Annotated in this window: 53 protein-coding genes and 1 other annotated feature (2 of these 54 running past the window's edge); of the genes, 3 read left to right on the top strand and 50 right to left on the bottom strand. The window is 41.4% G+C overall.

The features are described from left to right. From ACFPA1_RS04820 to ACFPA1_RS04750, 15 genes are all read right to left on the bottom strand, one after another. Positions 1-409 carry the 5' end (the start) of a class I adenylate-forming enzyme family protein gene (locus ACFPA1_RS04820; RefSeq protein ID WP_378581578.1) on the bottom strand. It extends 1,109 nt beyond the left edge of the window, so 409 of the gene's 1,518 nt are visible here — the first part of the coding sequence; its start codon is at positions 407-409; its stop codon lies beyond the left edge, outside the window. Between the two features lie 1,041 nt (positions 410-1,450). After that, positions 1,451-2,263 carry an enoyl-CoA hydratase/isomerase family protein gene (locus ACFPA1_RS04815; RefSeq protein WP_378581576.1) on the bottom strand — a complete coding sequence of 271 codons (813 nt, stop codon included), beginning with the start codon at positions 2,261-2,263 and terminating at the stop codon, positions 1,451-1,453. Then, on the bottom strand, positions 2,260-3,354 hold the full coding sequence (locus ACFPA1_RS04810) for an acyl-CoA dehydrogenase family protein (protein WP_378581574.1): 1,095 nt from the start codon (positions 3,352-3,354) through the stop codon (positions 2,260-2,262). Before ACFPA1_RS04810 ends, ACFPA1_RS04815 begins: the two co-directional genes overlap by 4 nt. Then, entirely contained in the window at positions 3,351-4,505 is a 1,155-nt protein-coding gene (locus tag ACFPA1_RS04805; RefSeq protein ID WP_378581572.1) for an acyl-CoA dehydrogenase family protein, read from the bottom strand. Before ACFPA1_RS04805 ends, ACFPA1_RS04810 begins: the two co-directional genes overlap by 4 nt. Before the next feature lie 201 nt (positions 4,506-4,706). Beyond that, positions 4,707-6,137, bottom strand: coding sequence for an aldehyde dehydrogenase family protein (locus tag ACFPA1_RS04800; RefSeq protein ID WP_378581570.1), 1,431 nt, complete (start codon positions 6,135-6,137; stop codon positions 4,707-4,709). A gap of 96 nt (positions 6,138-6,233) precedes the next feature. Continuing rightward, on the bottom strand, positions 6,234-6,998 hold the full coding sequence (locus ACFPA1_RS04795) for an SDR family NAD(P)-dependent oxidoreductase (protein WP_378581568.1): 765 nt from the start codon (positions 6,996-6,998) through the stop codon (positions 6,234-6,236). Continuing rightward, positions 6,995-8,608 carry a long-chain-fatty-acid--CoA ligase gene (locus ACFPA1_RS04790; RefSeq protein WP_378581566.1) on the bottom strand — a complete coding sequence of 538 codons (1,614 nt, stop codon included), beginning with the start codon at positions 8,606-8,608 and terminating at the stop codon, positions 6,995-6,997. The genes ACFPA1_RS04795 and ACFPA1_RS04790 overlap by 4 nt, the downstream gene beginning before the upstream one ends. Before the next feature lie 11 nt (positions 8,609-8,619). After that, a complete protein-coding gene (locus ACFPA1_RS04785) occupies positions 8,620-9,408 on the bottom strand; it encodes a tyrosine-protein phosphatase (protein ID WP_213140355.1) in 789 nt (262 codons plus the stop codon). Between the two features lie 45 nt (positions 9,409-9,453). Next, entirely contained in the window at positions 9,454-10,716 is a 1,263-nt protein-coding gene (locus ACFPA1_RS04780; protein WP_213140356.1) for an ABC transporter substrate-binding protein, read from the bottom strand. 117 nt (positions 10,717-10,833) lie between these two features. Then, complete coding sequence (locus ACFPA1_RS04775) at positions 10,834-11,238, bottom strand: acyl-CoA thioesterase (RefSeq protein WP_213140357.1); 405 nt, start codon at positions 11,236-11,238, stop codon at positions 10,834-10,836. A 51-nt stretch (positions 11,239-11,289) separates the two neighbouring features. Continuing rightward, positions 11,290-11,991, bottom strand: a complete 702-nt coding sequence (locus ACFPA1_RS04770; RefSeq protein WP_213140358.1) for an ABC transporter ATP-binding protein — start codon at positions 11,989-11,991, stop codon at positions 11,290-11,292. Further along, positions 11,975-12,751 (bottom strand): ABC transporter ATP-binding protein, encoded by a 777-nt coding sequence (locus ACFPA1_RS04765; protein ID WP_213140359.1) that lies wholly within the window; start codon positions 12,749-12,751, stop codon positions 11,975-11,977. Before ACFPA1_RS04765 ends, ACFPA1_RS04770 begins: the two co-directional genes overlap by 17 nt. Beyond that, on the bottom strand, positions 12,738-13,748 hold the full coding sequence (locus ACFPA1_RS04760; protein WP_378581562.1) for a branched-chain amino acid ABC transporter permease: 1,011 nt from the start codon (positions 13,746-13,748) through the stop codon (positions 12,738-12,740). The genes ACFPA1_RS04765 and ACFPA1_RS04760 overlap by 14 nt, the downstream gene beginning before the upstream one ends. A gap of 6 nt (positions 13,749-13,754) precedes the next feature. Next, positions 13,755-14,621, bottom strand: a complete 867-nt coding sequence (locus tag ACFPA1_RS04755; protein ID WP_213140361.1) for a branched-chain amino acid ABC transporter permease — start codon at positions 14,619-14,621, stop codon at positions 13,755-13,757. Between the two features lie 18 nt (positions 14,622-14,639). Beyond that, on the bottom strand, positions 14,640-16,268 hold the full coding sequence (locus ACFPA1_RS04750; protein WP_378581560.1) for an acyl-CoA synthetase: 1,629 nt from the start codon (positions 16,266-16,268) through the stop codon (positions 14,640-14,642). A 427-nt stretch (positions 16,269-16,695) separates the two neighbouring features. Between ACFPA1_RS04750 and ACFPA1_RS04745 the strand changes: the two genes are divergently transcribed. Then, a complete protein-coding gene (locus ACFPA1_RS04745) occupies positions 16,696-17,958 on the top strand; it encodes an ABC transporter substrate-binding protein (protein ID WP_378581558.1) in 1,263 nt (420 codons plus the stop codon). Positions 17,959-18,075: 117 nt separating this feature from the next. Here ACFPA1_RS04745 and ACFPA1_RS04740 read toward each other — a convergent pair whose 3' ends face one another. From ACFPA1_RS04740 to ACFPA1_RS04630, 23 genes are all read right to left on the bottom strand, one after another. After that, positions 18,076-18,846, bottom strand: coding sequence for a 3-hydroxyacyl-CoA dehydrogenase (locus tag ACFPA1_RS04740; RefSeq protein WP_378581556.1), 771 nt, complete (start codon positions 18,844-18,846; stop codon positions 18,076-18,078). A 117-nt stretch (positions 18,847-18,963) separates the two neighbouring features. Further along, positions 18,964-20,115, bottom strand: a complete 1,152-nt coding sequence (locus tag ACFPA1_RS04735; RefSeq protein WP_378581554.1) for a thiolase family protein — start codon at positions 20,113-20,115, stop codon at positions 18,964-18,966. A 30-nt stretch (positions 20,116-20,145) separates the two neighbouring features. Beyond that, positions 20,146-21,126: an NAD(P)H-dependent flavin oxidoreductase gene (locus ACFPA1_RS04730; protein WP_378581552.1), complete on the bottom strand. Its 981-nt coding sequence runs from the start codon at positions 21,124-21,126 to the stop codon at positions 20,146-20,148. Between the two features lie 26 nt (positions 21,127-21,152). After that, complete coding sequence (locus tag ACFPA1_RS04725) at positions 21,153-22,304, bottom strand: CaiB/BaiF CoA transferase family protein (protein WP_378581859.1); 1,152 nt, start codon at positions 22,302-22,304, stop codon at positions 21,153-21,155. Positions 22,305-22,417: 113 nt separating this feature from the next. Then, positions 22,418-23,950 (bottom strand): class I adenylate-forming enzyme family protein, encoded by a 1,533-nt coding sequence (locus tag ACFPA1_RS04720; protein WP_213140367.1) that lies wholly within the window; start codon positions 23,948-23,950, stop codon positions 22,418-22,420. Between the two features lie 95 nt (positions 23,951-24,045). Then, positions 24,046-25,191 (bottom strand): acyl-CoA dehydrogenase family protein, encoded by a 1,146-nt coding sequence (locus ACFPA1_RS04715; protein ID WP_378581550.1) that lies wholly within the window; start codon positions 25,189-25,191, stop codon positions 24,046-24,048. 30 nt (positions 25,192-25,221) lie between these two features. Further along, on the bottom strand, positions 25,222-26,010 hold the full coding sequence (locus ACFPA1_RS04710; protein WP_378581548.1) for a crotonase/enoyl-CoA hydratase family protein: 789 nt from the start codon (positions 26,008-26,010) through the stop codon (positions 25,222-25,224). Next, positions 26,010-26,870: a crotonase/enoyl-CoA hydratase family protein gene (locus ACFPA1_RS04705; protein ID WP_378581546.1), complete on the bottom strand. Its 861-nt coding sequence runs from the start codon at positions 26,868-26,870 to the stop codon at positions 26,010-26,012. The genes ACFPA1_RS04710 and ACFPA1_RS04705 overlap by 1 nt, the downstream gene beginning before the upstream one ends. Before the next feature lie 55 nt (positions 26,871-26,925). Further along, positions 26,926-28,137: an acyl-CoA dehydrogenase family protein gene (locus ACFPA1_RS04700; protein ID WP_378581544.1), complete on the bottom strand. Its 1,212-nt coding sequence runs from the start codon at positions 28,135-28,137 to the stop codon at positions 26,926-26,928. A gap of 38 nt (positions 28,138-28,175) precedes the next feature. Further along, positions 28,176-28,631, bottom strand: coding sequence for a hypothetical protein (locus ACFPA1_RS04695; RefSeq protein ID WP_378581542.1), 456 nt, complete (start codon positions 28,629-28,631; stop codon positions 28,176-28,178). Positions 28,632-28,638: 7 nt separating this feature from the next. Further along, positions 28,639-29,673: a phosphotransferase family protein gene (locus tag ACFPA1_RS04690; RefSeq protein ID WP_378581540.1), complete on the bottom strand. Its 1,035-nt coding sequence runs from the start codon at positions 29,671-29,673 to the stop codon at positions 28,639-28,641. A gap of 41 nt (positions 29,674-29,714) precedes the next feature. Next, positions 29,715-30,779, bottom strand: coding sequence for a phosphotransferase family protein (locus tag ACFPA1_RS04685; protein WP_378581538.1), 1,065 nt, complete (start codon positions 30,777-30,779; stop codon positions 29,715-29,717). Between the two features lie 13 nt (positions 30,780-30,792). Further along, positions 30,793-32,352 (bottom strand): acyl-CoA synthetase, encoded by a 1,560-nt coding sequence (locus ACFPA1_RS04680; RefSeq protein ID WP_378581536.1) that lies wholly within the window; start codon positions 32,350-32,352, stop codon positions 30,793-30,795. Positions 32,353-32,745: 393 nt separating this feature from the next. Then, positions 32,746-33,519: a 2,4-dienoyl-CoA reductase gene (fadH, locus tag ACFPA1_RS04675; protein WP_213140375.1), complete on the bottom strand. Its 774-nt coding sequence runs from the start codon at positions 33,517-33,519 to the stop codon at positions 32,746-32,748. Positions 33,520-33,608: 89 nt separating this feature from the next. Further along, a complete protein-coding gene (locus tag ACFPA1_RS04670; RefSeq protein ID WP_378581534.1) occupies positions 33,609-33,989 on the bottom strand; it encodes a MaoC/PaaZ C-terminal domain-containing protein in 381 nt (126 codons plus the stop codon). 12 nt (positions 33,990-34,001) lie between these two features. Beyond that, positions 34,002-34,409, bottom strand: coding sequence for an FAS1-like dehydratase domain-containing protein (locus ACFPA1_RS04665; protein ID WP_378581532.1), 408 nt, complete (start codon positions 34,407-34,409; stop codon positions 34,002-34,004). A gap of 10 nt (positions 34,410-34,419) precedes the next feature. Then, positions 34,420-35,604 (bottom strand): acetyl-CoA acetyltransferase, encoded by a 1,185-nt coding sequence (locus ACFPA1_RS04660; RefSeq protein WP_213140378.1) that lies wholly within the window; start codon positions 35,602-35,604, stop codon positions 34,420-34,422. Position 35,605: 1 nt separating this feature from the next. After that, the gene (locus tag ACFPA1_RS04655; protein ID WP_378581530.1) at positions 35,606-37,018 is read right to left on the bottom strand and encodes an OB-fold domain-containing protein; all 1,413 of its coding nucleotides are present in this window, start codon (positions 37,016-37,018) and stop codon (positions 35,606-35,608) included. A 101-nt stretch (positions 37,019-37,119) separates the two neighbouring features. Further along, positions 37,120-38,670: a long-chain-fatty-acid--CoA ligase gene (locus tag ACFPA1_RS04650; protein WP_241113627.1), complete on the bottom strand. Its 1,551-nt coding sequence runs from the start codon at positions 38,668-38,670 to the stop codon at positions 37,120-37,122. A 22-nt stretch (positions 38,671-38,692) separates the two neighbouring features. Next, a complete protein-coding gene (locus ACFPA1_RS04645) occupies positions 38,693-39,466 on the bottom strand; it encodes an enoyl-CoA hydratase/isomerase family protein (protein WP_213140379.1) in 774 nt (257 codons plus the stop codon). 308 nt (positions 39,467-39,774) lie between these two features. Continuing rightward, positions 39,775-40,947 carry an acyl-CoA dehydrogenase family protein gene (locus ACFPA1_RS04640; protein ID WP_213140380.1) on the bottom strand — a complete coding sequence of 391 codons (1,173 nt, stop codon included), beginning with the start codon at positions 40,945-40,947 and terminating at the stop codon, positions 39,775-39,777. 44 nt (positions 40,948-40,991) lie between these two features. Then, positions 40,992-42,185 (bottom strand): acyl-CoA dehydrogenase family protein, encoded by a 1,194-nt coding sequence (locus tag ACFPA1_RS04635; protein WP_213140381.1) that lies wholly within the window; start codon positions 42,183-42,185, stop codon positions 40,992-40,994. A 66-nt stretch (positions 42,186-42,251) separates the two neighbouring features. Then, the gene (locus tag ACFPA1_RS04630; protein WP_213140382.1) at positions 42,252-43,037 is read right to left on the bottom strand and encodes an enoyl-CoA hydratase; all 786 of its coding nucleotides are present in this window, start codon (positions 43,035-43,037) and stop codon (positions 42,252-42,254) included. Between the two features lie 297 nt (positions 43,038-43,334). On the opposite strand from ACFPA1_RS04630, the gene ACFPA1_RS04625 reads away from it, so the two are divergent. Further along, positions 43,335-43,931, top strand: a complete 597-nt coding sequence (locus ACFPA1_RS04625) for a TetR/AcrR family transcriptional regulator (RefSeq protein ID WP_213140383.1) — start codon at positions 43,335-43,337, stop codon at positions 43,929-43,931. Positions 43,932-43,975: 44 nt separating this feature from the next. Here ACFPA1_RS04625 and ACFPA1_RS04620 read toward each other — a convergent pair whose 3' ends face one another. The 6 genes from ACFPA1_RS04620 to ACFPA1_RS04595 form a co-directional block, all read right to left on the bottom strand. Beyond that, on the bottom strand, positions 43,976-45,547 hold the full coding sequence (locus tag ACFPA1_RS04620) for an acyl-CoA synthetase (protein ID WP_378581527.1): 1,572 nt from the start codon (positions 45,545-45,547) through the stop codon (positions 43,976-43,978). Between the two features lie 100 nt (positions 45,548-45,647). Further along, entirely contained in the window at positions 45,648-46,826 is a 1,179-nt protein-coding gene (locus ACFPA1_RS04615) for an acyl-CoA dehydrogenase family protein (protein ID WP_213140385.1), read from the bottom strand. Between the two features lie 23 nt (positions 46,827-46,849). Beyond that, on the bottom strand, positions 46,850-47,254 hold the full coding sequence (locus tag ACFPA1_RS04610) for a PaaI family thioesterase (protein WP_378581525.1): 405 nt from the start codon (positions 47,252-47,254) through the stop codon (positions 46,850-46,852). Positions 47,255-47,297: 43 nt separating this feature from the next. Next, positions 47,298-48,209 carry an SDR family NAD(P)-dependent oxidoreductase gene (locus ACFPA1_RS04605; RefSeq protein WP_213140387.1) on the bottom strand — a complete coding sequence of 304 codons (912 nt, stop codon included), beginning with the start codon at positions 48,207-48,209 and terminating at the stop codon, positions 47,298-47,300. 29 nt (positions 48,210-48,238) lie between these two features. Continuing rightward, entirely contained in the window at positions 48,239-49,540 is a 1,302-nt protein-coding gene (locus ACFPA1_RS04600; RefSeq protein WP_213140388.1) for an acetyl-CoA hydrolase/transferase family protein, read from the bottom strand. A gap of 55 nt (positions 49,541-49,595) precedes the next feature. Continuing rightward, complete coding sequence (locus tag ACFPA1_RS04595) at positions 49,596-50,381, bottom strand: IclR family transcriptional regulator (RefSeq protein WP_213140389.1); 786 nt, start codon at positions 50,379-50,381, stop codon at positions 49,596-49,598. A 154-nt stretch (positions 50,382-50,535) separates the two neighbouring features. After that, positions 50,536-50,770 (top strand) — a binding site (T-box leader). Between the two features lie 42 nt (positions 50,771-50,812). Here ACFPA1_RS04595 and ACFPA1_RS04590 point away from each other — a divergent pair. Next, complete coding sequence (locus ACFPA1_RS04590) at positions 50,813-52,342, top strand: 2-isopropylmalate synthase (RefSeq protein WP_378581522.1); 1,530 nt, start codon at positions 50,813-50,815, stop codon at positions 52,340-52,342. Between the two features lie 70 nt (positions 52,343-52,412). On the opposite strand, the gene ACFPA1_RS04585 is transcribed toward ACFPA1_RS04590, so the two are convergent. The 6 genes from ACFPA1_RS04585 to ACFPA1_RS04560 form a co-directional block, all read right to left on the bottom strand. Continuing rightward, complete coding sequence (locus ACFPA1_RS04585) at positions 52,413-53,627, bottom strand: ABC transporter substrate-binding protein (RefSeq protein WP_213140391.1); 1,215 nt, start codon at positions 53,625-53,627, stop codon at positions 52,413-52,415. A gap of 147 nt (positions 53,628-53,774) precedes the next feature. Then, positions 53,775-54,482 (bottom strand): ABC transporter ATP-binding protein, encoded by a 708-nt coding sequence (locus ACFPA1_RS04580; protein ID WP_213140392.1) that lies wholly within the window; start codon positions 54,480-54,482, stop codon positions 53,775-53,777. After that, complete coding sequence (locus ACFPA1_RS04575; RefSeq protein WP_213140393.1) at positions 54,475-55,242, bottom strand: ABC transporter ATP-binding protein; 768 nt, start codon at positions 55,240-55,242, stop codon at positions 54,475-54,477. The genes ACFPA1_RS04580 and ACFPA1_RS04575 overlap by 8 nt, the downstream gene beginning before the upstream one ends. A gap of 2 nt (positions 55,243-55,244) precedes the next feature. Then, positions 55,245-56,273, bottom strand: coding sequence for a branched-chain amino acid ABC transporter permease (locus tag ACFPA1_RS04570; protein WP_213140394.1), 1,029 nt, complete (start codon positions 56,271-56,273; stop codon positions 55,245-55,247). Beyond that, complete coding sequence (locus ACFPA1_RS04565) at positions 56,273-57,136, bottom strand: branched-chain amino acid ABC transporter permease (RefSeq protein ID WP_213140395.1); 864 nt, start codon at positions 57,134-57,136, stop codon at positions 56,273-56,275. The genes ACFPA1_RS04570 and ACFPA1_RS04565 overlap by 1 nt, the downstream gene beginning before the upstream one ends. Before the next feature lie 80 nt (positions 57,137-57,216). Further along, positions 57,217-57,671, bottom strand: the 3' end of a protein-coding gene (locus tag ACFPA1_RS04560; protein WP_378581518.1) for a long-chain fatty acid--CoA ligase. 1,222 nt of this gene lie beyond the right edge of the window; 455 of the gene's 1,677 nt are visible here — the last part of the coding sequence; its start codon lies off the right edge, out of view — the gene reads right to left on this strand; its stop codon occupies positions 57,217-57,219.

Genomic DNA, 57,671 nt, shown 5'->3' with positions numbered 1-57,671 from the left:
TTGCTTTTTCATTTGTTGGCTGATCTGCAACGATCAATTCGGGTTTTACAGGCAGCCCTTCTAAGGATTTTTCTACATTTGGAAGAACATAGGAGGAAGTAATGACTGCTTTTGCCCCGGAATTAAGGGCAATATAATGAAGCTCTTTAGGATGAAGCGTAAACATGACTGGAACGATGATGGCCCCCGTACGGGTAATTCCTTGGTAGGCAATGAGGACTTCCGGACAATTTGGCATACAGACCATAACGCGGTCGCCTTTTTCGACACCTAGCTTTTTCAATCCGTTTGCCAATTGGTCCGCATATTCCTTCGTTTCCACATTCGTAAAGGTCTTTTCTTTGAAGTATAAAAACGGATATTCACCAAATTGGTCAATATTCGTTTCAAGAAGATCTTTTAACTTCACAAAATCCTCTCCTTTAACTCTTGCATCTATTAAACTATTTAGAATTACTAACATTTTGAAACCGCTATCATTTTAGAAATCTCTTTTTTAATATAAGGAAAAGGCTCCCCCTTTCATACTAATTAGTTGGTATTTCACTAACAATTACTATAAACAAAATATTCTAAAAATACAATAATTACCGTTTGACAATTTTCTCGTTTTTCTACGCTCTAGAAAAAAACAGTGACAATGTATTGCCACTGTCAGATTGTTGAGAAAGGGTATTTTTCTCGGCAATTTTTTATTTTGACCAAACCTAAATTACCAAACTATTATTGTTTATCCCTGCTAACTGGCCTGTTGATTTCCGCTCCGGGCACTCGCTTTCCGCGGGGAGGTCCTGGAGCCTCCTCGGCGCTTTTGGCGCCTGCGGGGTCTCCAGTGACCTCTATATCCCGCAGGAGTCGAGTGCCCTCCGCTCCAATCAACAGGGAGGCAAATCAACCTAAGTATTGCAACACACATTTTTCAGCCTTGATAAGTGTTACAATCTTTTTCATATTTTGGCAGGCTGCAGTAAGAAGCGTGTTCTCTTACATTATTCAATCCCCTCAACCGGAAGAAACGAAAAATATCAATATATTTGTCAATCAAGCAAAGAAGGTGGTCATCTGGAACCAATTCTTCAATAGAAACAAATTCATATTCACTTTGGCTATTCTCTTTGGCTTAAACATTAAATTCACCACTTATTTTATTTGAGTTAAAGGACTTAATTGAGTACACCTGTTGATTGGCGCGGAAGGCACGAGACTCCTGCGGGAGTACGGGGCAGGGGAGACCCCGCAGGAGCGAAGCGATGAGGAGGCTCACCGGCACGCCCGCGGAAAGCGAAGTGCCTGGAGCGCCAATCAACAGACTTGTTGAAAAGCCTAATATTAATAATGTTATAAAAAATTAACGCGGTGAATGTTAAAGAAAACGAGTAAAATAAAAGGCTGTCGGTAGTTTTTCTCGACAGCCTGACAGTGACAATGTATTGCCACTATTTTTATTGCGTTATTTAAAATTTGGCTTTCTCTTTTCCAGGACAGCTTGAACCCCTTCTTGGTAATCCTCGAGCTCGGTAACGATCCCCATTGCTGAAGAAATCATATCCAGAGATGTACGTAAATCGATATTTAATCCCTGGTACACAGCTCTTTTTGTAAAACGCATTACTGTTTGCGGGCCACTCGCTAATTTTTGAACATAGTCTTCCACAAACTCCTCTAGTTTGTCATCTTCCACGACATACGTTACAAGCCCCATATCTTTTGCCTCTTTGGCAGTTAGGACTTTTCTCGTCCAGAGCAAATCCAAAGCTTGATCTGTCCCAACAAACCTTGGTAAGAACCACGCCGCACCGTCTCCCGGAACAATTCCAACATTTAAGTAGCTTTCCGAAATTTTGGTGTTTTCGGCAGCAATGCGAATATCACAGGCCAAGGTCATATCAAAGCCTGCTCCAAAGGCAACACCATGCAGAACCGCAATCACAGGTTTATCAATTTCTTTCACCAGAAGAGGAATTCTTTGTACTCTTTTCCATAAAGAATTTTTTCTGGCTAAAGCGGTCGAGGAAAAATCTTCAGTCCCATCGCTTTGAAGGAATCCTTCTCCTCTCCCCATCGATTTGATATCCCCGCCCGAGCAAAAGCCGCGTCCATTTCCGGATATTACAAGTACCCGAATGTCATCGGAATCACGGACGGTCTCTAATGCTTTAATCCAAAGGTCAATCATTTCCGCACTAAAGGCATTTAAACTATCCGGCCGGTTTAAAATAATTTTGGCGACCCCATTTTCCACATTAAAAATTAGATCCGTCATTGGATTCCCACCTTTTTTGCATGATTCACAACGCCAGTTATCACAGACCACAATTCGTTTTTCTCTAATTTTAATAGTTCTTCCGTAATGACCTGTTCCCAATCGGATTCTGTCCCAAATTCCTCACGCCAAGACCAAAGTCTTCTTGTGCTGTGATGCAGGGTATGTTCATATGTAAACCCAATAGCCGCCAATACTTGATGTGCGATCGTATTGACTTTTCCCGCTGCTTCATTTATTCGGATTTTTGCATAGGCTAACTCTTTTGAAAAAGGATTCGTGCCGAAAGCATCAACAGCATATTTGGCGGCAATTCCAGCACCGGCAGTTTCGCCCGCAAGCGCTGCCAAATGATGCTGTATTGCTTGGAAACGGTGAATAGGCCGTCCAAATTGGGAGCGCTCATTTGTATGGTTAATGGTTACATCAAGAACTCTTTCGATAGCCCCCGCCATAAGCACGCTTCTTGTTAATGCCCCTGCATAATACAGCTTCTTTGTCAGTGCGCTGTAGTCGACAGATACGGTTTTACATTCCTCGATGTAGACCTGATCAAAGATCACTTCATCCCGTGCTTCCCCACCCATGTTTTTGCCAGGTTTAATTTCCGCTTTTTCAAGCGGTAAAACAAGAAGGACGGTTCCGTCGATTGATTCTCCTGGTACAAGCAGCTTTTCCGCATTCCTCGCCCATGGAACATATTTGGCTTTTCCGTTTATAATCCAGCCTTGACCGCTTTTTTGCAGCTGGAAAGGTTCCGAACTATTTTGTCCTGGGATCGTGACAATCCCCTCAATAATAGATTCTCCCAAATCGCTTAATAACCAATTGGCTATAAACGTTTCGGCAAGTGGAATGGGTGCAGAATATTTGCCCGCCATTTGCAAAATACTCAAGGCATCATCCAGGTCACCGCCGCTTCCCCCTAATTCCTCCGGCACTCCTACTCCAAGCATGCCGTAGGCCTCCAGGTTCTCCCATAATTCAGCTGCCCATTGACATTTCTCAGCGTCATTAACCACTTCTTTGGTTGAATATTTTTCAAAAATCTTTGCTGCTGACTCCAAGATCATCTCTTTCATTTCACTCATTGGTTAATAACCCCCTTTGCCACAATTCCCCTTAGAATTTCCGTTGTCCCGCCGCGAAGTGTAAATCCTGGTGATTGCAGAATCGATTGCGCCAGGAACCTTTCTAATCTGTTTTCGGAATCGGTTGACGGAATGGCAGAAACTAGTAATCTCGTAATCTCAGGAATCTCCTGCTCAAATTGGGTTCCCATGTCTTTTACTAGAGAAGCAATGATATTAGAAGGCACACCTTCTTCCAACAATCGGGCAATGCCAAGCGACATATTTCGAAGTGTCCACAGTCTAGAGATGAGTCTGCTAACTTCATTTAATCCCTTTGTGTCACCTTTTTCTATTAACACATTCGTTAGTTCATTTAGAAGAGGAAAGGTGCTCAAAATGCGCTCCGGACCACTTCTCTCATAGGCTAATTCCGCCATGCCCTGGGCCCAGCCATTTCCAAGTGTCCCAACAACCATACCATCAGGAACGAACACATCTTCAAAAAAGACTTCATTAAAATGATGTTCCCCTGTCATCAGATGAATTGGGCGAATGGTTACTCCCGGCGCATTTAAATCGACAATCAATTGGCTCATCCCGGCATGGCGGTTGTTAGGGTCCATTGGAGTTGTCCGGCATAAGACGATAGAGTAATGGGCGTGATGAGCTCCGCTTGTCCAAATCTTGCTGCCATTTAAGATCCAGCCTTTATCAACCTTAACGGCCCGTGCCTGAAGTGCAGCCAAATCGGAGCCTGCATTAGGCTCGCTAAGGCCAATCGCAAAATAACATTCTCCCTTTGCTATTCTTGGCAGGAAAAATTGTTTCTGTTCTTCTGTCCCATACTTCAGTAAAAGCGGACCAGTCTGACGGTCGGCAATCCAATGTCCTGAAACTGGGGCGCCTGCTGCCAGCATTTCTTCAGTAACTACATATCTCTCGACTGACGAACGTTCCCCGCCGCCATATTTTTTCGGCCAAGTCATGCCAATCCAGCCGCGTGCTCCCATTTTCCGTGAAAAATCCTCCGAGAATCCGCTAAGCCAGCAATCGCATTTTGTTTCGATTAAACCGTTTTCAATTTCTTCTTTTAAAAACTGCCTAATTTCTCTTCTTAGCTCTTCCGTTTCTTTCGGAAGCTTTACCACAGGAATTTCCAGCGTTTTCATTTGTTTCACCCTCTTTTCTGCAATTAACGCTTATGTAACTCTATTACTACCAAATAAATTATATAATAATTTTGACTTTATGGTCAATTTTAAATTATCTGAAAAGTTATCCTTTATTCATTATTCTAAGAAAATAAAAAAGACAAAAGCCCTATTATCGTAGCCTTTGTCCTTTAAACATTTAAATAAAATTATCCAAAATTATTTTTTCTTAATCATAATGGTTTTTGTGTTGGTATATTCTTTTAATCCTTCGATTGAATTTTCAACACCGATTCCTGATTGTTTATGGCCTCCAAAAGGAACGTTCGGTAAAAGGATATGTGCCTCGTTAATCCAGACCGTCCCCGTTTCCAACCTTTCGGCAATGGAACGTGCCAGGTTAAGGTCTTTTCCCCATACAGAACCGGCTAATCCATAATTAGTATTATTTGCCTTCGTGATGACCTCATCATAATTGCTATATTTAATGACAGGCAGCACCGGGCCAAAGGCTTCTTCTGTTACCACCCTCGCATCTTCGGGAGGATTATCGACAATCGTAATAGGAATAAAGTAGCCTGGTTTGTCCTCAACGATTCCTCCGCAGACAATATTCGTACCTGTGCTTTTTGCATCTTCTATCAAAGCTTTAACCTTTTCATATTGCATCTTATTTTGGACTGGGCCAATTAAGGTGGCAGGGTTCATCCCATCGCCGATTGGAATGGTTTTGGCATACTGGATTAATTCGGCTAAAAACTCATCATAGATTTTTTGATGAACATACAGCCTTTTTGAGGCAACACAAATTTGTGCTGTATTGGAAAAAGCCGCCCAAAATAATTTTGGAACAACTTCTTTTACATCTGCATCTTCTAGGACAATGGCAGCATCATTGCCTCCTAACTCGAGCGTAACGCGTTTTAAATTAACACTTGCACTTTGCAGTACCTTTTTCCCAGTAGCAGTTGACCCGGTAAAACTTATTTTATTTATGTCAGGGTGCTCTGTCATCCATTGCCCAAGTTCATTTTCACCTGTTATCACGTTAAATACGCCTGCCGGAAAAATATCTCTTGCGATTTCACCTATCCGTAAAGTAGTTAATGGAGTATAGGGCGAAGGCTTCACAACAATGGTGTTACCCGCTAGCAATGCCGGGGCAATTTTCCACATCGCCAAGAGGACAGGGAAATTCCATGGAACAATTAATCCTGCCACCCCAAGCGGCGTGTAATATTTCTCGATTGTATGACTATCATTTTCCTCAATAATTTCACGGGGCAGACGATTTTTTGCGATTACTTTGCACCAATGACAGGCAGAATCAATTTCCATATAGGATCCAAATCCACCATTAATCGGTCTTCCCATTTCCGCAGTAAAAAGGTTTGCCAGTTCATCCCGATGCTGCTGGATCGCATCAGAAAACGTCTCCAATTTGGCTGTCCGCTCCGCAATTGATAACGCAGACCATGTACTAAAGGCTGCTCTTGCAGCCTTTACAGCTTCGTTTAAGTCGTTCCTGCTGGCTTTTGGAGCCTGAGCAATTACGGTTTCATTTGCTGGATTAATTACAGGTACCGTTTGTTCTGTTAATACCGGTTTGCCATTAATGGTCATACAAAATTCCCTTGTTATAGTATTCATTTCTCATCCCTCCGCATTTATAGATAGGCCCTTTCTAATCTATTCACTGTCCTCTATTTCTACTACTTTTTTTGGATGAGTCCCCTTCAACTTTCGTTATTTTCTGTATCCCCCGTCCACGGTTAAGAGTGATCCAGTCGTGAAACTAGCAGCGTCTGAGGCAAAATATAAAGCTGTTCCGATAATCTCTTCTGGTTTTCCAGGCCGCCCGAGAGCTGAGTTTTCCTCAAACCGTTTCATCGCCTCCTCCATATTCCACGCTTTAGCTATATCGGTTAAAAAGGGGCCTGCGATGATGCAATTGACGCGAACCTTAGGAGCAAAAGTATCCGCTAAAGCAAGAGTAAGTGCATTTAACCCAGCTTTGGCAGCAGCATAGGGCACTTCATTCTTTGTCGGCCGGATTGCTGCGATGCTGCTTATATTAATGATGGCTCCGCCGCTGCCTTTTGCCATACGGTCTCCTACCAATGCTGAGAGACGAAAAGGCCCTTTTAAATTTAATGCTAAAACGCTGTCCCACATAGATTCGCTAACATCAACTATGGAATCGTAAAGCGGGGACATACCGGCGTTGTTCACTAAAATATCTACCTTGCCAAAATGATTATAAGCGGCTTCTACCAAGTCATTTACCTGATTCCACCTCCCAATATGACAAGCATATGGGAGTGCACGGCGGCCAAGGGCTTCCACCTCTGCAGCAACCTTTTCACAAGCATCAAGTTTGCGGCTTGCAATAACAATATCCGCTCCTGCTTGGGCAAAAGCGATTGCCATTTCTCGTCCAAGACCTCGGCTACCTCCTGTTATTAGAGCAACCTTACCAGTAAGAGAGAAAAGCTCTTCCACTGTTTTCATTCCTTTCTGCCTCCGAAGGCAGCACTTTCTTTTTCCTGTTCAATCAATTTAGTTCTTAGAATCTTTCCTACTGCTGTTTTCGGAAGTTCATCGCGAAACTCTATCAGTCTGGGAACTTTGTATCTTGCTAGATTTTGGTTGCACCAATCTTCCACCTCTTTTCCGGTCAAAGCAGCATTTTCCTTTAGGACGATTGCTGCTTTGACCGTTTCACCACGATACGGGTCAGGAACGCCATACACGCAAACTTCCCTAACAGCCGGAAGCTGATATAGTACCTCCTCAATTTCAAGCGGATAGATATTGTAGCCGCCGGCAATAATCATATCCTTCTTTCGTCCCACTATATAAAAATATCCATCCTCATCCATAACGGCCAAATCACCCGTAAATAGCCAGCCATCCCTCAAAGCATGCGCGGTTTCTTCTTCATTTTTCCAATATCCCTTCATGACTTGTGGACCTTTTACGATAAGTTCACCAGTTTCACCCACAGGCAATTCAATTGTTCCGGTAGCGATATCAACAATCCGGCAATCTGTGCTGGGGATTGGTATGCCGATACTGCCGGGCTTTCGTACCCCATCGCTCGGATTTTTCGTCACCATCGTTGTTGCCTCTGATAATCCATAGGCTTCAATAATGGGAGCACCCGTTTTTTCCTCAAAACGATTCATGATTTCCACAGATAATGGTGCCGATCCGCTGCTGCATATTTTAATAGATTTAAGATCTTCGGAAGTCAAATGTGGGTGGTTTAACAAGGCAATATACATAGTAGGCGAACCGCTAAAGGTGGTCGGCTTAAAATTTCTGATTGTCTCTACAAGCAAATTTAATTCAAATCTGCTGATCGTATTAAATGTTCCCCCCCTAAAGATAGTGGTAACCATTGTCGTCAAACCCATAGCGTGAAACATTGGGGCGATTCCGATTATTCGTTCCCATGAACCTTCACTTGCTTCTCCGACACTCGATTCCTTGTTCTGATAAAGATTACTAATGAGATTGTAGTGTGAGATCATTACACCCTTCGCCCTGCCGGTTGTTCCCCCTGTATACTGCAAGATAGCTATATCATTTTCGACATCGATATTAACTTCTGGAGACGGGTTTGTTCCTTTTTCAATCCAGGCATTAAGGCTGTCTTTAACGTCCTTTTCACCCTCTGCGATAAGGACTGTTAATTTGTCTTTATAGCCGATTTGCTCGAGTTTTGGATCTTGGATGCGATTCGTGATAAACCAAACTGCCTCGGAATCTTCTAAGATATACTCCAGTTCTCTGGGTGTATACATAGGATTGACTTGAACAACGGTGCCGCCCAAGCGTTGCACCGCAAAAAAGGAGATTATGTACTCTAGAGAATTGGGAAGCATAATTGCTAACTTATCTCCTTTTTTAAAACCACTATCATATAAGGCAGAAGCTAAACGGTCTACATCTGAGTTAAGTTGATAGTAGGTCTTCGCCTTTTGATTATCAATTACGGCAGTTTTTTCTGGATGGAGGCTGGTTGAATTTTTGAGCAAATCGTCGATGGAAACAGCGGGAGGGGTAATTTCGTATGGAACTTGTTCTGGATAAGAGAAAAACCAAGGTTTGTTCAAAACATTCACTCCTATTCTAAACAATAATTTTTAATGTTTTCCCTAACCTCTTCGGATATCCCGAATTCCTCTGCAATATACGTGTCAAAATCACCATAATTCCTTAATATCGCGTTATAGGCAGCATGAAGATAGTCTTCTCTTAGTGGAAAAGCATTTATTAATTGTTTATATTCTTCTGGAGTAAAATATTGTGATGCTTTTTTAAAAATGGTTTGATGACGTTCGGCTAAGGTTAGATTTGAAAGTAAGTAATCTTCTAATACAGTTTCATAGGGTACACCCATTGTCATCAATATTAACATGGCACCTACACCCGTTCGGTCACGTCCGCCGGTACAGTGGTGGACGAGCGGCAAGTTTTCTTCCGGGCTTTTTAATAGCATCATCAATCTTTTGTAAGAAGGATTCTGTATTGGCATCTCAGTGTAAATCTTTATAAATCTTTCAACTGTGAATTGACGGTAATAGTCCGCATTAAATCCGTCGTCTTTCACAAACATATTTGTGGCAATATTTTCTTCGCTAATCGCAGAAACCCGCTCAAGTATTGCAGACCCTAGAGGCGGATCAGGCTTCCGTTCCGCCTCTTTTTGTCTGCGATAATCAAACACTCGTTTTAATTGAAGGGTTTCTAATAAACTTACATCTTCGTCAGTTAATCCGGTTAATTCTGCTGCTCGAAAGAAGAGCCCTTTTTTTACTTTTCTGCCATCCTTTGTTGCCAGTCCGCCCATATCGCGGAAATTAACTGCTCCACTCAGTGGCAGTAGGCACTCCGGCATTATATTTTTCTTCATTCGTACCACCTATCAAATTTTATTTAAGAATTTTAATTTCATAAGTTATTTTTTGGGTAAGGAAATTTTTCCTGTTTCAGGATCAAACTCGATGGAATCGGAAATTTGTTGAATTTTTCCATTCTCTGCTTTGGTCATGTACATTTTCGTAATTCCATAATGGTTCTTATCGGAGAACGATACCCCAGCATACATAGAGCCATCCCAATTATCGAATGAATTGAAGGATTTTAGGAAATTATCCCAGGTAAGGTTATCGCCAGTTCTTTTTAATGCTTCAACGAATACTTGCCCAGCCGACCAGCCGCTTTCTACAAAATTAGTTGCCTGCTCATTTGGATACGATTTCTTAAATCTTTCTTTGAAAAGTTTAATTTTTTCATTATTTTCATCATCCAAACTAATCAGAATCCCACCGCTGTAGGTTCCTTCCCAAACGTCGCCACCGGCTAATTGGAATGCATGGGTATCCCCTCCAGCAATGGAGGAAACAATGTAATTAGCCTTATCTAGACCGATTTTATACATTGCCTTTTTCAAATTGACGACAGGACTCATCACCCCAAAATTAAAAATGGTATCTGGTTTGGCTTGTTGAAGTTTTTGAGCCTGGGCACTGAATTCCGTGTCGGCGGGAAGATAGGTCACTTCGGCGACAAGTTCGACACCAGGATATGTTTTAATCATTTCTTTTATCTTGTTATAAGGTGCTTTTCCAAAGTCATCATTTTGATAGGCGATGGCAATTTTCTTTGCACCCAGCTCGTTGACTGCATAATTTAACATAATTTGAGCTTCCACTTCATAGTTCATCATGGTTGCCCCCATCCAATTCTTTACTGGGGGATCGACAAATCCCTTTAATCCAGTCCCTGGTAAAATGACTGGAACTCCTTTATTTATATAGTAGTCTTTTGCTGCAAGATTAGCGGCAGATCCCTGATTTCCAATGACGGCAAATACTTTATCTTCCTCGACAAGTTTCTTGGCATTCTGTGAAGCTTTTGTTGGCTGATATTGATCATCATAAGCAATTAACTTTATTTTCCGGCCATTTACCCCGCCTTTTTCATTGATATACTGAAAATAGGTATCCATACCCTTTCGGAACGTATCATAGACAGCTACAGGTCCCGTTTGCGGAGCTGAATGTCCAACCAGGATTTCGTTCTTTGTAACCCCTTGAGCTAGTTCATTGCTATCTTTTCCAACAGTTGCATTGTTTGAACTTGTTTTCTCCCCGCTGCAAGCTGCTAATAGAAACACCATCATAAAAGCGGTGAATACAGTAAAGCCTTTTTTGACCATTAAAATTCCTCCTTAATTGGGAAATCGCACATAACAAAACTAATAATATGCATGTCAAGAAGCCTTACGTTTTTAACCTTCACTTGCATAGCAATGAGCTGTTCAAACTAATTTTTATTATGATCTGGCACACTTGAAGTGACGGGCAATCTCATGGATCACTGGTACACCTTTTCTTGTAGCCGTATTAAACATCACAAATGTTTTCGTTGATTCGGTAATTAGAATATCGTCTTGATTATAAATCTCTTGTTTTACGGTAAAACTTTTGTTACCCACATTCATTAAAGTTGTCGTAACACTCAGAGTATCTCCCAATCTAGCTTCCTTATGGTAGGAGACATCGAATTTGAGGACAACCGTACCAAGATCTTGTTTCCTTAACTCCTTAAAATTTACTCCAGCCTGTTTGTACCATTCTCCGACCCCTTTTTCTAAAAAAAGAATATATTTCAGGTAATTGACATGGCCAAGCTGGTCGATGTCCTCTGGTGAGACGACAATTTTTGTAGTAGTCTGCATTCGTTTCCCTCTCTTCATCACATTCCGCATCTATGGATGCTCCCAATTATTTTACCCGCCAAGATAAAGTCGGCGGACTTCATCATTATTTCTTAAATCCTTGGAATGTCCTTCCAAAGCAATATGTCCGTTTTCCAATACATACGCATAATCAGAAATCCCAAGTGCCATGTTGGCATTTTGTTCCACCAGCAAAATGGAAGTGCCATCTTTGTTGATTTTTTTGATGATTTCAAAAATTTCCTTCACAAGAATAGGGGCAATTCCCAGGGATGGTTCATCTAATAAAAGAATCTTCGGCTTCCCCATTAACGACCTTCCTATGGCAAGCATTTGCTGTTCTCCGCCGCTCAGTGTTCCCGCTTTTTGTTTGACCCTTTCTTTTAACCTTGGAAAATATAAAAATACCTTTTCTAAATCCTCTTTAACATTTTTATCTTTGCGGCTATAGGCGCCAATTTTTAAATTTTCCTCCACTGTTAATAATGGAAAAACCCTTCTGTTTTCCGGGCAATGAATAATTCCTTTCTTGACAACCTTGCTCGGGCTGTCTTTCAACATGGATTGACCATCCATTTCATAGGAGCCTTTTTTTGGCTGAATGAGTCTTGAAATCATCTTTAGTGTTGTTGATTTACCAGCGCCATTTCCGCCTAGCAAAGATACAATCTTTCCATCCTCAACCGTCATGTTCAGTCCTCTTAATGCATGGACATGGCCATAATAGACATGCACATCAGACAATTTGAGCATTCTCTTCGACCTCCCCTAAATAAGCTTCAATAACCACTGGATTTTTTTGAATTTCTTGGGGGGTGCCTTCTGCAATCTTTTGACCAAAATTCATCACCGTTACAAAATCTGACACTTCCATAACAAGCGACATATCATGTTCAATCACAAGGACTGTATAATTCATTTCTTTCTTTAAGCGGAGGATGAGCTCGCTGATTTTTTTCGTCTCCACCGGATTCATCCCAGCCACCGGCTCATCGAGTAAGATTAGCTTTGGTGAAGAAATGATGGCTCTTCCGATATCCACCATTTTTTGATAACCAAATGGAAGATTTCTTACCTTCTCATTCGCTAAATCTGATATTGAAAGTAATTCCATCACTTCATAAGCTTTTTTAATTGATTCTTTTTCTGTCTTTTTAACAGAAGGCAAATTTAACGAAATCGAAAAAATATTCTTTTTCAAGGTTGGGTGCAGCCCTACCAGCAAATTGTCAAGGACAGTCATTTTTGCAAACAATTCTACATTTTGAAAACTTCTCGCAATCCCCTCATGGATGACTTGATGGGGTTTAAGTTTTAAAATATTTTTTCCATTAAAATTGATTGTGCCGGCAGCTGGAGTATAGAAACGGCTAATGCAATTGAAAACCGTCGTTTTACCCGCTCCGTTAGGGCCGATGATTGAATAGATATTTCCTTGAGGCACTTCAAACGAAAGGTCTTTAACGGCGGTTACGCCGGCAAATTTTACGGTCACATCGTTAAACGTTAGCATCCCTGGCAGCACCTCCTTGTTCAAGGTCAGAAAGATAAACTTCCGGTTCATCCAATACTTTTTTGCTTGGTTTTTTTATCTTGAATAATTCCAGCAATGATATTAAACCATTTGGACGGAAAAGAATGATTCCGACAATGGCAATTCCAATTATAATATTGGTCAACCCGATTAATGATTTCGTTAATTCAGGCAGTACTGTAAAGATAATGGCACCGATAATGGCACCTGGAATAGAAGCCAGGCCGCCAATGACAATCATCCCAAGTAACAAAAATGAGGTAAACACGGAAAAATCGTTCGGGCTGACGAACCCGATCCAATAACCATAAAGTCCGCCGGCAATTCCTGTAAAAAAAGCGCTAATCACAAACATCAGTGTTTTGTATAAAGGAACGTTAATTCCGGTAGCCTGGGCAGCAACCTCACTTTCTCGAATGGCGACAAAAGCCCTGCCCAATCTGCTTTTCACAATATTATGGAGAATCCATGTGATTAAAACAGTCATTAAAATAATGACGTAAATAAATTGACTATCACTGGACAACCATTCCGGCCGGGCAAGAGGAAGACCAGAATACCCGCCAGTAAGGGAATCCCAGTTAAGTGCAATCTGTGGAATGGACAGACCAAACCCTAACGATACGACGGCAAGAAAGTTACCGCTAAGCCGCACCGCAGGCAGTCCAATAAGTAAACCGATGATGCCAGTAATCACTCCTGATAACGGGAGAACAAGCAAGAAAGGAAGACCTAATTTGGTCGTCAGGATGGCAACTGTATAACCTCCCACCGACAAAAAGCCTGCGTGGCCGATGGAAACCTGGCCGCCAAAGCCAATTAATAAATCCAATGCCATTGCGGTAATGGCATATACACAAACCATAACGAAAATAGAAATAAGATAAACCGATTGTCCAACGATAAAAGGATAAGCAAGGAATAAAAGAACGAGTAAAAATAACCAAGGTTTACGATTTGTAAATAGCTGTTTCAATTCACATCACACCTTTTTTACAATTTTTGCTCCCCCAAATATTCCTTGAGGACGGATGTACAACACCACAACAATCAATAGAAATGTAAAGACAATTTTCAGCTCTGGGGCAACATAATAACTGACTAAATTTTCAAAAACTCCAACGATTAATCCACCAATAACCGCACCCGGCAAGCTATTAAACCCACCTAGAACAGCACCGGCGAAAGCGATAATCAAAACCTCTCCCATCATATTTGGACTTAAAAAAGTTACTGGGGCTGTCATCATCCCAGCTATACCGCCGAGTGCAGTACCAATCGCCCAAGCTCCCATAAAAACGCCGGAAACCTTAATTCCCATTAGCTCTGAAGCCATAATATCCTGTGAGGCAGCACGCATCCCTAAGCCAGCTTTTGTAAATCGGAATAATAGGAAGAACAGCAGCATCAGAACCAACGTTAACCCAACCGTAAAGATTTCGTTAGTCGATATAAAAACACTGCCAAGTTTAAAAGGATCACCATGGAATGCCTCCGGGAACGAAGTGGGCTGATACCCCCATTTAAGTCCGGCCAGCCCATTAAATATCATAAACAGTCCTAATGTAAGCACCACTTGATTTAAATGCGGCGCGGATTGAACCCTTTTCATAATCAACACATAAACCACTATTCCGAAAACTAAGGCAAATAAAAGCGCTAAACCAAGTGATGCTAAATAAGGGAATCCATATTTCGATAAAAAGACATAACTGATAAAGGTTGTGATCATGGCCATTTCGCCATGCGCAAAATTGGCAACTTCAGTTGTTTTAAAAATTAATACAAGCCCTAATGCTGCTAATGCATAGATACAACCAAAAATTAAGCCGCTGGCAATGATTTGCATACGTTTATCACCTTCCGCTTATTTATTTGCTGCTTCGAGACTTTGTTTTAAAATATAACGCTGGATTTTTCCGCTCAGTGTCTTAGGGAGGGTTTCAACAAATTCAACTTCTCGTGGGTATTGATGTTTTGATAGCTTTGCTTTTACGAAAACACTTAATTCGTCAGCTAACTCTGAGGAAGATTTATGAGATGATTTAAGAACTACATATGCTTTTACAATTTCTCCTTTAACAGGATCCGGTTTCCCGATAACAGCAGCTTCAGCTACGGCAGGATGTTCTAATAGGGTGCTCTCCACTTCAAAAGGACCAATTCGGTAGCCTGCGCTAGAAATGATGTCATCTGCTCTGCCTTGGAACCAATAATAGCCGTCATCATCTTTACTCGCTAGATCCCCGGTCCAAAACCAATTTCCTGTTATTTTTTCTGCCGTTTTCTTTGGATCATTCCAATAACCTAGAAAGAAGTACGGAAATGCGTGTATATCTACGGCGATTTGACCCGCTTCACCGACTTCTACCGGATATCCCTGCTCATCTAATAAAGCAATATTATAACCGGGAGTTGGCAGACCCATTGATCCGGGCTTTACCATCATATCTGTGACGTTATAGTTATTTACAATCATCCCAGTTTCGGTTGATCCATAGTGATCATAGATTTCCCGGCCAAAATTATCTTTAAAGAAGCGGACAACTTCTGCATTTAATGGTTCACCAGCACTTGAGAACTGTTTTACAATTAATGAATATTTCTTTACTAAATCAGGACCGGCAGCCATCATCATTCTGTACGCCGTTGGGGCATATGCAAAGTTTGTAACATTATATTGTTCTAGTAATTGATAATATTTTTCCACCTGGAAAGGGCCTTTATATACGACGATAGATATACCGAGACTTAATGGGCATAATGTACAGTTCATCAAGCCATATGCCCAGCCCATATCCGCCCCTCCGAGGAACCTATCATCGTTTTCTATACCCATTGCATATCGCATGTACGGGTAGGTGCTGATTAGTATTTTGTGAGCCCAAACGGCCCCTTTTGGCATGCCGGTTGAACCAGAGGTGTATTGGATGACACTTGGATCCATTATCGATGTTGGCTCTGTTTCATGTTCAGAAGAGAATTGTTGGATAAACTCCCAGAAGGTTAATCCATTACCTGATACACCATCAGTTAATAGAAGCTCACAAGATACCTGTTGACCTTCAATTTTTTTAGCCTGTTCCTGGTTCGTTACTAAAATTTTGCAATCAGCATCTTTTAATCGATACGTAATGGCCTCTGGGCCGAAAGCCGTAAACATTGGAACATAAATAGCACCTATTTTCCATGTTGCAAGGACTGTCAAAATTAATTCCATGTCCTTCCCCAGGAGACCTGCCACACGATCGCCCCTTTTTACTCCTAGCGACCGAAGTGCATTCGCCATCCGATTGGATTGTTCTTTTAAGCGGAAATAGGTCCAGACATCCTTATTTCCTTTTTCATCCTCCCAATAGATAGCGACACGATTCGGGTCATCCGCCCACCTATCACAACATTCATGTGCTATATTAAGCTTTTCATGAACATTCCAATCATAGGTTTTAACTACTTTTTCCCACGAGAAATCATCCCTTAATTCTGCATAATTCAATTTTTGTCACCTCGTTTAAATTTTTTATTTAATCAGAAACCGCTTACAATAATATAACTTTCAGCTGTACAGTATGTAATTCATGAATGCTATTTTTTCCAATTTAGTATTGATTATATAGTACAGAGCAATATTTGTACACATTTTTCTAAATATTATTAATTTTACAAAAACTATTATAAAATAATGATTTTACAATGATTTTGTTAACTTCTTCTATATTTAATAATAAGAGATAAGATATTTTCACGATTTTATTACTTTTTTTGAATACTAGTTTGAATTATTTTAATTTTTAAATAATTAACTTGCAATTTAAATCAAATCTCTTTACACTTATTCTTGAGAGTTTTTAAGAATGTAAGCGCTTTTTAGTAGTGTTTTGTTCTTTGCTCTTAAAGTGAATCTTTGATTGGGGGTAAATTTTGTGAAAAAAAAGTTGACATCAGCACTTGCTTTGATTCTAACTGTTATTTTGTTAGTTTCATGCAGCGCACAAACCAGTAAAAACCAATCAACTAAGGGTGACCCAAAAGACGGCAAGAAACAGGCTCAAGGAGTAACGGATAAAGAAATAATTGTTGGACTCACCGGTCCACAAACGGGGCCAGTCGCAGAATATGATAAAGTCAGAAGAGGCGTTCAAGCATACTTTAATTATGTCAATGATAATGGCGGTGTAAATGGAAGAAAGCTTAAGTTAATCGCCTATGATGATCAATATCAGCCCGCAAAAACACTCCAAAGTATTCAAAGATTAATAGAACAGGATAAAGTATTCTCTATTATATATCCAATCGGAACGGCTAATATTGCCGCATCCCAACAGCTTCTAGAAAAAACTGGCATACCTGTAACGGGCCTGGGGACTGGGGCAGACAAATTTGTGAATCCTCCAATTAAGAATGTTTTTGGCGGAACATTTAATTATGTAGTCGAAGCAAAGGTCTTTTTAGATTACTCTGTCAATAAGCTGAATGCCAAAAAAATAGCCATAGCCTATCAGAATGATGATTTTGGAAAACAGGGACTTGAAGCGATCAAGAAAAATATTGGAAAATATCCTGGAGTTTCCATTGTAAAAGAAGTCCCTTTCTTGGCAACAGATAAAGAATTTAGCTCACAGGCCCAGCAGCTGAAAGAGGCAAAAGCAGATGTAATAATTATGAATACAACTCCTGCGCCAGCAGCAGCACTGCGTAAAGAAATGCATAAAATTGGGGCATCGGACACTCCATTTATTGTTTCACAAACTGGCGGTGCAGATAAAAACCAATTTAATTTAGCGGGGAAAGATGCTTGGGAAGGTATAATATCTTCTCTACAATATCCTAACTATGAGGAACAAATGGATAACCCTGGTGTCAAAAAGTATGTTGAGTATGTAACCAAAGACTTTGGGAAAGAATCGCTTGGAGCTCTCTCTGAAGGCGCATGGTCCACTGCTCAAGTATACGTCGAAGGGTTAAAGCGAGCAGGAGATGATTTGAGTTGGGAGAACTTTATTAAAAAAATGGAAACCTTTGATAAATGGGATGGCTCTTTCTACCCTTCTGTCACCTATACAGCGGAACACCGCTACGGAAATACATCCTTATTCCTAGTTCAAGCAAAAGCCGGTGACCTGGTGCCAGTCACAGGGAATATCCACTATGATCCTGAAAAAGATAAAATTGAGTATGAAAAGTAATTTCTAAAACTACTAGAATATAAGCGGACTCCAGGTTTTGGAGACCGCTTTCTATTTTTTATCACTTAATTCATGAAAAAAACCTCTAGTTTCGACAGCTAGAGGTTCTTTTGCTTATTACTTCGGCTGCATCCGAATCGCGCCGTCGAGACGGATCGTTTCCCCATTTAAATATGGATTTTCAATGATGCATTTTGCTAAATGAGCATATTCGGATGAGTAGCCTAATCGCTGCGGGTATGGAACCATTGCCCCCAATGCCTGGCGGACTTTTTCCGGAGCACCGGCAAACAATGGCGTATCCATAAGCCCTGGAGCAATCGTCAAGACCCTGATGCCATGTCTTGATAGATCTCTTGCAATTGGCAGGGTCATGCCAACAATACCGCCTTTTGAGGCGCTATAAGCTGCTTGGCCCATTTGACCATCAAATGCAGCTACTGATGCGGTATTAATGATTACGCCTCTTTCTCCCTCTTCGTTTGGAGCATTTTGGGTCATTTTTTCCGCAGCTAAACGAAGCACGTTAAATGTGCCAATTAAATTGACTTGTATGACCCTAGTAAAAACGCCAAGATCATGCGGCTTTTCTTTGCCGACAGTTTTCTCGGCCGCACCAATCCCTGCACAGTTTACAGCAACATGGATGGCTCCAAACTTTTCAATAGTTTGGTTAATGGCATTGACCACATCGTCCTCACTGGTAACATTTGTTTTAACGTAAAGAACACGGTCTGAACCTAATCTTTCTACTAAAGCGGCTCCTCTTTCTTCCTGCAAATCAAAGATGGCTGCATATCCCCCGTTTTCAACAATCGTTTCGACGGTGGCTTCGCCTAGTCCGGAAGCGCCTCCTGTTACAACAGCTACTTTGCCGTTAATTTTCATATATCATGCTCCTCCTCTATTAAATCGAAATTTTTAAAAATATGTTGAATACCCTGAGGATAGCCCATTCCAATCTGTGTGGCATGAGCCTCCTTCAGGGAGTTTTATTAAAAGCGATTAGCTAATTCTTTCAACAATTGTGGCATTCGCCATTCCGCCGCCCTCGCAAATTGCCTGCAAGCCATAACGGCCGCCGCTTCTTTCCAATTCATGCAGCATGGTAATCATCAGGCGGGCACCAGATCCGCCTAGTGGATGGCCCAAAGCAATTGCTCCACCATTTGGATTTAACTTTGCAGGGTCTGCTTTTAGTTCATCCATCCACAGCATTGGTACAGGAGCAAATGCTTCATTTACTTCATAGGTATCCATATCTTCAATTGAAAGGCCAGCTTTTTCAAGCACTTTTTTCGAAGCAATGGATGGACCTGTCAACATTAAAGTAGGGTCGGAGCCCACAACGGAACGGGCAACAATGCGGAATCTTGGTTTTAGACCTAATTCCTCTGCTTTTTCCCTCGACATTAATAGAACGGCTGCAGCACCATCACTCATTTGACTGGAATTACCGGCATGAATTCTTCCGTCCTGCGTAAAGGCAGGCTTTAAAGAAGCCAATTTTTCTAATGAAGTATCCTTTCTTGGGCCTTCATCCTGTGTGACAACAATTGTTGAACCATCTTCCCGTTTTACTTCAATTGGCATAATCTCACGATCGAAACGACCTTCTTCTTGAGCTATAATGGCTCTTCTATGACTTTCAAGCGAGAATTCATCGAGCTGACTGCGGCTGTATCCCCATTTTTCAGCAATCCGCTCAGCTGATAAACCTTGATGAATCATTTCATATTTTGAAGTTAACTCTTCACTCCAAGTTGACTCCTTGCGAGAGGCTCCCATTGGGATCCTTGTCATGCTTTCTACTCCGCCGGCAATGACGACATCCATGTCCCCGCTCAAAATGGCCTGAGCAGCAAAGTGAATGGCTTGCTGGCTGGAACCGCATTGACGGTCGATGGTAGTTCCCGGCACATGAATTGGGAAATCAGCCATTAATGCGGCGCTGCGGGCGATATTTAGTCCTTGCTCTTCTACTTGGGCAACACAACCTAAAATGACATCTTCCACAAGTCCTGGAGATATCCCGGCACGGTTCATCAATTCTTTCAAAACCTTTGCAGCCAATTCATCCGGACGGACTGAACTGAATACTCCCTTTCTTTTTCCTACTGGGGTACGTACTGCTTCAACAATAACAACTTCTCTCATTCTCTATTCCTCCTAAATTTTAATAGCATACTAAACGTTAGAATGAACGGACATTCTTTTATTAATAAAATCGATAGACTTCTTTGCCTCTTCTGTTATTTGGGCAAACAAATCCTTGATCGATAATATTTCTTTAATAAGTCCCACAGATTGGCCGCAGGACCAAATACCTCCATCCAAATCACCTTCAAAATACACATATTTGGCTCTTTGGCCGGTAATAAGCGGCATTAATTGTTCAATTGTTGCCCCTTCTCTTTCAAGGCGGTCTACTTCCTTGCTGACAGCATTCAAGGCAACGCGGGATGCACTGCCAATATTTCGTTGAATGATAATGGTATTCGTTTCATCAGATTCTACCATCCATCGTTTTACATTCTCGTGAATTGGCGCTTCCTCAGTAGCCATAAAACGGGTACCCATTACTACCCCTTCTGCCCCAAAAGCCAATGCACTCACTAATCCTCTTCCATCCGCATAACCCCCGCCGGCAATAACGGGAATCTTAACTGAATCTACTATTCTTGGAAGCATGACTAAAGTGCCGACATCACTCATACCAGGATGGCCGCCTGTTTCATTGCCGACAATAATAACAGCATCAACTCCAAGTTTTTCTGCTGAGATGGCATATTTTACACCAGCCACTTTATGGAGGACAATGAATCCGTTTTCTTTCAACTTTGGCATTAAATCTTTGGGACTTCTGCCGCTAGTTTCGACAATTTTAACCCCTTCTTCAATTAAAATATCAATAAAATCTTCATTTGGAGTTGCAGTCTGGCTCGGGAATAAGTTGAGGTTTACAGCAAATGGCTTATTCGTAAGCGCTTTTATTTTGCGAATCTCTTGACGAAGTGCTTCTGGTGTACCTTGTGTTTTTGAGGTAATTACTCCTAATCCACCAGCTTCTGAAACTGCGGCTGCAAGTTCTGCTCTGCCAACTTGAAACATGCCGCCGCAAATGATAGGGTATTCAATTCCTAACAGTTCGGTAATTCTTGTTTTCACTGGTTTTCCCCTCACAAAGTTAATTATTATTCTTTAAATGGTTTAAATAGTACTCCTAATTCTTGTAAAATCTCTTCGTTATGTTCTCCGTGACCCGGCGCTTGGCGAACTGTTTTAGCCTGCGTTCTTGATAGTTTAATAGGATTTGCTACTTGTTTCATTGTGCCATGTTGAGGGTGGATTACCTCTTCTATCATTCCCCTGTGCCTGATTTGCGGATCATGGACCATTTCCTCCATCGTTAAGATTGGGGCGACACAAGCATCGACACCATCGAAGAGATTGACCCATTCATTTAATGTTTTCGTTCCGATTACGGCTTGAATCTCTTTTTTCATCGAGGTTTGCTGATCGGCTGGGGCATTTAACTGGCTTATTAAATCTTCCTTACCAATTACCTGACAGAAGTTTTTCCAAAACTTAAATTCTAGTGCTCCAACAGATATAAAGCGGTTATCTTTTGTTTCATATGTCTCGTAACAGGCGAGGCGGCCGTTTAAGACGAGCTCTCCGCGTTTTGGAAGTTCTCCAGTGGCTAAAAATGCTGGCAAAAACGTTTGCATCCAGGAAACCGCTCCATCCAACATGGAAATATCAATAAATTGACCTTTTCCTGACTTTTTCGCGTCAATGATAGAAACGAGAATACCGATAACTGCCATTAAGGAACCGCCGCCAATATCCCCTATTTGAACGGAGGAGCTTACCGGTTTACTACCTTGTTCTCCTTGCAGCTCCAATAATCCGGAATAGCTTAAAAAGTTAATATCATGACCTGGAATATCCTTGTATGGCCCGGTTTGGCCGTAGCTTGTTATCGCACAATAAATCAACTTGGGATTATGTTTTTTCAGTTCTTCATACCCCAATCCGAGACGATCCATTACACTTGGTCGAAAGGATTCCACCAGAACATCGGCTGTTTTCACCAATTCAATAAAGATCTGTTTATTTTCTTCTTGTTTTAAATCAAGGCTCACGCTCCGCTTATTCCGATTCAAGGAATGAAACATCGCGCTTGCTTCACCAATTTTGGGATCTCCCCATCGCGTATAATCACCTAACTTCGGGTCTTCAATTTTAATCACATCTGCCCCAAAGTCGGCCAGCATTAACGAACAATACGGCCCCGGCAAAAGCCGCGTCAAATCTAGGACACGTATACCCTCCAAAGGCATAGTCAATCGCACCCACTCCCTCCCAAAAAGATACAGCATAAAGTAGATTACCTATTTCTAATAATACCAATTTTCTAATAATTTTACAATTAATTTATTTTTTAAACATTAATTCAATGTTGTGGTGCAACCGTTTTGTAATTCTCTCTTAATTGATATTTCAAGACTTTCCCTGAGGTGTTTCGTGGAAGTTGGTTGATTTGATAGATGATTCTTGGAATTTTATAACCTGCGAGTTCTTCCCGGCAGAATTGCTGTAATTCTTCTTGATTAATTTGTTTTCCTTCTTTCGGAACAATAACTGCTGCTACCGTTTCACCCCAAACTTCATGCGGAACGCCAATAACCGCTGCTTCTAAAATATCAGGATGTTTGTAAAGGACGTGTTCAACCTCAGTAGAGTAGACATTTTCTCCGCCGGAAATAATCATATCTTTTTTCCTGTCTACTAGGGTAATGTAGCCATCCTCGTCTATTTTTGCGAGGTCACCCGTATATAGCCAGCCATTCCTAAGGACCTTTGCTGTTTCTTCAGGTTTTTTATAATAACCCTTCATGACGTTTTCACACTTAATTATAAACTCACCAACTTCACCAGGCTTTGCATCTTCACCGTTTTCATCCACCACTTTTGCATCAGTACCATAAGAAGCCCTTCCAGAAGTGCCAAACTTTGTTTTGTGTTCTTCTGGCAATAGATATACTCCTCCTGGACCACCCTCCGTTTGACCGCACATATTATAAAATTGATCTGTCTGAAACATCTCCATTGCCTGTTTCAATAGGGCTGTTGGCATTGGGGCTGCCCCATATCCGCACCGTTTCACACTGGATAAATCAAATTGGTCCCTATTCGGTACCTGCAGCAAAAAGTTATACATAGTCGGCACTCCAAAGAATAGGCTGATTTTGTATTGATCAATATCCTTTAAGGTCTGTACAGGATTAAATTCCTGGCGGACAATTTGTGTACAGCCAAGGATTGAACCTGGGACAAGGAATAAATTCAATTGTGCACAATGGAATAACGGGGCAAGATGAAGTAGTTGATCCTCCGGCCCCATTTTAAATGTAATGATAATTCCTAGTGCTACATGGATAACGCGGTGATGATCCAGGACCACTCCTTTTGGCAGCCCGGTTGTTCCAGAGGTATACAGAATCTCTGCATCATCTGATTCCAAAACTTCCCGTTCAGGATTATCTACAACCGAGCTTTGGAACGCGGATAAAAGGATTTGGTTCTCTCTTTTATTCGAACCCGCGATAACCTGAAGCTGGATCTTGTCGTTTCCTTCAGAAGCTTTATCGACGACTTCTGCCAAATCTTCATCGGCAAAGACTATTATCGAATCGGAATCGTCCAAAATATAGCTGGCTTCTTTGGCAGTTAAGCGAAAATTTACAGGAACAGCGACCCCGCCGGCTTTTAAAATTCCATAATAAATAAAACAGAATAAATCGGAGTTTTTCATCATTAAAGCAATCTTATCGCCTCTTTTCACCCCATAGCTAATGAGTGAATTGGCAATACGATTCACCTGTTCATTATATTCCTTATACGTATATACTCTTTCATTAAAAATGATAGCTGTTTTGTCTGGCTGGTATCTGGCATTTCGCTCAAGTGCTTCAAAAAGATTCACTTCATATTCCTCCCACATTCAAATACATACACATATAAAAATAGAAGAAAAAAGGGGTGGTGACTTTAGTTCACACTTACCCCTGCAATATCAGCTTATAACCCCAAGTTTTTAGCAATAATTGTTTTCATAATCTCATTGGTGCCAGCATAAATCGAACCTACTGCCACATCCCTGTATCTTCTAGCAATCTCGTATTCTTCCATATAGCCGTAGCCGCCGTGCAGCTGCATGCAATCGTTGGCAACACTCTTGGCAAGGTCCGTCAGCCACCATTTTGCCATCGAGACTTCATTGACCACATTCTTTTTCTCCATATGATCGGTGATCAACTGGTCGACAAAGGTTTCGCCAATTTTGATCTTTGTGGCCATTTCGGCAATCTTAAACTGGGTATTTTGGAATTTGCTGATAGGTTTTCCAAATGCCGTCCGCTGCTTGACATACTCAATGGTCATCTCCAGCATATGTTTGCTGGCAGTAATGCTGCCGATTGCCAGCATCAACCGTTCCTGTTGCAGCTTCTGCATAAGGTAATAAAACCCCTGTCCCTCTTCACCAATTAAATTTTCCCTTGGTACAATAGCATCCTCAAAAATAAGTTCGGAAGTATCATTGGAATGCTGCCCCAATTTACGAAGCTTTTTGCCCTTTCGAAATCCAGGGGTTCCTTCTTCGACTACGATTAAGCTAATTCCTTTATGCTTCGGTACAGCATTTGGGTCTGTTACACATACAACGATTACGAAGTTAGCTGAATACCCATTGGTAATAAAAGTTTTTTCTCCATTGATAATATAATTGTCCCCACTTTTAATCGCGGTTGTTTTTACCCCAGCCAAGTCAGAGCCAGTCCCCGGTTCGGTCATAGCGATAGCCGAAATCATATCCCCGCTGACCGCTTTTGGCAGCCATCTTTGCTTTTGTTCTTCAGAAGCAAATTCGGCAATATAAGGAATAACGATATCATTATGAAGGCCGATTCCGCCTGCTCCCGCGCCAACCTTATCTAGTTCTTCAGTAATGACAACGGAATAGCCAAAGTCAGCGCCCGACCCTCCATACTTTTCATCCACCCATGGACAAAGGAAACCTTGTTCTCCAGCTTTTTTCCAAAATGACTTAGGTACCTGCTTGGCTTCCTCCCATTCTTCGAAATAAGGGTATGCTTCCTTCTCCAAAAATTTTCTGAAGGACCTTCTAAAAATTTCATGCTCTTCTGATAGATATGATTTTGCCATTACAAAACCTCCCTATTTTTTATAATCAATTTATTGTCCCGACCAATTTGGCTTCCGTTTTTCGGCAAAGGCCCGTGGACCTTCTTTCGCATCATTACTTGCAAAAACTTGACTTGTATATTCATTATTGATAGACCAGCCTTCCGGAGGAAATGTCATGGAAGTGTCTAATCCACGGTAGACAATTTCTTTACTCGCTTTCACAGCCAGCGGAGCATTGCAAATAATTTCCTCTGCCAGCTTAATCGCGGCATTGAGGACTTGATCATGCGGGACGACTTCGTTCACTAGCCCCCACTGTTTTGCTTCTTCCGCAGAAATAGGATTTCCTGTAAGAATGACGCGCATTGCCACCTTCAGAGGAATTTGTCTTGGCAGGCGCAATAATCCTCCTCCTCCGGCAATAAGACCCCTTTTTACTTCCGGAAGCCCGAATGATGCCTTTTCAGAGGCGACAATTAAATCGCAGGCTAAAGCAATCTCCGTACCGCCGCCCAGGGCAAATCCGTTCACCGCAGCAATAACAGGCTTTGAGATATGATGTCTCACAATCCCGGCAAATCCCCATTCCTTCATTTCGTCTGTTGTCGAAAATCCCCCAGCTCCTATTTCCTTTAGGTCAGCACCTGCCGAAAAGGCGCGGTCGCCGGCCCCGGTTAAAATAGCCACCCAAAGATCAGGGTCCTCATTAAACTCCTTTAACGCAGTTCCTGTTTCCAGCCAAAGACGGCTGTTAACAGCATTCATGGCTTCCGGCCGGTTAAAGGTAATCACAGCAATTCGGCCAATTTTTTCTACTATAATAGCTTGATAGTCCATTATGATTCTCCTTCATTATTCGTTTTCCACCACGGATAAAAGCTCGGAAGATCAGTGCTTACCTTCATTGGGAAGTTTGGTTTTCTTTTTTCAAAAAATGCCGTGATTCCTTCTTTTACATCGGCCTGCTGCCCGGTCCAATGAATCATTTTGGATTCAACTTTGTGTGATTCGTAGGGATGGCTTGCACCAAGCATTTTCCACATTAATTGCCGTGACAAGGTGACAGAAATGGCAGATGTATTTTCGGCAATTTCTTTCGCAATCGCTTCAGCTGCAGGCAAAAGCTCTTCAGGTGAAACCACCTGAGTTACTAAACCAATTTTTAATGCTTCCTCTGCCGGAATAATCTTCCCGGTATAAACCAACTCAGCTGCTTTACTGATACCTACTGCTCTAGGTAAAAACCAGCCGCTGCACGCTTCCATGGTAATGCCTCGTCTGCTAAACACAAATCCCATTCTTGCGTTCGAGGAGGCAATCCGGATATCCATAGGCAGAGTCATCGTCGCCCCCACCCCGACAGCAGGACCATTGATGGCAGCTATGATAGGCTTTTTCAATTCATAGATTCGTAAACTTAACATTCCACCGCCGTCCCGGTATTCCTCGATGGAAGCCTCCTTATTTTCAAATGTGCTAGTGCCGCTTCCTAAATCCGCACCTGCACAAAATGCCTTTCCGTCTCCGGTGATAATGATGGCTCTTACATCATCATTGGCATCCGCTTCATCAAACACTTGAATAAGTTCGATTAGCATTTGATGATTAAAAGCATTTAAATTCTCCCTGCTAAGGGTAATCGTCATGATTTTGTCTTTGACTGCTGTTTTTAACGTTTCATACTTAATTGTTTGCATTCTAATCACCTCAATAATTTTTATATTAAAATACTCATTTCACGTCGATGTCTTTTTAAAAATTTGCAGGGTCCCAGCTTTCCTCCTGTTGGTATTTTCGTAAGATACGGCGCGCGATGGTAGCAGTATGCGCCTCATCAGGTCCATCATAGATTCTGGCGTATCTAGCTTCCCGGTACATTTTCTCTAATGGTGTATCGGCGGTGACCCCTAATGCACCGTGTACTTGAATCGCTCGGTCAATCACATCATGAAGAACCTTTGCTCCATATACTTTTATCATCGCGATATCAATCCGAGCATCTTCTCCCCTATCAATTTTTCTTGCAGCTTCAAGTGTCATCAGACGTGCCGATTGAATTTCAGTTGCGGAATCAGCAATAAATTTTTGAATCATCTGCTTTTCTGATAAAAGAGAGCCATGAGCATATCGATTTAAGGCCCGATTACACATCAAATCAAAAGCTCTTTGGGATTGACCCAGCCACCTCATGCAATGGTAGATTCTGCCGGGACCCAGTCTTTTTTGGGCAATGACAAAACCTTCTCCCCTTGCACCTAATAAATTTTCCTTTGGAACCCTGACATTTGTTAAACGGATTTCGCAGTGGCCGCCTGAGGTATGTCCCATCGTCGGCACGACTCTAACAATCTCATAACCAGGTGTATTAGTCGGAACAATGATCATCGATGCTCTTTTGTGTCGGTTTGGTTCTTCAGGTTCGGTCACACAAAAAACGGTGGTAAATGCAGCACGGTTAGCTCCGGTAGTGAACCATTTATGGGCATTAATGACCCATTCGTCTCCGTCCAAGTATGCTGTGGATTGTATTAATGTTGGGTCGGATCCGGCCACATTAGGCTCGGTTAATCCTACAGATGGATTGATTTCCCCATTCACCATTGGATATAACCATGTTTTCTTCTGCTCTTCTGTTCCAAACAGATTTAACATCGTCCCGTCCTGGGCAGTATGGGTACCTAAAGCGACCATGGCAGCTTCGGAACGGCCAATTACTTCATTTATATAGACGTAGTCCATAAATTTCATACCGCCGCCGCCAATCTCTTTGGGAAGGCCTAAAGCCCATATCCCCGCTTCCTTTGCATGGGCTTGTAATTCCTTAAGGACCCGCCTTCCTTCTTGCTCGCCTTTTTCAATGACGGTTTCTACCGGAATGACTTTTTCATCGATAAACCTTCTAACCTTATTACGAATCTCCATCACATGGGGACTAATACCGAATTTTTGTTCAATCTCATTCAAAATACTTTCCCTCCTATCGGTCATGTTATTTATTTTGTTTAACGAACCAGCGCCATTTCAATGGTTAACTGCTCCCTTATCCTTTTTCTTAATGGAAAAATGTACTTGGATTCTATCGCTCTGTTGGCTGCATTTTCCTTATATAAAAAGCGAAGAAGGCGGCATTGAATTTCATTCAATTGTTTCCAATTTTCAGTTACATCCTCGATAAACACTGTTTCTTCCAAGGCGGAATCCAGCTCTTCCACCCAGTTAAAGGCGGAAGATGAATCTGACCGTATCGCTTGTAAAAATTCTTCAACAGTTTGATTGATTAGCGTAATTAACTGTTCTTTCGGTTTCGTATTTTCAATAGTATTGGTATCCACATTTTTTAAAACAGAAAGCAAGGCAATGGCTTGTTCCTTTGCCATGCCGCTGGTGAGATTAGGAATGATTACATCTTTTATCACATCGTTGGCGGTTTTTAACGTAAACGATTTATCGAACATCATTTCCCCCCTAGTAGCCTAATAATTCGGCAACCATATTCCTCATCAATGGCCAGCGATAGCCTTGCCGGGCCATCCGAAGATCCTTTGTTTCTCCTTTTGCAAACGACTTCCCAGCCGATTGGGAGATAAGAACAAACCTGACTTGATGGTATACCTCATAATAATGGAGAACCTTTTCATCCACCCTTAATCCGGTTAGCTCACTATACGTATCCAAAAACAGCTGTCTATCTACTAAGTAACACATCAGCGGAGAATCCATCCGGTTCGATTTGGCACAAACATAGGCAACGTCTGCCATGGGATCTCCGATTTCGGCTGCTTCCCAATCCAGTATCCCCGTGATTTCATTGTGGCTATATAGCAAATTACCAGTTCGGTAATCATTATGTATGAGGGAATACCTTTGGGCAGCCGGTTTATGCGCCTTTAACCATTCCAATGAATCAACCATTACCGGGTCAGGGCTGATTTGGTAGCGGTAATACATTTCCTCTAAACCTATTAATTTATCATCAATAAATCCGTACTCTCCTTTGGGCTCGTCAAAGTCCTCCGTAAAGCCGGCTCCTCTATAATCAAGAAGGTGCAATTTCGCCAAATACTGGACAAAATGAAAAGGAATTTCCCCTTCTTCATTGGCTCTTTTAAAAAATAATTGCCCCTCCTTTGACCAAGGTACGTAACTGTTTCCGGGTAGCTTATCCATTACAAAAAACGGTCCGCCGAGAATCGATTCATCTGTTTCATACCAGTAAACTCCCGGGATAGGCAGGTCGCAATTTTTACTTAAACGATCCAAATACTTGAACTGTAGAAAAAAATTTCTGTTCTCTCTCATTAACCCGCCTTTATTCTGTTTGCGAACCGCAAAGCCTTTTTTCTGTACGCCGCTCGCGGTTTCCCAGTGGACATCGAAAATAAAGGCTTCATCAGACCATCCTGCGGAAGGCTGGGAATACTCCCGAATTTCTACATTTTTTGCCCCTTTAATTTTCGATTCAAAATAAGCTTTCAATGAGAGTTTTATTTTTTCTGCCAACAGCACCCCACCTTTCACTATTTACCGCAAAATTTCTACATTCATTTCTTAAGAGTATTTTCCAATGCCCAATCCGTTAAATTCTTGACGAAGATATCAAGCTGGGCAAATCTTTCATCCTGGGTTTGACCTCTCTTCCACCGGTAATACATTTGTTGGGCAATGACGACGTGCTTGAAGTATCCAAAAACCATGTAATAATACATTTTCGATACATCGCGCCCACTTTTCTTAGAGTAGGCTTCAATAAATTCATTTCTTGTCATGAAACCCGGCCTAAGAGTAATTGGGTTTGACAGTTGCTGGTTTTTGAAAAATTCAGGATCATCATGGTCGAACCATAAAACTAGTGCGGATGCAAGGTCATTAAGTGGATCGCCGACTGTACTCATCTCCCAATCGAGAATGCCTGCCAATTGACCTAATTGATTCTTAGAAAACAAGACATTTTTTAAGTGAAAATCATAGTGTATGAACGTTGCCGGCTGAGAAACGGGCCTGTTTTCGATAATCCATTTTATTAGCCGTTCCATTCCGGGAATTTCTTCCGTTTTTACGTTTTGATAACGGCCAATCCAGCCATGTACCTGTCGTTCTAAAAATCCTTGCGGACGTGTTAAGTTAACGAGATTAGTGTTCTTATAGTCTATTTCATGAATGGCAGCCAAGGTATTTACCATAGAATGAGAAACCTCATTAAAAAGGGCTGGATTTCCATCTTCATGATTTGGAAGTGCCTGATCCAGCAATACACCATGAAGACGCTTCATACAATAGAACGGTGCCCCAATAATAGATTCATCATCAATAAAAAAATAAGGCTTGGGTGCAAGGGAAAATATTGGACTAATTGCATCCAACACTTTAAATTCGCGTTTCATATCATGTGCTTTTGTATTAACTGGACCAAGAGGTGCCCTTCTTAGGACACCCTCCCAGTCTCCGATACTGATCAAATACGTTAAATTGGATTTTCCGGCACTAAATTGTTTCACTGTCATTGGGTCACTGCTTAAGTTTGGGAGACTTTTTCTAATTAGCTCTTCAAGCTTGGAAAGATTTAATTCTTCGCCTTCGCGAACAGGGATTGTATCTTGTATATTCATGGGTAATTACTCCTTAGTTCATTTTTACTTCTTTTTCCCTCAATAACCGTTTTAGTATCTTCCCAGATGGATTCCTTGGCAGTTCATTTAGAAACTCCACATATTTCGGCTTTTTATAAGAGGCTAAGTGGATGAGGCAATGTTGAATCACCTCTTGCTCCGTTAAACTTTTACCGTTTTTAAGAACGATGTATGCCTTGACACTTTCACCCCACTTCGGGTCCGGGACACCCACAACAGCAGCTTCGAAGATTGCATCGTGCTTGTGAAGTGCTGCCTCAATTTCTGCGGGATAGATATTTTCCCCACCACTGATGATCATGTCTTTACTGCGGTCGACCACATATATAAATCCTTCATCATCCTGGCGGACTAGATCTCCGCTGTGGAACCAGCCGCCGCGGAAAGCCTCTACTGTTGCTGCCGGATTTTTATAGTACCCCTTCATCACAGTCGGCCCGCGATAAATAATTTCACCAATTTCCCCGACTGGAACATCATTCATGTTTTCGTCGACAATCCGCACTTCCACATTCATAACAGGTTTTCCCACTGAATTCGTTTTCCTAAGTGAATCCTGCGGCAACAAGCAGGTGGTTGTGGGGCTCATTTCGGTCTGGCCAAACGCATCAAAGATTCCGGCATTCGGAAAATGCTTCATCATTTTATGCTTTACTTCCAACGGGCAAATGGCTGCCCCCGTTGAGCACCTTTGCACTGACGTTAAATCGTAATCCTCAATATTGGGAACATGCAGGACTAAATTCCACATAGCAGGCACCATAAAAAGACCGTTTATTTTCTCGTGGTGAATGGTGTGCAGGACTCCCACTGGATTAAACTCTCGATGAATCACTGTCAATCCGCCAACTGTACAGCTAATTAGAACATTTCCAACACCAGCGATATGAAATAAAGGTGTAATGACAAGTTGTTTAGAGCCTCTTTCAATTTTGGAATCCACAACGCTGTTCAGCGCACTTAACAACAAGTTCTTGTGAGTCAGCACGGCTCCTTTTGGCTTGCCGGTAGTTCCTGATGTATAACAAATCATGCAGGCATCGTTTTCCTCGACTTGCCCATCAATACTTTGGTATGGTATTTCCGAGTGATAAATAGTTTCGTATGGAATCAACTCCATCGAATTCACTTTCCCGACTACAACAATCTTTTCTACGTTTGGAAGTTCTTGTCTGATCGACAGAATCATATCCTGGTATTCTTCTTCGATAAATAAAACCTTAGTATCAGAATGATTAATAATATAAACAAACTCCTCGGGCGCGAGCCTAAAATTAATCGGAACACTGACACACCCGGCAGACGCCGTCGCAAACATGACTTCAACAAAAGCAAGATTATTTTTAAATATGATCCCTACCTTATCACCGATTTCTAGACCTTGCTGCTGGAGCCAGCCAGCCAAATGCAAAGTCTTCTTTTCCAGTTCAAGATAGGTAAGTCTTTCATCACCGTAAATGAATGCCTCTTGATTAGGTGTTTTATGGGCGGCCCTTCTGATTAATTCCCCTACTAATAACTGCCGTGACATTTGTAAACTTGTTGTTGTCAATGTCCTTCACTCCTCTATAGTAAAAATTAATAACACCTGTTCTGAAAGCCCTTTCATTTGATGTTCCAATTTTAATGGGAGTCTATCTCTGAAGCTGTTAATAATTATTACTTGATTTGATATACATGAGGTGTGGTACAGAAAAACTAGTACTTAATATATGTAGGCAAATTTAAAGCTAGGAGAGATTGTAGAATGAACAGTAGGTTTCATTTTCTTGAAGGGTATCCCGCTGCAAGTATATGCAGCGGGAATAGGCATAGATGACATTATTTTATTGACCAATAAACGCTACTAAGTTATCGAAAAATTAAAATAATTCAACAATATTATATATCCTTTTTTTACCTTTGTCTACTCGAAAGTCAAAAATTGAATTATTATTGAATACTACTAAACTTCTTTTAAGCCAGAGTTGTTTAACCATCTCGCACCATCCACTGTAATGCATTCCCCGTTAATGTACTCTGCCTCAGGTGATAACAAAAAGTATGCTAGATTCGCAACTTCTTCCGCCTTGCCAAACCGTTTGAGTGGTACCTGATTGATGGCTTTTTGATAGCCATCTCCTGAGTCAATTAATCTGGCAACACCCTCAGTGTTTTCGATTGGTCCGGGTGCGATACAGTTTGCTCGAATCCCATATTTGCTCCCCCATTCTACCGCCAGGGTCCTTGTCATCGCTAATATTCCTGCTTTTGCACTTGCAGCATGAACATTTCCTGGAGCAGCCCCCCAGGCAAAAGTAGCTACTATATTGAGAATGCTTCCTTTTTGGTTGTTCGTAATCCATTCTTTTCCGACTGCTTGTGTGCAATACCAAGTCCCATTTAAGTCGATATTTATGACGGCATTCCATCCATTTAGTGAGAGGTCTTCAGCAGCACAGATAAAATTACCTGCAGCATTATTAATTAGTGCATCAATACTGCCAAATCTTTCCTTTACAGCTTCCACCATTGCTTGGACGTTTTCTGGAATTCTTACATCCATTTGAAAATCTAAGACTTGACCTTCAAAGGTTTCTATTTCCTGTTTAGCGTTTTTTAAACGTTCTGCATTCCGTCCAGTGATGACGACATTGGCCCCTTTGCTGGCGAACTTCTGTGCCATTGCTTTTCCAATGCCGCTGCCGCCGCCTGTAATAATAACCGTTTGCCCATTCATTCCTATCTCCCCCAATCATTTCAAAAAAAAAAATTGATAAAAACAACAAAACCGACAACAAATATCGGTTCTGTCACATCAATCCAAGTTTATTTTCGAATTTCAAAAAATGATTGAACTTTTACCTCCCCAGTTTCATTAACAGCTGCCGCTTCGCAAAGCCAGCGATCATCTTGTTCTCCGATTACCCTGCCTTTAACGGTAATTCTTTCGCCAGGTCTAGTCATAGCTTTAAATCGCGATGAAAATTTGAGCAGATCCTTTACAGAAAACCAACTCCCGATTGCCTGACCAACAAAACCCTTAATCAGCATCCCGTGAGCGATAACACCTCCGAGTCCCGCCTCTTCGGCAAAAGGGACGACCGTGTGAATCGGATTAAAATCGCCCGATGCCCCTGCATATCTGACTAATTGCGAATGGGTCACTTCTTCTTTTTGCACAGGTTCAAATTGATAGCCAACTTGCATCCTCTTCCCCTCCTAATGTCTTTCAATAACCGTTTGCTGACAAAGTAAAACAAGTTCTCCATGCTGATTAAAAAATTCTTTTTTGATAATGACAAAATTCATTTTTGCTTTTGAATAGGCATTCTCGACGACCGAATGCACGGTTATCTCGTCTTCAGGTTTAATTTCTTTTAAATATTCATACGTTTGTTCACCGTGCAGGACCTTTTTTACATTTAAACCCAGTAAATTTGCAGATGACCCTTTTCCTCCCCAAAATTCAATAACGGTTGGAAAAGTCGGGGATAAACTTTCTCCATTTAAATACTCATCCTTCAAGTCGCCAATTGCCAAAGCCAGTTCTCTTATTTTTCCTTTTTCCACCCTGAAGGTATAGGACTCCAGTTTCATACCGATTTTTTCCTCTAATTGGGTCGCCATAATATCCCTCCTACGATAATTCCTTGCCAACAATCGAAATAAATGAAACACACTGCATAGGGGTTCCGCCTAAATTGTGGGTAAGACCGATTTTTGGATTCTCAAGCTGCCGCTTACCTGCACGTCCCTGGAATTGCAAATACATTTCATAAAGCATGCGCAATCCGCTCGCACCAATTGGATGCCCGAAGGATTTTAAGCCTCCATCGGGATTTACAGGCAATTCACCGCCCAATTCAAAAACACCATTCAAGACATCCTTCCAGCCTTGGCCGCGTTCACTAAACCCTAAATCTTCATAGATTACTAATTCCGTAGGGGTGAAACAGTCGTGTACTTCAGCCATACTGATTTCCTGACGAGGATTTTTAATTCCTGCCTCCCTGTATGCAGCCTGGGCCGCCGCTACATTTTCCTTAATGGACGTAAAATCAAAATCTTGACGCAAACGTCCATCTCCTGGGCCAGCAGCGATGGTCAACGCTTTTACATACATTGGGTCTTTTCGATATTTATGGGCGTCCTCCGTCCGCACGATAATGGCGGCTGCCGCACCGTCGGCGACTCCAGAACAATCAAATACACCAAGAGGGGCAGCCACAAGCGGCGACTTCGAAATTTTTTCCATAGAAACTTCACTACGATACTGAGCCTTTGGATTTAATGACCCATTGTAGTGATTTTTCCAGGCGATTCGTGATAAAACCTCTCTCCCTTGCTCAGGGGTTAGACCATACTTTTTAAAATAGGCTGGAGCCAGGAAAGAAAATGATGCAGGGGCAGAGATGTTCGGTGCGGTTCCATCACTTGGCGGGTTTGGCCTGGTAAGGCCGCTGTACCCGGAGTCCTTTAATTTTTCGACACCAATGGCAAGAACAATATCATAGGCACCGGACGCAACTGCATAACAGGCATTACGAAAGGCTTCTGAGCCTGTAGCACACATATTCTCAACCCTAGTAACCGGAATATACTGGGTTTTTAACGGGCCAGATAATGTAATTCCTGCATAACCGGAAATCATCGTCCCAAGCCATGCTGCTTCGACATCTGTTGGTTCAATCCCGGCATCGGAAAAAGCTTCATAGGCTGCCTCCACTAGTAAATCCTCGACACTTTTATCCCAATGCTCGGCAAAGCGTGTACAGCCCATTCCAATCACAGCAACTTTATCGCTAATTCCCTTTCTGCTCATTTTAAACACCTTCCTTTTTCCTGATTGGCCGCGCTTTCCAGAAATAGTTACTGATGCCGCCTGCTTCAAAGAGACGCCGGAAGGTCATTTCGACTTCCATGCCAATTTCAATTTCTTTGGGGTGGCAATCCGTTACTTCGCAAATAATCCGCCCGCCTTGGTCAAAATCAATGACTGCGACAATCATCGGCGGCGCCGGCGATGCCGCCAAATAATCCAGTGTAAAAGTTGTTACTTTTGCTGATTGTCCAACAAAACGATAATCCTCCATCTCATCCTTCGCCTGGCATTGTACGCACACTCGTTGTTTTGGAAATTGTGCAGTACCACAGTTTCTGCACTTGGAACCAATAAAGCCTAGGTTTTGCTGATAGCCCCGGTGTAAAGCAGGTGCTGATGGGCGGTCGGTTGGTGGTCTGCGCGGCGGCTCCGTTTTAATAATCTCTCTCCACTTGAGATAATCACTATATAAAACCTCATCATTTTTAATGCTTACATATTCTTGAACCCCTTTACGTTTACCAAGTCGAGAAATCGCTTCCGTCACCTCCAATAAAAGCAAATCAAGTCCTTCCGCGAAGGAAACGACAAGAAGCTGATCACCTGGGTTTGCTTCTTCCAATGCCGAAACAAGCATCATAGGCGCATGGGCGTTTCCGGTTAGACCAACGTTATCAAATAATGGATTTTGTACTTGTTGATTTGAAAAACCGAGGGCTTGCGCTGCTTGTAAATGTGCCCGAGTTGTTGGTCCAGAAATAATCACTTTAGAAATTGTTTCAATGGAGCGGTCATTTTTTTCCAAAAATGGGCTGACTGACTCCTTAACTTGCTTCATAAAGGCTGATGAACTTAAACGTTCTTCCCAGCTTTGCGTAAATAAATCAGATTGACTCCGCCAATGACTAATGACTTCACCTTGAACGCTTGTATAATCGATCATGTTGGCAATGACATCCGGGCCGCTGCCGATTAAGAGAGCAGCAGAGCCATCACCAAACCACTGTTCATTCTGGCCGGTTGGGGCGCCGGTACGGCAATCAGCAGCGATGACAAGCGTATTTTCACCCGGTTTAGCAGCCATGATGGCTGCCGTCCCACTTCTTAATGAGGCAGCCGTTTCCATTCCCCTGACACTCTCCCTTAAATTTAATGCTGTGGCAAGGGTAGGAATAGAGCCTTTTTCCCTGTATGGAGAACTTGTGGTTGCAAAATAAATAGCGTCAATTTGATCAGGATTCATTTCTCGCAGGCAATCCATGGCTGCCTCCACACCCATGGAGACACTGTCTTCATCATAACCGGCAATTGCTTTTTCACCACCCATGGCGTGCTTCCCAAAAAACTCACCTATTCTCTTCCGCTTTAGGCGATTATATGGAATATATGCTCCGTATGAAATGATTCCATTCATTGTTCTTTTCCACTCCCTTTTCTCTCTCAAAATATTTAAACGGAAACGGCTGGGATATTTTTCGATTGCATTAAAGGTCATATAACTTTGATTGTTTCCTATTAAATTTGCAATTTAGTTTTATACTCTTCGACTAGTTGGCGGCGCAATATCTTTCCGACGATCGTCTTTGGCAGGGCGTCCCGGAATTCGACCGCTCTTGGGATTTTATATCTGGCGATTCTGCCTTCGCACCAGCTAAGGAATTCATTTTCAGTTAAACTTTCACCTTTTTTCAAGACGATGACAGCCAATAATTTTTCACCCAAATAGGCATCGGGTACACCAAAGGCACAGGCTTCCGCTACCTTCGGGTGCTGGTAAAGAACCTCTTCTACTTCTGCAGGATAGATATTTAATCCCCCGGCAATAACCATATCCTTTTTTCTGCCCGATATATAATAGAATCCATCTTCATCCCGATAGGCAATATCCCCCGTGTAAAGCCAGCCATTACGGACAGTTAACATGGTTTCCTCTGGTTTCTTCCAATACCCCTTCATGACTTGCGGACCTTTTATGATTAGCTCTCCGTTTTCGCCAACAGGAACCTCTTCAAAACCAGTTTCCATATCAACAATTTTTGAAACTGTTCCAGGAATCGGAACCCCAACACTGCCAATTTTACGTTTACCTCCTAACGGAGTACGGTGTGTAGACGTAGTTCCTTCCGACAAACCATACCCTTCAAAGATTTGCGCACCCGTTTTCCGTTCTAATTCTTTTATGACTTCGACCGGTAGAGGCGCGGATCCGGAAACACAAATCTTAAAGCATGATAAATCATATTTTTCCAGGTCAGGATGATTCAATAGCGCAATATACATTGTCGGAGAGCCTACCATGAAAGTCGGGCGGTATTGGCGTATTAGTTCTAATACTCTAGTAGCATTAAATTTTTCAAGAATGATATAAGTGGCTGCCGTTCGAATTGCATTATTCATATTCGTCATTGCCATTGCATGGGTAAGAGGGGAAATTCCCAGTAACCGTTCTTCCCCCTCAACCATTACCGGTGCCACGACTTCCCCGGATTGATGAATATTACAGACAATATTAAAATGGGTCAGCATAACGCCTTTGGATTTGCCTGTTGTACCACCCGTATACTGCAATACGGCAATGTCCTCTTTAGGATTAATATTTAAGGGCGGAAGTTCATTGACTTTTTCCTTCAGCAGAACTTGATTACTTCCATTTTCATCCTCTGTAAAAATGACATGAACATTTTCAAACTTTTTAACCCTTTCCAGTTTTTCTGACTGATTCCTTCCGCATATAAACCATTTTGGATCAGCATCTTCAAGCATATATTCTAGTTCTGATGTTTGATATAATGGATTTACTTGGACAACAATGCCGCCTAAACGCATTGCCGCATAATAAGAAACCATATAATGAACGCTATTAGGCAGCATTAAGCCAACCCGGTCCCCTTTTTGGAACCCTTTTTGATATAAAACAGAGGCGAATGCATCCACGGTTTCCTTTAACCGTACGTAATCCAGTTCAATCAGTCCATCTATGACTGCTAATCTATGAGGATATTTCTGAACAGATTGCTCCAGCATTTCATATATTGATAGCTGTGAAATATCATTTAAATTAAGCAAACCTCTGTTCTCCTCCTTAATATTAGTTGAACCTCGGTTTCCGTTTTTCGAAAAAGGCCTGTACGCCTTCCTTGAAATCTTCAGATTCGAAACATAGTCCTTGTGCGAAACCTTCCAATTCAAATGTTTCACTAATACTCGCAAGAACACTTCTATTCACCAATTTCTTTGTTAATCCAGCTGCGAAGCCAGGTCCTTCAGCAAGCCTTGAGGATAGCCGGTAGACTTCATCTTCGAAAGAATCATCCTCCACCACACGGTTGATAATTCCAAGACTCAGCGCCTGTTCTGCTGTCACTCTTTCACCCAAAAGCATCAGTTCCATGGCGCGCTGCCTTCCAATTAACCTAGGCAGAAAGTAAATCGAACCAAGATCAGGAACCAAACCAACATTCGTAAAGCTTTGGACAAAAAATGAGGAGCGTTTTGCAATTATGAGGTCGCAGGCCAATGCAAGGCTGAAGCCTGCTCCTGCTGCAGCGCCATTAACAGCAGCAATAACAGGCTTTTCCAGGTCGATAATAGATTGAATCATTTCATGCCCTGATTGCAATCTCAATCGGCCTTTAACTGCATCTATTTCTTTTAATGAACTTAAGTCACCCCCGGCGGAAAATGCTTTTCCCTCACCAGTCAACACAATGACTTTTATTTCATCGTTTTCTTTTACACTAGAGAAGAACTCTTTTAATTCTTTTCGTAGTGTGAGACCTAGTGCATTTCTCACATCAGGCCGATTGAGCTTAATCGTGCAAATTCCTTTATTAATCGTCACTTGAATGTCGTTAAAATCCATAACATACATCCTTTCAGTTAGTGATATTTCAAGAATTCAAAAAACTAAAAGCAGAACCTTGTTAGAATGGAGTCAAAACATGGAAGAATTTTCGGGCAAAAAAAATATAAGGAAGGTTGGCAGGAATACGCTTACAACGCTGTAGAATAAATGGGTGTATAACTATGTAGCTTAAATTTATTTTATATACAAAAAAATTTTTTGTCAATTAAAAATCTAACTATTCAAATAATTTAAAATTTAACTACAAAAGGCAAGCATCCAATCTGGTAAACTTACCTTTTGCAAAACACCATTTTCTAATTTGGTTATGACATCAAAATTTCGGGAATGACATTTTCTGACCAGCCCAATTCAACAGCGATTTTTTCGCGATGATATTCAGGCGATCCAAGATGATTTTCTAAGGAACGGGCCCGCTTTAGGAATAGGTGGCAATCAAACTCCCATGTAAAGCCCATTCCCCCATGATTTTGAATATTTGCCCCAGCAGCTTTAATATAGGCTTCCGAAATAAAGGAACGGGCCATTGACACGGCTTCCGATAACTCTTCAGCATTGTTTTCCGCTGCCCACGATGCGTAATAGGACAAGGAACGGGAACTTTCAAGAGCCAGTTTCATATCCACAATCCGATGTTTGACAGCTTGGAATCGCCCGATTGGCTGCCCAAATTGTTGGCGGGTCTTCGCATACTCGGTTGACATCTCCACAACACGCTCTATTCCTCCTACCATTGTGGAGGCAAACGCAGCATTTAAATGGTTCAAACCTGTTTCTAAAATGGCCCATCCTTCATTTTCAATACCTAACAGCTGTGAATTAGGTATCTTTACATCATGAAACGTAACATTAACCAGTTTTCTAGTTTCATCAATGCTTTGCAGTTCCTGCATGGTTAGGTTAGCCTGATTACAATCTACTAAAATCAAGGAAATTCCGTATTCACCTTGGGAATTGCCGCCTGTTCGAACAGGAACAATAAGTGTATCAACAATGTCTGCATATGGAACGAGTATTTTCTTACCTTGCAATACATACTCATTCCCTTGTTGTTCAGCCTTTAGCTGGATGGCAGAAGGCGATAGCTCTCCGCTTTCTTCTAAAAGTGCAAGCGAAAACTTACGCTTTCCCGCAGCAATTTCAGGCAAATACCTTTCCTTCTGTTCCGATGAACCGTAAGCTTCCAATAGCGGTACCGCAAAAGCCACAGTTTCAGGATAGGGACCCGGCACAACTGTACGGCCCATTTCTTCTAAAATTGGCACTAGTGATAGAGCTCCAAGACCTAATCCTCCATAGGGTTCTGAGATATTAATCCCCATAAAACCAAGGATGCCTAAACCATTCCATAATTCTTCTAATACCTGTTTTTTTCCATTCATATAATCTCGGGGTATCGCCAAATCCCCCTTCGATTCTAAAAACTGTCGGGTTGTTTCTTGAAACATTAATTGTTCTTCATTCAACGCGAAATCCATATAACCACCTCAATTTTTATTTTTTAGATAATCCTTGTAAGCTTTTAATATTTGATATCCTTTGGCAGACCTAGAATTCGTTCACCAACGATATTTTTTTGTATTTCAGATGTTCCGCCCTCAATGGTATAAGCAAATGACCGAAGGTATTCCTGCTGCCAATTTTGGTCGACGGATGCATCTTCCTTCCATAATGTACCGGATGCACCTTGGAGAGACATCGCATATGCCAGCATTTCCTGTCCTAATTCACTGGAAGCAAGTTTATCCATCGAACCTTCAGGGCCAGGACGTCCTGTACGAATGGTGGTGGTTAAGTGGCGGTAGTAATTAAACAATAGGGCTTTTGTTTTTGTCCGGAAAATGGCAAGATTTTGCCGAACCAGCGGGTCAGCGGCGAGGGGGCGGCCATTCTTTTTCATTGATTTTGCCAATTCGACCAATTCCTCAAATTGTTTTTGCAGCCTGAATGTTTGTCTCGCTACACCAACACGTTCATGACTTAGTAAAATCAAAGAGACTTTCCAGCCTTGATTAACCTCACCAACAATATCCGCATCATAGGCAATGGCATCATTGAAGAACATTTCGTTAAAGTCGCGTCGATCATTGATTGAACGGATTGTCCGTGTTTCCACACCTTCTTGATGCATATCAACTAGAAAAGCTGTAATTCCTTCATGTTTTTTCCCTGTATTTTCAGTTCGGGCCAATAAAAAGCAGCGGTCAGCCAAATGAGCATAACTGGTCCAAATCTTTTGGCCGTTGATAATCCATTTATCGCCTTTTTTAACCGCCCTTGTTTGAATGGCAGCGAGGTCAGAGCCTGCATTTGGCTCCGAGTAGCCTTGACACCAAATTTCTTCCCCATTTAATATTTTCTCGATATAACGCTCCTTCTGGTAATCGGTTCCAATTTGTAATAGAGTTGGGCCGACCATGGCTGTCCCTATAATATTTAATGCAGGCGGTGCTTTCACCCTTGCCATCTCCTGCTCGTAGATGACTTCTTCCATTAATGATGCACCTCTGCCACCGTATTCCTTTGGCCAGGAAATTCCAGCCCATCTACCTTCTGCCAGTTTTCGATACCAATCTCTCAAAAACGCCGCTTTTTGATTATCGTCCTCTGGAATGACTCGTTTTCCCTCCAGCCATCCTTCAGGCAGGTTTTCCTCCAGCCAAGCTCTTAGTTCTTTTTGAAACTCCAATTCCGATTCAGTGTAAGCAAAATCCATTCCATTCAACCTCCATTTCAATTGGTTAATTATCAGGATATAATGATAAAAATCTTTTTATATTATTTATTGATGTTTGAAGGATGGCGACCGTTTTTCAATAAATGCCTGGACTCCTTCGCGAACATCCTCGGTGCCGAATACTTCAGCAAAAAGTTCAGCCTCCAATTCTAATCCTCCATCAAGGGAAGTATCGATTCCGTCATTAACAGCTTTCTTTATTCTGCTTAAGGCCTGCAAGGAATAACTGGCCAGCTTTTTCGCCATGGAGATGGCTGTCTCCATACCTTTCCCGCTTTCAACAACTTGATTGACCAATCCAATTTTAAGTGCTTCCTCCGCTGACAAAGGTTCTCCCAAAAACATTAATTCTTTTGCTTTGGATGGTCCTATTAATCTAGGTAAACGCTGTGTTCCGCCGCCTCCCGGGAAAAGTCCTAATTTGACCTCAGGCAGTCCGATTTTTACATGCTCCTCAGCGATCCGAATATCACAAGTTAATGCCAGTTCACAGCCGCCGCCAAAAGCCAGTCCATTTAGCAGCGCAATCGTGGGTTTCGGGATTCGTTCAATAAAGTTCAATACGGCATGCGATTCCAGATTGTTTTTCTTTAATTGATCTTTTTCCAACCCAAGTGATTGAGGGAATTCCTTGATATCCGCACCTGCCATAAATGCCCTGCTTCCCGCACCTGTTAAAATAGCAGCAATCACTTCGGAATCCTCGGCAATGACGGTGAAAACCTCACCCAACTCTCTTGTTACCTGCTTGCTTAATACATTCATCGGTGGATTATCAATGGTGACGATGGCAACCCCTGCTAACTTTTCAATATGCACTAATTCTGCCATAACAAAAACCTCCCTATCTTTTTTTAATTAAAGCTTTGACAACGTTTCCATTTATTACAATAATAGCAATTTTTAGATTATTTTACAATTTATTTATTTTTTAAATTAAAGTTCAGTTTTTGTAAATGAATCTTGTTTTCTATATATATCTTTCACTTTGAAGTTTTAGTATAATATTAAAATAGGTTGATTTTTTAGAATAATTAATATACTATTTAAACTAATAGTAAAAAAATAAACTACAATTTAAATAAATAACTTCAATAAACATCATAAAATGGGATGGGAGTGAGTCAAATGTCTTCGTTTAGGGAACAAAAAATAGCAAAGAAAAAAAGGGAAATCCTACGCTCTGCTGCAGCCGTTCTTGCTGAAAAAGGCTATCATGGAACTACTATGGAAGAAATAGCAGCACAGCTATTGATGACCAAAGGCTCCATGTATTATTATTTTAAAAATAAAGATGATATTCTATATCACTGCCATCAGATGATCATGGAATTGAGTCTTGAAAAAATCGAAGAAGTTGTACACAGTGATTTAAACCCCATTGAAAAGCTGGAAAGTGCTATTAAAGCCCATATTTTGCTTTCAACTAAAGAAAAATCCATGTTTATGATCATGGATAAGCCATATCAAAAATTTACTGATGATCAGTTGAATGAAGTTCTTGATGCTAGAAGAAATTACGCCCATTACTTTGACAAAATTTTAAATGAGGGCATTGAAAAGCAAGTCTTTGAAATTGATGACACAAAAATGGTTCGGATGATTATTCTAAGTGCCATCAACTATATCCAGCAATGGTATAACCAGGATGGTCCCCAAACGGGCGAAGAAATTGCAGAATCTTATGCTTCTAATCTTCTTAAAATGGTCGTTAAGAAAAGTTAAATAGTGATGAAACCCTCCCTTTGCTCATTAGGGAGGGTTATTTATTAATGAATACCAGATTTTAAATTTTCTTCTCGCAATTCAGTTTTCAATACTTTTCCAGATGCATTCCGTGGCAGTGCAGCAATAAATTCTACCAATTTCGGCTTTTTATAGGATGCAAGATTCTGTTTACAATACTCTATAACTTCTTCTACCGTTAAACGCCGACTTGGTTTCATCACAATAAATGCTTTGATGTTTTCACCCCATTCCGGGTCCGGAACACCGACCACGGCAGCTTCCAAAATATCAGGATGTGTATAAAGAACCTCCTCAATTTCTTTTGGATAGATATTTTCGCCGCCGCTAATCACCATATCCTTCTTACGATCGACTACATAAATGTACCCCTCTCCGTCCATCCGGACCAAGTCACCGCTGTGGAACCATCCGCCTTTAAATGCCTCTTTGGTTGCTTCGGGATTTTTATAGTACTCTTTCATTAATGTCGGACCTTGGTAAACAATTTCCCCAACCTCTCCCGTAGGAACGTCATTCATTTCATCATCAACAATCCTGACCCGGACATTAATTGCTGGTTTTCCCACAGATGCCGTTTTTCTAATCGTGTCCTCTCCTGTCAGGTAAGTTGTCGATGGACTCATTTCAGTCTGGCCGAAGGCTTCGATTATTTTCCCATTTTTAAAGACTTCCATAATTCTTTTCTTTATTTCAACGGGACATATGGCGCCTCCTAAACCACAGCTAATCATCGTGCTCACATCATAGTCTAGTAGATTGGGTACTTGAAATAAAAAATTCCACATGGAAGGTACTAAAAACATCGCATTAATTTTTTCAGTTTCAATGGTTTTGAGGATTTGCTCTGGCTGGAATTCGCGTTGAATATAAATGGTCCCCTCCATCAAGCAGTTGCTCACTAATCGTGATAGTGCAGCAACGTGGAAAAGCGGTGGAACAACAAGTTCATTGATACCTCTTGGTGTTTGGCTATGAAAGGTTCTGTTCATTGCATTCAGATAAAAATTTTTATGAGTTAATACAGCCCCTTTTGGTTTTCCGGTTGTTCCAGATGTGTAAATAATAGCGTGGGCATCATTGTCTTGTAGGTCTGTTGGAGGTGTATATTCAGAAGGTGAAGTAAATTTTGATGTGTAGGCAACCATTTCATTTATGTGATTTTCTGGAATAGCACCATCTACGACAATCAATTGGACGTGTGGGAGCAAATCTAGGATTGGAGAAATAGTATCGTTAAACTCTTCTTCGACAAATAAAATCTTAATATCAGCATTATTTACGATATATTCGATTTCCTTGGAGACCAATCGAAAGTTGACAGGTACAAAAACTCCCCCTGCCAAACTCACAGCAAAATATAATTCAACAAATGACATTCCATTTTTAAATAAACAGCCAACTTTGTCGTTTTTACCAATTCCTTGTGCCTGCAACCAGCCAGCTAAATGCTCTGCATTCTTTAGAATTTCCCGGTATGTGGGTCTTCGGTTTTCATAAACAAATGCTTGACGGTTTGGGGCATTGTGAGCAGCGTATTTTAATGCTTCACCTATTAATAATTGCTGGCTTGCTGAGACCATCAACTGATCCATATGTCTCCCCCATTATTTTTAAATAGTAAGTTAACAAGAGTAAAGAAAAGGATTTAAAGTAAAATCCTTTTCTTTATCTTTGTGTTAATGAGACTTAGTTTTATAATCCCAGTTGTTTAGCAATAATTACTTTCATAATTTCATTTGTGCCAGCGAAGATAGGCGATACGGCAATGTCTCTGTATCTGCGGGCAATTTCATATTCTTCCATGTATCCGTATCCGCCATGGAGCTGCATGCATTCGCTCGAAATTCTTCTTGCCATATCCGTAATCCACCATTTGCCCATCGAAACCTCAGTTACAATATCCTCACCATTTTGATGTCTGACAATCAATTGGTCGACAAAGGTACGGCCTAGCTGAACCTGTGTCGCAATTTCCGCAAGTTTAAATTGGGTGTTCTGAAACTTCCCAATCGGCTTTCCGAAAGCCTCTCTTTCTTTTACATATTTAAGTGTCAATTCCAGCATCCGTTCAGCGGCTACTTGACCGCCAATGGCAGCCAGTATTCGTTCCTGCTGGAGCTTTGTCATCAAATATCTAAAGCCTTTCCCTTCTTCGCCAAGTAAATTAGATACCGGCACTTTTACATCTTCAAAAATGAGTTCGGCCGTATCCTGTGCATGCATACCAACCTTTTTCAATTTTCTTCCTCTGGAAAAACCAGGAGTTCCTCTATCCACTAAAATTAAACTAACTCCTTTGTGCGGCGGATTTGCATGCGGGTCTGTTTTGCATGCCACAACAATTAAATCAGAATGTATTCCGTTCGTGATGAATGTTTTTTGACCGTTAATAATATAGGAGTCTCCATCTTTTACCGCAGTTGTACTGATATTGGCTAAATCGGAACCCGTTCCCGGTTCGGTCATGGCAATTGCCGTAATAATTTCCCCGCTTACGCAGCCCGGAAGATATTTCTGTTTTTGCTCTTCTGTTCCAAATGATTCCAAATAAGGAACGATGATATTACTATGTGTACTTGGACCAGAAAGACCTCCGCCAATTCGTGCGAGTTCTTCTGCAAGAATAATCGAAAGAGCAAAATCGCCGCCTGCACCGCCGTACTCTTCACTTACAGCAGGACATAAAAAACCATTTTCACCTAGTTTCGTCCAAAATGACCGAGGGACTAGTCGATCTTCTTCCCATTGTTCATAATATGGTATAGCTTCCTTCTCGAGGAATTTCCGTAATGAATCCCTGAACATGACATGCTCCTCGGTAAAAAAAGGACGGTCTTGTTTCAGCGGATTAAACGCTTTGGTAATGGTCATCTTTTAACCTCCATCTACTTCTATTAAGTGTTACGTATTTTTTTAAATGTTCCTGTCGCCTTTGCAAAAACATTGCCATTTTCGTCTTCAATAGTACCCTCTGCAGTTACAATGCTTCCGCCTTCCTGGATAATATTTGCCTTTGCCAGCATCGTTTCTCCATTAGCCACTGGTGTAAAGTAATTGATACTGGTGTTTATCGTAACTATTGGGAGCTTAACCACTGAACGGATAGTAGCACCCATTACAGAATCAAGCAAAGTAAAATACACCCCGCCATGGATGGCCTGATTCACATTTAAATGAGACGGTCTTGTTTCAAGCGAATAGACCACCTTGCCTTCCTCGAATTCTGCTAATTTTATCCCTAATAAATTATTAAATGGACTATTTTCATAGATTTTTCTAAGTTCTTCATTTGAATCCACTACCAAATTTTCCACCTCAATTTAAATATTTTCACTAACTCTATTAAACTAACGGCTCATATGGAAAAACATCTTTACTCACTTCAAGCGGAGTAAAAGCAGATTGTAAAGAACCTTTAATCGCGCTAATGCTTTCAATTGACCAGCCTTCTGAGTTGTATACGGAACGAACTGGCCGAGGCTGCGAGAAGACCATGATTTCTTTGCCGCGAACACCGAAAATTTGTCCTGATACATCCGCCGATTCATCCGAGCTTAAGAAGGCTACAAGCGGCGCAATATGAGCAGGTGACATCTGCTTTAATTTTTCCACCCTTTCCTTTTCAGTGTCAGTTTCAGTCGGAATTGTACCGATTAATCGGCTCCAAGCAAAGGGGGCCACCGCATTTGCTGTTACATTATAGCGCGCCATATCTAAGGCAGTAATTTTTGTCAGGCCCGCAATCCCTAATTTTGCAGCAGCATAGTTTGCCTGCCCGACGTTACCGATTAAACCGGAGGTAGAGGTAAAGTTAATAAATCTTCCGCCTTTTTGTTCTTTAAAAATCGGTGCAGCTACTCTTGTCATGTTGAAGGAGCCTTTTAAATGGACAGCTATAACGGAATCCCATTCTTCTTCACTCATTTTGAAAACCATGCGGTCCCTTAAAATCCCCGCATTATTCACCACAATGTCTAATCGTCCAAATTCATTTAAGGCTGTTTGAACAATGTTACCGGCATTTTCAAATTCAGCCACTGAATCATAGTTTGCTGCAGCTGTTCCGCCTGCCTCTCTTATCTCCTGGACCACTTCGTCCGCTACTTTTGCGTTATTGCCCTTCCCGTCTGCACCACCGCCCAAGTCATTTACAACTACTTTTGCACCTTCTTTTGCCAATAACAATGCAATCTCCCGGCCAATTCCTCGTCCTGCACCTGTAACAATCGCAACTTTATTTTCTAATTTTTCCATCTTCAACTCAACCCTTCCATTTTTAAATTTTAATAAATAACTTTCTTCATGAATTCCCTTTCAAATTCTGCTAATAATTTTTCCCGAAATTGCGGATGTGCGATGGAAACTAATTCTTTTGCACGTTCTTGAAGTGATTTTCCAAATAATGAGGCAATTCCAAACTCTGTTACCACATAGTCAATTTCTGACTTTACAGAAGTAACATAAGATGTTCTAACCTTTATTCGTGACTCTGTTCCTCTCTTTGCTGTGGACGGAAGGGCGATAATCGACTTGCCGCCCTTAGAAAGTCTTGCACCGTGAATAAAATCCATTTGTCCGCCAACACCGGCTATAGGAACCTTACCGATTTGCTCCGCATTGATTTGGCCAAATAGATCCACTTCCAACGCGGAATTGATTGAATAAAAATTGCTAATATTGGAGATTACTGCTGCATTATGAGTATAATCTGAGGGGTATAATTCAATAGTTGGATTATCGTGACAATAGCGGTATAAATCTTCTGTTCCTGTCAGTGTTGTACATACCGATTTATACCGGTTAATCTCTTTTTGTTCATTTGTTACAACTCCTAAATTGATCAATTCGATTATCGGGTCTGAAATCGACCCGGAATGGATCCCTAGTCCCTTTTTATTTTTTAGAGATAATAGAATACTTTCTGCAATTTTCCCAAGACCCACTTGGATGGTTGCGTAATCGGGGATAAGTTCTGCGACATTTCTGCCAATCGTTATTTCTTCCTCAGAAAGATTTCCACGAGATAATGTCAGCAATGGTGTGTCAGATAAAACAAATTGATCGATTTCAGAAACATGTACAAGTGTAGCACCATTTGTAAAAGGAAGATTTCGATTTACTTGGGCTACAACGAATCCAGCACGCTTTATTAATGTTTGTACGATATCGACCGATAACCCAAGATTACAGTAGCCTTCTTCATTCGGAGGTGTAACTTGTATAAGGGCCACATCGATTTTTTGCGAGGTAAGCCACTTTGGAATTTCTGAAAGATTGACAGGCAAGTAGTCACATGTATTATGTAAAAATGCGCCTTTTAATAGAGGTGAACTTAAAAAAGTTCTTATTTGAAAGTGGGGATAACATGATGAATCAGCGTAAATACATGGACTGCCGATCACTGCATTATAAAGAATCACATCTTGTAATCTCTCTTTTTGTAGCACCAACTCCTGAATAAGCCTTTGCGGCTCATTACAAAATGGTGCTAGAAAAACCTTTTGAGATGACTTTATGCTTAAAATCGCCTGTTCTACATTCGTTTGACGATTTCTATATAGGTCTTGCCATGACTGGGGTTCCACCCTTTGTTCACCACCAATAAGCTCAACTCACATTTCTCTTTATCTTTTTCTTTCTCTAGCTTAGATTTCGAATTCTATTACTAATGTCTTCTGCAGCTCTTTTTACTAAGATCCCTTTTAAATGAAGGTCCTCTTTATCGAACTGAGAAGTAAAGCAGATTAATTCAATGGACATTTCAACAGTATTTTCCCCGCTGAATATAGGAGCAGCAATTCCGCCTAATCCCTTAATATACTCTCCGTATGTGATGGAATAGCCATTTTCTCTAATAAACTCCATATCCCTTTCGATTGTTTTAACCTCTTCCACAGAAAATGTTTTTAAGCCCTTTTTCTGTTTTAAGAAGTACTCCCTTTGCTGTTGATCCAGCGGAGCTAGAAAACACATGCCGAATGAACCATCCGTTATGGAAAAATGCCGGCCGACTGATACGCTGACACCAAAATCGCTTGCTTCCACTTTTGCAACGATTGCCACCTTATCTTCCCCAATTTTATTGACAAGAATAGAAGTCATACCAGTTTCTCTTGTTAGTTTTTCAAGATATGGCATAATAATAGATAAATAGTCCAAGTGCTCTTTGGCTCTTTCCCCAAGAACGACTAAATATGGGCCTAAGGTATATCTCTTTTTGTTTTCTAAGTACCGGACCATTGAAAATTCTTCAAGGCTTTGCAAAATTCGATAGCATGTCGCTGGATTTAAGGATAAAGCGTTTGCAATCTCGGTAACAGTACTCTCCCGGAAGCGATTACGGCTTAATAATTTAAGAATTTCCATAGCGTTTTCAATTGCTGGTACAGAGTATTTCCGCTTTTCTTTCATTTTTTGATTCTCCATTATTAAACACCCCTGCATATAATTTTATATACAAAAAAATATTTCGTCAACAAAAAGTCATACAATTCTAATAATTAAATTTATTTTTAAAAAAATGTTGATTAAAAATATCTAATGTAGTAACATATGTTTAAATTAAAAATCTGAATATTAGTAATTGTCTATGAAAAGGAGTTTGATTATTCTTTCCTTATAGAGAGCCTGTGGTTGGTGCAAACAGGCAGGAGAAATAATCTGTCTCGCCTTGGAGACTTTCTTCTGAATTAACAGTAGGAAGAACGGGCTGCAAACCGTTATGCATTTGTTTAAGTAATACCTTTACTTACCGAGGCTGTTTTCCGCAAGGGATCAGCGAATGAGGGTGGTACCGCGCGAATTGCGCCCCTCAGGTTAAGTGAAGGTATTTTTATTTTTATAAGGAGGGATTAATCATGGAAAAGAGGATTTATTTTTTTGATACCACATTAAGAGACGGAGAACAAACACCTGGAGTCAGCTTTAATTTGGATGAAAAAGTGGAGATTGCCCTAAGGTTAGAAAATTTAGGGATTGATATTATTGAAGCAGGATTTGCTAATGCCTCACCCGGTGATGCCGAGGCAATCAGGGCGGTTGCCAAAGCAGTTTCAGGGCCAATGGTGGTCAGCCTTGCACGCACCAATAAAGATGATATTGATGCTGTTATTAACACCTTGGGCGATATTGACAATACGGGCATACACATCTTTATCGCTACCTCCCCTATCCACCGCGAGCGCAAATTAGGTATGACTAAAGAACAAGTTTTGGAAAAAGCGGTCGAAAGCGTATCCTATGCCGCAAAACATTTTAAACATATCGAATTTTCCTGTGAAGACGCAACACGTACCGAGCTTGAATTCCTTTCTGAGGTAGCTGAAAAGGTCGTAGAGGCGGGAGCAACTGTCTTAAATTTTCCTGATACTGTGGGTTATACAACACCAGAGGAGTATACGAAACTTTTTCAATACGTTCTTGAAAACACAAAGGGTATTGAAAAGGTACGGTTGAGCTGTCATTGCCATGATGACCTAGGGATGGCACTTAGTAATAGCATTGCAGCCATCCAGGCCGGGGCAGTCCAGGTGGAAGGCTGTATTAATGGAATCGGTGAGAGGGCTGGAAACGTGGCCCTTGAAGAAGTGGCAGCACTTTTGGAAACACGGAAGGATTACTTCAACATCCAGACAGGTATAAAACTTAAAGAAATCGCCAAAACGAGCAAGCTGATCAGCAGGCTGACGGGGATTGCCATTCCTCCCAATAAAGCGGTAATTGGCGGAAATGCTTTCTCCCATTCTTCCGGGATCCATCAGGATGGCGTGATTAAAGATAAAGCAACATACGAAATCATGACGCCGGAAAGTATTGGTTTTAATGAAACAAAATTAGTTCTAGGTAAGCTATCAGGAAGAAATGCGCTTAAAAAGAGATATGAAGAACTCGGCTATTCGGTAAACGAAACTCAATTAAAAGAGATTTTCAAAAAATACAAGGAATTGGCAGATCGGAAAAAGGATATTTTTGATGAAGATATTATCGCCCTATTGGAAACCCAGCCAAAAAATACAGTTCCATCTTCCTTTACGTTTAATGACTTTAGCTTACAGATCCTAAATCATAACCAATATCGTGCTTTCGTCAACATCATCGGAGCTGAAAATACCGATATCGAAGGAATTGGAGACGGAAATGGGCCGATTGATGCTATCTACAAAGGAATCGATTCAGCGCTTGGCCTTGAGCTTGAGTTAATTGACTATAAAATCAATTCTATATCAAAGGGAAAAGACTCAATTGGAGAGGTCTTTGTTAAAGTCCGGAACAACGATAAAATGGTTTCAGGAAGAGCGATTAACGTGGATATCATTGTTGCCAGCGCCAATGCCTATATAGATGCTATTAACCGCTTGAAGGTTGCAAATGTAAAAACACTAATATAAATGAAAATTCCCCCTTGAAAACCTTCCTTCAAGGGGGAATTTATTTTTAGAGCTAGTTTTTTAAGTGTTATTATTTAACTTTAATAGGTACAATCTTACCATTTTCAACCGCTGCAACTTCTAAATCACCATCGAAGCCGCCGCCATCAAATTTGTTAAAGATATAAACTTTTGCCTTATCAGGTACATTGTCTACACCCTTTTGCATAGCCGCTTGGATTTTCTCCGCGTCGTCTACAGAGCCGGAAGCCTTGATTGCTTCTGCAAAGATATACATAGCAATATAGTTTAATCCTGCTTCAGAACCTGGAACTTCCTTATACTTCTCTTGGTATTTCTTCACAAAATCAGGAATAACCGGGCTGATTTTAGACTCAGCTAATGGCATAACGCCGATTGCACCATTTAACATTTCATATGAACCTGTTACTTTCTTCATTTCGTCCATTTTGGCTTGGTCCATAACGATGAACCCGCCCTTAAAGCCAAGTTCACGAGCCTGCTTAATAACTTTTGCTGTTGGCTCAGAAGGACCGCCGACAAATAGGACATCTGGCTTTTCTTTCAATGCATTTGTTACAACTGTAAAGAAGTCTGTTTCTTTAGCAAAGTCAATCGCAGATTCGAATACAACCTTGCCGCCTTGTTTTTCCCAATAAGGCTTCAGCTTTTCAGACCAATCCTTGCCGTACTGAGAAGCAGTTGGAAGGAAGGCGATTTTCTTACCGAATTTCTCCATTTCATACTCTGTAAATGGCTTTAAATATCCATCGTAACGTGGAGGAATACGTACAGTCAGCTTATTGCCAACTTCAGATACTTTCGGTTCACTTGTGTAAGCACCAATGATGAATTTATCCTGCTGGTTGAAAACCTGCATTGCAAATACGCCGCCGCTGTGTGGAGTGAAGATGATTGGCGTCTTGTTTTCCTGAAGCAATCTCTTTGCGTTTGCACCTGTTTCGTTTGGCAGGTATTTATCGTCAAGAGAGACAATATTAAACTTGTACTTTTTACCGCTAACTTCGATACCGCCAGCACCGTTAAGTTCTTCTACTGCCATTTTGACCCCGTTTAAAGTACGCTCGCCATAGAACGCTGCAGGTCCGCTTAATGGCCCAGAGTAACCAATGTTAATCGTTCCAGCATCTCCGGATTTGCTGTCTCCGCCGCCTGAAGCAGACTTATTTCCAGCAGTCTTCTCGCTTGTGCTGTTACAAGCGGCAAGGCTGAATACCATTACTAAGGTAAAAATAATCATAAATACCGATTTCATTCTTTTCATTGGTTTTCCCCCTAAAATTTTTTCGTAAGATTGGACAGAAAATTAATCGTATATCCGAACACCACCCCCTTATTAATATTGGAAAACTGTTTAAGATTTCCGGATCCAGCAGTAGATCGTAAGCTCAAGCCTGCTAGACCCGCATTTTTATGCACCGATGTAGGCTTTTCTTACCTCATCGTTAGCAAACAATTCTGCAGACGTACCTTTAAGGACAATTGTTCCGTTTTCAAACACGTAGCCTTTATCGGCGATTTTTAACGCTGCATTGGCATTTTGTTCGGCTAATAGAATAGTTGTTCCCTCTTTATTAATTTTTTGGATAACCTCAAACATTTGTTCAACGACTAATGGAGCCAGACCAATCGAAGGCTCGTCCAATAACATTAGCTTCGGCTTTGACATGAGTGCTCTGCCGATGGCTACCATTTGCTGCTGTCCTCCGCTCAAAGAACCAGCTGGATCGTGGCGCTTGTCCTTTAAAATCGGGAACAATTCATACACATGCTCCAGCGAGTGCTTGATTTGATCTTTCTTCCGGCGATGGACATAAGCACCCATTTTTAGATTTTCTTCCACAGACATGGCATGAAATAGCTTTCTTCCTTCCGGGCACTGGCCAATTCCCCATGCAACTGTTTGGTCGGCAGACGCCTTATTTAAATTCTTGCCTTCAAAAATAATCTCACCTGTTGATGGTTTGTTAAGGCCGCTGATGGCCCGGAAAGTTGTACTCTTTCCAGCCCCATTTGAGCCTAACAATACAACGATCTCACCCGCATTTACCTCAATATTAATGTCATGAACGGCAGTAAAGCTTCCGTATTTGACAGAGACATTATCAAGTTTAAGCACTGGCACTCCCTCCCAAATAAGCCTTAATGACCGTCTCGTTATTACGAATTTCATCCGGTCTTCCTTCGGCGATTTTTTCACCGTAGTTAAGGACCATGATTTTATGGGCTATTCTCATGATCATTTGCATCTTATGTTCAATCAAACAGACCGTAATCCCTTTATCGACCATCTTCTGCATTAATTCAGCCAGGCCATCTGTTTCGCTTGGATTCACCCCGCCGGCAGGCTCGTCAAGAAAAACGATTTCCGGGTCAGTGGCGAGTGCTAACGCAAACGCTGTTCGTTTCTTCTCTTCCTGTGTTAACCCCCCTGCCAGTTTACCTGCTAAATGCTCTAAACCAACGAATTCAAGGACTTCCATCGCTTTATCACGACATTGTTCCTCTTCCTTCTTAAGCCTAGAAGTTCTCAATATAGCATCAAAGAGATTGGATTTTGTACGCAAGCGATGCCCGACAATAACATTGTCCAACACGGTTGCTTGGTCAAAAAGATTGGTGGTTTGGAACGTCCGTGCTACCCCAAGTTCAGCTATTTTATTAGAAGGCAGTTTAGTAATATCCTGGCCTTTGAATATAACTTGACCTGAGCTTGGACTATGGAAGCCGCTAATTAAGTTGAAAAATGTAGATTTTCCTGCACCATTGGGACCAATGATGGCATTGATCTTTCCTTTTTCAACCGAGAAATCGACATTGTTGACTGCCACGTTGCCGCCGAATTTTTTTGTCAGGTTTTTTGTCTCTAAAAAAATCATGCCTACCCCTCCTTAACCTGATTTTTAGCCCGCAGGTCGCTTTGAATATACGATTCCTTCTTGTCTGCCAGCTGCTTTTCTTTCTTGGCCATGCGCTTTCGGTAGATGTCTGTGACGCCGCCAACGATTCCGCGCGGATAAAAAATAACGAGCAGCGTTAGAAGTGGTCCGAAAATGAGCATGCGGTACTGCTGAAAATCCTGTAGCATCTGTGAAAGCCAAATGACAAGCAAAGTCCCGATAATTGGACCGGTAAGTGTTCCGATACCACCAACAATAAGGTATGTTAGCAAATCAAAGATAATCGCAATATTACCGATATCTGGGCCGATGAAACGTACAAAGGATGCATACAAAGCACCGGAAAGGCCAGCAAAAAATGTAGATAAAACAAAGACTGTTAATTTATTTCTTCCCGTTGAAATCCCAATTGTCTGTGCTAAATCTTCACTATTTCGAATCGCAATGTACGATCTTCCAGACAGTGAATGAATAATTCGGTACATAACCAAAATGACGAGGAGAAGGAAAAATAATACCAGGTAATAATGTGATTTTTCCGTCTCGAATGTAATTGGGCCAAAGCCTTGAGGTGCAGGAATTCCAATCAGACCACGAACACCCTCTGTTAAACTTTCCCATTTGTCAATCACGAGATAAATAATATAACCTAAGCACAATGTGTAGATTGCGAAAAAGTGCTCTTTCGTTCTCAGCGCAATCAAACCTACAATTAATCCTAGGATACTAGTAATCAACAGCGATAAGACAAAAGCAAGCCAGAAACTCATATGGGCTTTTACTGTTAAAATCCCCAAACCATACGCTCCGATTGCAAAGAATCCTGCGTGTGCCAATGAAAGATAACCGGTATAGCCTGCGAGCAAGTTAAGTCCATAAACCCCAATCATCCAAATAAACGCCAGAGTCATTACGTGAATCAAATAGGTATTTGTTGTTATTAACGGAAACACAAGAGAAACCAATACTAACAGAATGATAATATTTCTTTTGTTAAATAGCGCTGACATTAATGTCCCCCCTTTGAAAACAATCCGGTTGGTTTAACCGTAAGAATGATAACGAGGATAAAAAAGGCAATAATGTCCTTATAGTCATTTGAAATGTAGGTCGCTCCCAAGCTTTCGCTGAATCCGATGATATATCCTCCGACGATAGCACCTGGGATACTGCCCATTCCACCAAGAATAATAATGACAAACGCTTTTAAGATAACTAGCTGCCCCATCCCTGGGAAAACTAGATTGATTGGTGCCGATATGGATGCAGCGATAGCTGCAAGTCCACCTGAAATCATAAAGGTCAACATAGCTACCCGCGTTGTATTGATCCCAACAAGACTTGCACCTTCACGATTCTGCGACATCGCAATGATCGTAGAACCGGTATAAGTTTTTCTTAAGAAAAGGTTTAATAGAATCATAACGATAACCGCAGCGACTACAATAAGAATTCTCTGCATCGTAAGTGTTAAGCCAAAAACTTCAACAACTTGTCCATATGGTGATGGCATGCTCTGGTATTCTGCTCCCCAGGTATATTGTGCGAAAGCTTCTAGGAATAAGAGGATACCTATGGCGGCAATTTTATCTTGGATTGGCGGTGATTCCCGAAGAGGGTAAAAGACCAGCCTTTCCATTAAGACACCAATAATACCGACAACAATAATTGAAACAAAGATCGCAATCCAGTAATTAAGTCCGAATTTGGTCATCATGGTTAGCGTTATGTATCCGCCCATCATGTAAAGTGCACCATGAGCAAAGTTTGGAATGTGCAAAATTCCATAAACTAGGGTTAAGCCCAAAGCTACCAGTGCGTAAACACTCCCTATGGTTAAACCGTTAAACAACTGCTGAATAAGAATATCCATTGCTCTCCTCCTTTGTGTTAGTTAGTATAATTTTTTCAAGAGGGGCCTTCTGCAATTTCAGCCCTCTTGATCATAACCGTTTAATGGACCTGATTCTGAACCTTTTCATTTTCTTCCTCCTGAAGGGTGCGCCAGAGAATTTTGCCGCTGGAGGTCATTGGAAACACCTCTCTGAACTCAATCATGCGTGGATATTTATAGGCGGCCATGTGATGCTTTGACCACTCGATAATGTCATCCTCGCTGACTTTGCCTTCATACCCTTCATTTAAGATGACAAAAGCTTTTACGTTTTCCCCTCTTCTAGGATCTGGTACTCCCACGACGCAAGCTTGCTGAATAGCAGGGTGCTTGTAAAGGTATGACTCGACTTCAGTTGGCCATACCTTGAATCCGGAGGCATTAATCATGCGTTTAACACGATCGACCATAAAGAAATATCCATCTTCATCAAAACGGCCAATATCCCCAGTTCGGAAAAACCTTTTCCCATCAATCTCAAGGTATGCTTCCCGGTTTTCGTCATCGCGGTTAT

It is taken from the genome of Neobacillus sp. GCM10023253, from assembly GCF_042653105.1.
Classification (GTDB): Bacteria; Bacillota; Bacilli; order Bacillales; family Cytobacillaceae; genus Neobacillus; species Neobacillus citreus.
The sequence above is the reverse complement of the archived record's forward strand: the minus strand, read 5'-3'. Positions and strand labels throughout refer to the sequence as shown.

Bases quoted from the DNA above. Each gene is read 5' to 3' on its own strand.
- ACFPA1_RS04815 (WP_378581576.1), bottom strand. From the start codon at position 2,263: ATGACGGATCTAATTTTTAATGTGGAAAATGGGGTCGCCAAAATTATT.
- ACFPA1_RS04810 (WP_378581574.1), bottom strand. From the start codon at position 3,354: ATGAGTGAAATGAAAGAGATGATCTTGGAGTCAGCAGCAAAGATTTTT.
- ACFPA1_RS04805 (WP_378581572.1), bottom strand. From the start codon at position 4,505: ATGAAAACGCTGGAAATTCCTGTGGTAAAGCTTCCGAAAGAAACGGAA.
- ACFPA1_RS04800 (WP_378581570.1), bottom strand. From the start codon at position 6,137: ATGAATACTATAACAAGGGAATTTTGTATGACCATTAATGGCAAACCG.
- ACFPA1_RS04795 (WP_378581568.1), bottom strand. From the start codon at position 6,998: ATGAAAACAGTGGAAGAGCTTTTCTCTCTTACTGGTAAGGTTGCTCTA.
- ACFPA1_RS04785 (WP_213140355.1), bottom strand. From the start codon at position 9,408: ATGAAGAAAAATATAATGCCGGAGTGCCTACTGCCACTGAGTGGAGCA.
- ACFPA1_RS04780 (WP_213140356.1), bottom strand. From the start codon at position 10,716: ATGGTCAAAAAAGGCTTTACTGTATTCACCGCTTTTATGATGGTGTTT.
- ACFPA1_RS04775 (WP_213140357.1), bottom strand. From the start codon at position 11,238: ATGCAGACTACTACAAAAATTGTCGTCTCACCAGAGGACATCGACCAG.
- ACFPA1_RS04770 (WP_213140358.1), bottom strand. From the start codon at position 11,991: ATGCTCAAATTGTCTGATGTGCATGTCTATTATGGCCATGTCCATGCA.
- ACFPA1_RS04765 (WP_213140359.1), bottom strand. From the start codon at position 12,751: ATGCTAACGTTTAACGATGTGACCGTAAAATTTGCCGGCGTAACCGCC.
- ACFPA1_RS04755 (WP_213140361.1), bottom strand. From the start codon at position 14,621: ATGCAAATCATTGCCAGCGGCTTAATTTTTGGTTGTATCTATGCATTA.
- ACFPA1_RS04740 (WP_378581556.1), bottom strand. From the start codon at position 18,846: ATGAAAATTAACGGCAAAGTAGCTGTTGTAACAGGAGGCGCTTCCGGA.
- ACFPA1_RS04735 (WP_378581554.1), bottom strand. From the start codon at position 20,115: ATGAGAGAAGTTGTTATTGTTGAAGCAGTACGTACCCCAGTAGGAAAA.
- ACFPA1_RS04725 (WP_378581859.1), bottom strand. From the start codon at position 22,304: ATGCCTTTGGAGGGTATACGTGTCCTAGATTTGACGCGGCTTTTGCCG.
- ACFPA1_RS04715 (WP_378581550.1), bottom strand. From the start codon at position 25,191: ATGGCAAAATCATATCTATCAGAAGAGCATGAAATTTTTAGAAGGTCC.
- ACFPA1_RS04710 (WP_378581548.1), bottom strand. From the start codon at position 26,010: ATGGACTATCAAGCTATTATAGTAGAAAAAATTGGCCGAATTGCTGTG.
- ACFPA1_RS04705 (WP_378581546.1), bottom strand. From the start codon at position 26,870: ATGCAAACAATTAAGTATGAAACGTTAAAAACAGCAGTCAAAGACAAA.
- ACFPA1_RS04695 (WP_378581542.1), bottom strand. From the start codon at position 28,631: ATGATGTTCGATAAATCGTTTACGTTAAAAACCGCCAACGATGTGATA.
- ACFPA1_RS04685 (WP_378581538.1), bottom strand. From the start codon at position 30,779: ATGAATATACAAGATACAATCCCTGTTCGCGAAGGCGAAGAATTAAAT.
- fadH (WP_213140375.1), bottom strand. From the start codon at position 33,519: ATGAATGGGCAAACGGTTATTATTACAGGCGGCGGCAGCGGCATTGGA.
- ACFPA1_RS04670 (WP_378581534.1), bottom strand. From the start codon at position 33,989: ATGCAAGTTGGCTATCAATTTGAACCTGTGCAAAAAGAAGAAGTGACC.
- ACFPA1_RS04665 (WP_378581532.1), bottom strand. From the start codon at position 34,409: ATGGCGACCCAATTAGAGGAAAAAATCGGTATGAAACTGGAGTCCTAT.
- ACFPA1_RS04660 (WP_213140378.1), bottom strand. From the start codon at position 35,604: ATGAGCAGAAAGGGAATTAGCGATAAAGTTGCTGTGATTGGAATGGGC.
- ACFPA1_RS04655 (WP_378581530.1), bottom strand. From the start codon at position 37,018: ATGAATGGAATCATTTCATACGGAGCATATATTCCATATAATCGCCTA.
- ACFPA1_RS04645 (WP_213140379.1), bottom strand. From the start codon at position 39,466: ATGGATTTTAACGACATTCAAGTGACGATTAATAAAGGAATTTGCACG.
- ACFPA1_RS04640 (WP_213140380.1), bottom strand. From the start codon at position 40,947: ATGGATTTCGCGTTGAATGAAGAACAATTAATGTTTCAAGAAACAACC.
- ACFPA1_RS04635 (WP_213140381.1), bottom strand. From the start codon at position 42,185: ATGGATTTTGCTTACACTGAATCGGAATTGGAGTTTCAAAAAGAACTA.
- ACFPA1_RS04630 (WP_213140382.1), bottom strand. From the start codon at position 43,037: ATGGCAGAATTAGTGCATATTGAAAAGTTAGCAGGGGTTGCCATCGTC.
- ACFPA1_RS04625 (WP_213140383.1), top strand. From the start codon at position 43,335: ATGTCTTCGTTTAGGGAACAAAAAATAGCAAAGAAAAAAAGGGAAATC.
- ACFPA1_RS04620 (WP_378581527.1), bottom strand. From the start codon at position 45,547: ATGGATCAGTTGATGGTCTCAGCAAGCCAGCAATTATTAATAGGTGAA.
- ACFPA1_RS04615 (WP_213140385.1), bottom strand. From the start codon at position 46,826: ATGACCATTACCAAAGCGTTTAATCCGCTGAAACAAGACCGTCCTTTT.
- ACFPA1_RS04605 (WP_213140387.1), bottom strand. From the start codon at position 48,209: ATGGAAAAATTAGAAAATAAAGTTGCGATTGTTACAGGTGCAGGACGA.
- ACFPA1_RS04595 (WP_213140389.1), bottom strand. From the start codon at position 50,381: ATGGAGAATCAAAAAATGAAAGAAAAGCGGAAATACTCTGTACCAGCA.
- ACFPA1_RS04590 (WP_378581522.1), top strand. From the start codon at position 50,813: ATGGAAAAGAGGATTTATTTTTTTGATACCACATTAAGAGACGGAGAA.
- ACFPA1_RS04585 (WP_213140391.1), bottom strand. From the start codon at position 53,627: ATGAAAAGAATGAAATCGGTATTTATGATTATTTTTACCTTAGTAATG.
- ACFPA1_RS04575 (WP_213140393.1), bottom strand. From the start codon at position 55,242: ATGATTTTTTTAGAGACAAAAAACCTGACAAAAAAATTCGGCGGCAAC.
- ACFPA1_RS04570 (WP_213140394.1), bottom strand. From the start codon at position 56,273: ATGTCAGCGCTATTTAACAAAAGAAATATTATCATTCTGTTAGTATTG.
- ACFPA1_RS04565 (WP_213140395.1), bottom strand. From the start codon at position 57,136: ATGGATATTCTTATTCAGCAGTTGTTTAACGGTTTAACCATAGGGAGT.